This window comes from Bifidobacterium sp. W8112, from assembly GCF_016101425.1.
GTDB classification, from domain to species: domain Bacteria; phylum Actinomycetota; class Actinomycetes; order Actinomycetales; family Bifidobacteriaceae; genus Bombiscardovia; species Bombiscardovia apousia.
On sequence record NZ_JACFQN010000002.1, the window covers coordinates 576,715 to 634,385 of the forward strand.

Here is a 57,671-nt window from a genome sequence, read left to right on the forward strand (position 1 = left end):
TCCACTCTGAAATGCAGGCATAGGTCAGCGCCAGCAGGACTGACAGGAGAGTAATCCCATCGGATAGGAAGGCGATGGATCTGGGGTCCTTGACCTGCTCCATGATGACTGGCAGGATCATCCCCGAACCGACCATGAGCACCAGAACCGATATGGCCAGATAGACGAAGGCGAAGGCAGCCTGTCCGTTGACGGCGTGGAGGACCCCGGAACTGGCTGTGTAGGTGTTGGACTTGCCGGTGGTGGGCTTGGCCGCCTGCGGTCGTGCCTGAGCCTGAAGCTGGGGCTGGGCCGCAACTTCAGCAGCTGGCGTGACCGCATTAAGTTCACTTGGAACAGCGATCGGCTGCGAGTTGACCGACTCCGGTCGGCTTGTTCCTGTGACCGGTCCTGCCGAAGCATTGGAAACGACCCGCGGGGCTGCCAACTCGGCTGAAGGACGGGTACGGTTGCGAGCAGCCCGCCGCTTGGACGACCGACGGACTCCTCTCTTCCTTTCACGGCCTCTGACAGAAAGGCCGAAATGAAGACCATGCGAAGAACGGGTCGGCTTGGTTGCGTTCGTCGCAGCTTCCTCGGTCTCTGAGGACTTGGCCTTGGCGGCCACAGCAGCTGCTGCAGCCTCGGCAGCCTTGGCGGCGAGAGCCACAGAAGCGCCTGGAGCGGATACAGATGTCGACGAAGACGCGAACTGGACGACCGACTGCGTCGCTGGAGCTGCCTTCACAGCCTCTGAAGATTCGGATGGGGCAGGCTGAACGGCAATTTCTGCCTGGCCAGTCTGCATAGGCTGGCCGACATGATCCCTCTGTGCGACAGCCGACTCCTGTCCGTCAATAGTCTTTGACGAAACGACCCGACCGCCGGTACCGTCACCGGCGACTGCAGCAGGCTGGGCAACTACCCGTGGAGTCGAACAGACCCGACGCCCCTGATGATCGGCTTCGCTGGACGCGGCTTGTACAGCAGCACCGTTCTCCACAGAAGCCGATGAACCAGTGACCAGGGAATCCCAGTCGGCATCCGAGCGACGGACTACGACTGGCCGGTCGGCGAATACCACAGGGGCCGCTGACGCATGAACAGAGGCCGGGGGGGTCCCGGCCGTGGACACCCCGGCCGGGGTAGCCGACTTGGGCACAGCTGGTTCGACTGCAGAAGAAGCGGGAACGGATGGCGTTTTGGCAGCGGAAGGCTTACGGCGCTTGTGCATATTCCAAGAGAAGACCGGGCCCTTGTTCGTCTCGGGCTTGGTCCAGGACCAGACGACCTTGGCCGCAGGCTGCCCCGGCTGCCCCGAGGTCTCCGCGGCTTTGGCAACCTCCGGCTCTCGATGAACCACCACACGCCGCGGAGACGACTCCTTGTCAGGTTCCTTTCCGCCGTGCCCGTCAGCTGGCAGATCCTCAGGAGGAAATGCGGGAACTCCCGGTTGACTGGCCATGGTGACCGAGTCCAAAAAATCATAAGATCCTGGAAGCACTGAAGGTCGTTCGCCGACTGGCCTGGCACCCTTGCCGCCAGCTCCTTCATCACCCAGAACCGCGGTCTTTCTATGGGCTATCCTTCCCGGGTAGGCCAAGCCATCATCCACGGCCTCCCCCGGCAGGCTCAAGGGCGGCAGGTCGATGGATCCTTCCTCATAATCCCAATGACGGGCGTAGTCCTTGCTGGCACTGTGGCTTGCAGTCATGAGGGCGAGAGAGGAGCGCGACACCTTCCAGCGCCCCTGATCGCTATGGGCATCGGCGGACTCGCTGCCGCTGTCGCGATCCTCATCATCCCTCATCCGTCGATGATCCTTCCCCTTCATGCACTACCGTACGACCGTCAAGGGCGTCCAGCGACACGAACCTTTCCCCACGTTCATATCACAACACTACATGTCCGAGTCTAGCCCGACCCCGCCCTTCTTCGACAGAATCCCGACAATGGCCCGGCACCACCGACTGTCTGGTCAGGCCAGCCCTGGTACGAATTCGCTCAGGGCCATCAGCAGACATGCCAGGCAGAAGAGCAGGAACCAGGGCGCCCGCCAGGAAGCGTAGATTCCCTTGGGAGCGCGATTGCTGCGGCAGTAATCACGGAGAGTCCTGATCTTGAACAGCAGCCCGATAACACCAATCAGCAGTACCAGGATCATGAGAAAGCCCAAGCCGATGCGAACCACCTCGGGTGCCAGAGGCATGTACTTGGCCAGCAGGCCTGAAGAGAAAGCATTGTTGAGCATGTGCACCAGCAGGGACCAGACCAGCCCATACTCCATGGCCAGATAGCCCAGAACCAGGCCGGAAATGAAACCGAACAGACCCTGAACCAAGGAACCATGCATGAAGCCGAAAAGCAGGGAAGAAGTAATAATGGCGAAGACTCGGCCAAAGCGGCGCAGACCGTTCATGATGACCCCGCGAAAGACCAGCTCCTCGGCAAAGGGCCCCAAAAGAATGCCATAGAAGAGCATGATCGGCGTTTCCATGTCGCCATCACCTGGTGCGGACGGCGGATGCAGCCCGGTACTGGACAGAACGGCGCTCAGTCCGGAGTTGGCCGCCCCGGCTACGAGCTGACTGAGGAAGAAGCAGGCCAGGGCGATGATCAAGGCCAACAGGCTGAATCGGCGCGCAGTGACCCACCGCACCTGATCCTGGCCATGTCGTTCACGGCCTACGATGACCGGCCACTGGCTGATCAAGGCAAACAGCAGGGCCAGCACTACGGAGGTGGCCACTGTCCAGTCCCCCAGAGGACCGTTGATCTGTGCCTTGGAAGCGTGCGGAAAGAGAGCAGGCAGAACCACCTTGCCCCCCACAAGACCTGCCAGGGTCTCGATGGCCACGTAAATGAAGGCAAAAGCACTTAGGGTATTCACTGCCCGTCTAACGCCCCAGTCGTGCACATCGCCGCTGCTGTGCCTCATGATAACCGCTCCTCTTCACTCGCCAACTAGTCACAGGCGATCAATGGCTGTCTCATTCCATGGTAAGCGAAGAGGGAGCAAATGGCTTTCATATGAGGGCTCACGGCCCGTCGGTCAAATGATGCCGCGGTCAGCCAGGGGTCCAGGCCAGTCGATTTGACCCTCCCTGGCTGAAGTGACCGGCTCTTCGGGCATATGCTGGGCCGGCAGAGTACGCGGCTTGAAGGGGAATCGCTCGGCCCGCATACGCTCATAGGCACGGATGTCATCCTCGTGCTGCAGGGTCAGATCAATGTCGTCGTAACCGTTCATGAGCCGCCACCGCACGTAGTCGTCTACCTGGAAGGGCAGAGTCACATCCGCGCAGGTGACCGTGCGAGCGCCCAGATCCACGGTCATCTCAGTGCCGGGGTCCTCCTCCAGGAGCTTCCAGAGCAACTCCACTGATTCCTGGGGCATGATGGCGGCCAGAACACCGTTCTTGGCGGTGTTCCCATAGAAGATATCGGCGAAGCGGGGGGCGATGACCACGCGGAAGCCGTAGTCCCGCAGAGCCCAGACCGCATGCTCGCGCGAGGAGCCGATGCCGAAGTCCGGCCCGGCCACCAGAACTCGGGCACCTGAATATTCGGGCCGGTTGAGCACGAAATTCGGATCCCTTCGCCAGGCGTAGAAGAGCGCGTCCTCGAAGCCGGTCTTCTGCACCCGCTTCAGGAATACGGCGGGGATGATCTGATCGGTGTCGACGTTGGAGCGGCGCAAGGGCACCCCGACCCCGGTGACAACGGAAAGTGGCTCCATGATGACCTCCTGCCTGCTGGATGGCGATGACGATGACGAATGATTGATGGGCTTACAGATCGGCCGGGGAGCAGATGGTTCCCCGGATGGCCGTCGCAGCGGCCACCTCGGGCGAAGCCAGATGCGTCCTGCCGCCCTTGCCCTGACGACCCTGGAAGTTGCGGTTGGATGTGGAGATGGAGCGCTCCCCCGGCACCAGCTGGTCGGGGTTCATGCCCAGGCACATGGAGCAGCCAGCGTTGCGCCATTCGGCTCCAAAGTCCTCGAAGATGCGATCCAGCCCCTCCTTTTCGGCCTGAATGCGAACTCGCGAAGAGGCCGGAACCACCAAGACGCGATGCAGGTTCTTGGCCTTGTGGTGTCCCTTCATGATGGCTGCCGCCGCGCGCAGATCCTCGATGCGCCCGTTGGTGCAAGAACCAATGAACACGGTGTCCACGGCGATGTCCCGGATGGGCATCCCCGGCTTCAGACCCATGTAGTCGATGGCCTCCTGGGCTGCCTGGCGCTTGGCCGGGTCGGCGATCTTTTCGGGCACAGGAACATCAGCGGCAATGGGCAGACCCTGTCCGGGATTGGTGCCCCAGGTCACGTAGGGGGTCAGCTGGTCGGCATCCAGGATGACCTCCTTGTCGAAGACTGCGTCCGGATCGGTGGGCAGGGTACGCCAGTAGTCCAGGGCCTGATCCCACATGGCCCCCTTGGGGGCGTGCGGCCGGCCCTCCAAGTAAGCGAAGGTGGTCTCGTCCGGCGCGATCATCCCGGCCCTCGCCCCGGCCTCGATGGACATGTTGCAGATGGTCATGCGCGCGTCCATGGACATGCGCCGAATGGCCTCGCCCCGGTACTCCAGAACGTGCCCTTGGCCGCCGCCAGTGCCGATCTTGGCAATGACGGCCAGGATGACGTCCTTGGCGCCCACGCCCGGCTTGAGCTGCCCGCGGACGGTGATGGCCATGGTCTTGAAAGGCTTCAGGCTCAGGGTCTGGGTGGCCAGAACATGCTCCACCTCGGAGGTGCCGATGCCGAAAGCCAGGGCCCCGAAGGCCCCGTGGGTCGAGGTATGCGAATCGCCGCAGACGATGGTCATGCCGGGCTGCGTCAGTCCCAGGACGGGCGCAAAAGCGTGGACAATGCCCTGGTCCGCATCCCCCAAGGGATGCAGACGAACCCCGAACTCCCGGCAGTTGCGCTCCAGGGTGGAGATCTGCAGGGCCGAAACCTTGTCGGCGATGGGCCGATCGATGTCGATGGTGGGGGTGTTGTGATCCTCGGTGGCGATGACCTGGTCCAGGTGACGGATCTTCCGGCCTGCCAGGCGCAGCCCCTCGAAGGCCTGTGGACTGGTCACCTCGTGCATAAGCTGCAGATCGATGTAGATCAGATCGGGCTCGCCTCCCTGGCCCTTTCTGACCAAATGATCGGCCCAGACCTTTTCCGCCATTGTGCGTCCCATATCGCCTCCTGAAAACCTACGACCGGCCGGGGCACCAATCTCATCGGCACCCCGCCGGCCTCCTACCACCGAGTATGGAACTGCCCAACTGTTATGAACTTTTGCATTTCATATACTGAGATGGCATAATTCAACCATGGACACACCTTCTATGAACGACGACGACAGATATCCTTCCGCAAATGATCCGAACATGCATCAGGAGGAGATTCATTCGGGTGTCGGCGTTCTGGACAAGACGGTGCGAATTCTGGATACCCTAGAGACCGGGCCCATGACCCTGGGCCAGCTGGTCAACGCCACCGGGTTGGCTCGACCCACAGCCCACCGACTGGCCATCGCCTTGGAGCGCCACCGCTTCGTGCTGCGGGATGCACACGGCCGCTTCGTCCTGGGCTCCCGCTTCGCCGAGCTGGCCGCTGCCGCTGGCGAGGATCGACTGCTGACCGCCTCGGGACCCATCCTGCATACACTGCTCAACCGTTCGGGTGAGTCAGCCCAGATTTTCCGCCGCCAAGGCGAAGTCCGTGTCTGCATCGCCGCAGTGGAACGCGCCTCCGGCCTGCGCGACTCCATCCCTGTAGGCGCCCTGCTGTCCATGGAGGCCGGGTCGGCAGCACAGATTCTGTTGGCCTGGGAGGAACCTGAGCGCCTCCATCAGGGTCTGCGACACGCCAAGTTCAACGCAGCGACCCTGGCCACGGTCCGCAAGCGCGGCTGGGCCGAATCCATCAACGAGCGGGAAGAAGGCGTCTGCTCCATCTCGGCCCCCATCCGCAACGGATCCGGGCAGGTCATGGCCGCCATATCCATCTCCGGGCCAGTCAACCGCATGTCCACCACGCCGGGAAGACGCTACGCCCCCCTGGTCATGGCCGCCGGCAAATATCTGACCGAAGCCCTGCTGCGAGCCTCATCTCCCGCCCGTCGTAGGGTCTGAGCGGGAATTTAGCCCCTTGGCCCTGATCGCCGTCTGGTTGATCCCCAGGAGGCGATCAACCCGGCAAGAGCCGTCAGGCCGCCCGCCAAGAATCCGGGCCGACGCAAGAGGTTGACCGCGTCCCCGGTAGAGGTGGGCATATGGCTCATGGCGAAGGTGTAGACCTTATGGGATCCTGGTCGACCTACCAATTGCCCGAACTCCAGGAGCTGCGTGCGAGGATGATGGGGGTGGCGGATGTCGAACTCAAAGAGCCGTGCCGCCCGCTTGCTGGGCACCGGACCGTATGAGCCGAATCCGCATGTGGGCGTGGCCCCCAGCGTCAGATCTCCGCTACGGCCGACAAAGCCATTGCGATGGTCATGCCCGGCGAAGAGGGCGAAATAGCCCCGGTCCCGGGTCAGCAGGTCATACTCGCCGCTGTCCTCATCCGGGCAGGAGACCCCCTCGCCCAGGTAGGAGCCGGGGCAGGTGCGTGATTCGTCCAGGATGTAGCAACGGGAGTCGAAACTTCTGTAGCCCTGGACCGCATAGGCTGTGGTGGCCGGCACCGGCTTGAGCAGATCGTAGAACTGGGGAATGGGCATGTGCTGGAAGACGATGGATCGGTTGCCCAGAAGATCGGGAGCGGCCGCCAGAAAGTCCAGGGCCTGCGCCGACGGTGAGCCATAGCCGCCTGCCCGGGCATAGTCACCAGAATCCAGCAGGACCAGTCCCATGACCACCCCGTGACCGTCGCAATCCGCTACAGGCAGCGCGAAGGTGCCCGGAGCGCAGACGAAGGCTGTTTGGGAGGGCAGGGCCGACCCGATCAGCGCATGGACCCGATCAGGATGGGCGACTGTGGCCTCCGGGTTCAGGCAACCGGGCAACTCCCGATAGATGGCGTCCATCTGGTCGGTGTCCAGCCCACACTGGAAGTCGTGGTTGCCATAGGTGACGACGAAGGGAATCCCGCGTTCAACCAGCGGGCCGGTGATCAGGCCAACGGTTCTGCGAACCAGATCCTCAGTGTGCTTGATGTTCTGCTGGCGTACACGCTCGGCATCCCTGCGGTCTGGTTCCCGGCGGTCCGCAGCAGCCTGACCATCCTGGGACTTGGCAGAGCGTTTCAGAGAGGCTCCCCCAAGCCCCAAGGCGCCGCCCATGCTCAGACCAGCAGAATAGATGCCGTCCAGGGGAGTGCTCCAGCGCCTCTTGCGGAAGGTGCGCTCGTAGGCCGTGTCGTAACCGGCTACCTGATTGCCCGAGAAGACCACCAGATCGGGCTTTGCCGCATCGCAAGCCGCAGCTATCAGCCTGATTGTGTCCGCAGAGACCTTGGGACCCTCCTGGACGTCAGCCAGCTGCAGGAGTCTGAACTTGCCTGAGTAATGGAACTGAAGTCGCCCCAGCCGGGCCGAAACGGACAGCGGTCGATCATGCTCTCCCCCGCCGCCTTGTGGGGAGACCTGATCCGCGTGGTAATGCTGACTCATACATCCAGCCTACTTCACCCGACTTCGCCTCTAGGCCGATGTATGCAGTCCTCTTACGAATCGGATTCAGGCCGCAACGTCACCACCGCAGGCCGGCACCCTGATGTTAGCTTGACCACAGTGATTACGATGACGGCAAGGACCGGGCCGACAATCTTCAGGCCTGGCCCCGGTCTTGGTATATTGGATACGTTGCGGTTCTTAACGAGATAGAGGGAGCGTACCTCCATGGCAGAAGGACAAGAGCTCCTGTTGCGCAAGGATCTTGAGCGGGTTGTCGACCGCCTGCACCAGGAACGTACTCATGTAGCGCCCTATCAGGAGGATTACCGTCGACTGCTGGATAACCACGGCAAGATGATTCGCGCCGCCATGGTGGTTCTCTTTGCGCGGGCCGGAGCACAGATCGAAGGACGCTTGGACGATACCGTCATCACCGGCGCCGCCGCCATCGAGATGCTTCATCTGGCTACCTTGGTCCACGACGACGTTCTGGACAACGCCCCCATCCGCCGCAACAAGCCCACGGTCCACACCATCCGGGGCAACAAGGCCGCCATCTATCTAGGTGATCTGATCCTCTCCCGCTACATGGAGATCATGGCCTCCATCGCCCCTGACACAGGCTTTATCCGCGAGCAGGCCGGCACGGTCTGCGAGATCGTAGGTGGAGAGCTCTACCAGGAGTCCGACCGCCACCACACCCACATAACCATTGACGATTACGACAGAGCCATCTCCGGCAAGACCGCAGCCCTCTTCCGACTGGCCTGCCTGACCGGGATCCGCCTTGACGGCCAGCCAATTGACCCGGCATTGGAGCAGACCGCCAGAGACTTCGGCGGCAATCTAGGCATGGCCTTCCAGATCATTGACGACATCAACGATTTTGATCTGGATCGTGACACCGGCAAGCCCAAGCTGGAGGATATCCGTGACGGAATCTACACTCTGCCGGTTCTGCTGGGGTTCCAGAAGGATGAGAACTTCAGAGCCCTGGTCCAGCAGGACGATCCCGAACAGGTAGTCGACTACCTTAGAGCACATCCCCAGTTGATGGAAAGCAGCCGTCAAACCGCCAAAGACTATCTGCGGCGGGCTTCAGACAGCCTGGAGGATTCCCCCATGCCTGAGGGCATACGCAGCTTACTGCAGCGGATTGTAAGCAAGCTGACTGCCCAGGTCTGACCGAATCGGCGCGACGGAACCGGCGCAGCATAGCTAGAGCGAGTGAGACCAGCCTCCTATCAGCCGCGAGCCGAACATCCGTCATATCTACCACTTCATGCTTGGCATTGCTCTCTTTTCTGAATCTCACCACAGCTGGCAGCCGCTGATGACAAACACCCTATGACAGCAAATCCCCCGTTCCGGACCATACGATCCGAAGCGGGGGATTTGCCGAAGGGGAAGGGAGTGTTTAAGGTCAGCCGACCATTAGGCCAGGGCCACCCGAGCTGGTGCGCCGTGGACCTTGGCAGGCTGGGGTCCATTGCCGTCGTCCGGCTTGTAGAAGGGTCCCTGGTGCAGGGTCCTCCTGGTGTAGAAGATCATGACTCCGCCCAGAACCAGGAAGAGCAGGAAGTAGACAATGCAGGTGAAGAGCAGGTTCGGCACCGTGCTGGTGGGCGAAACGCCATCGGCAATGGTCTGATAACCATAAACCAGCCATGGATAGCGTCCAAGCTCAGTCACCAGCCAGCCACTGGTCGTCGCAGCGAAGGGGGCAAAAGTGAAGATACCCATGATCCAGAGCTTCCAGCGTGTGGTGAACAGGGTGTTCTTCTTCTTACGTGTGAACCAGAGCACCAATGCTGATATCAGGGCAAAGGCAAACCCGATTCCGACCATCAGACGGAAGACCCAGAATAGGGTGGTGACCGGCACGTAGTAGTTCATGTCCTTGCCATACTTGGCATCGTACTTCTCGTGCAACTCCTTGTTGACGGTGTTCATGCCCTTGACGGCGCCTGTCTTCTTGCCGTAAGCCAGCTGTGACATGGCTCCGGGAATCTCGACGGAGCCCTCAAGCTTATGATCCTTCTCATTGATCAGAGCCACGGCGTTCCAAGGGGCGGGATCGCCGGTGTCCTCGTAGATGCCCTCGGTGGCGGCCAGCTTCATAGGCTGATCAGTCACGATGTACTTGCCCTGCAAATCACCGTAGGTGATCACGCAGATGGAACCGATAAGACCGAGCAGGGCGGCCAGACGAATGGACTTGGTGAACAGGTTGACCTTGGCCTGCTTCTCGGAGTCGGCCTCGACAGCAGCCACGGCCTGATCCTTGTTCCCCATGTGCATTCTCAGCAGGCTGAAGGCGCTGCAGCCCATGACCACGAAAGCCCCTGTGCAGACGGCGGCGAAGAAGACATGGGGGAACTCGATCCACAGCTGGGGATTGGACATGACATCACCGAAGCTGCGCAACCGCACATGACCAGTGGCCTGGTTGATCTCGAAACCAACCGGGTGCTGCATGAAGCTGTTGGCAGCCAGAATCCAGATTGCCGACATGGAGGAACCCAGGAAGGTCAGCCAGATGAAGATCACATGCACGGCCGGCTTGAACCTATTCCAGGTGAACATCCACACGCCGATGAAAGTGGACTCCAGGAAGAAGGCCAGCAGGGCCTCGATGGCCAGGGGGGCGCCGAAGATGTCACCCATGAACCTGGAGTAGTTGGACCAGTTCATGCCGAACTGGAACTCCTGGATGATGCCCGTGACCACGCCGACCGCAAAGGAAAGCAGGAAGATCTTGGACCAGAACATGGTCATCTTCTTGTAGACATCCTTCTTGGTCACCACATAGGTGGTCTCCATGATGGCGACCGCCAGGGCCAGACCGATGGTCATAGGGACATAGAAGAAGTGGAATATCGTCGTCATGGCGAACTGGAATCTAGACAATCCCAATACAGTGAACATCGTTCCTCCCAATCTCTGCAGGGTTCGTCGGGCGCGGGTACACGGGTCGAATCCGGACGGATTCAGATATGACCAGGCTTGTGCCCACAAGAACCTTTCAGCTCTCCCCGACTTCGCGACCTGGTCGCTTCCACGGGCTCCGGTTTCCTCACCGTCCAGTCCATGAACCGACGGCGCACGGTGACTGGCCGGGAGGCCATCCAACAAGATCGGCGACCCGACAACCGTGCAAAATTCATTGCTCGGGAAACAGCCTGATGGTCATTCAACAGGGTTCCGTCCATCTGAATCTGACTGCTTCTTTAAGTATATCCCTTGACCGGCACCATTGTCCACGTCCGAGACATCCATGCGATAAAGTTCACGGAAACGGGCGTTCTCATGGTACAAATCAACAGGTCGACCCTGCATGGCTATATGACCATCCTGCATAAAGATGACCTGGTCGGCCTCCTCCAGCCCCTGGAGGTGGTGGGTCACCCAAAGAAGGGTGCGATCCTGGCTGACCTTGAAGATCATGGCCATGAGCCGCCGCTCGGTTATGGGATCCAGACCGATGGTTGGCTCATCCAGAAGAATGATCGGCGTGCGCTTGAGCACAATCCTGGCCAGGGCCAGACGCTGGCGCTGCCCGCCTGAAAGACGGCCGCCAGCCTCATCCACTGGCGTGTCGATTCCCTGGGGCATGTCATCTACGACCTGATCCAGCTGTACAGCCTTCAGAGCCTGGCGAACCTGATCATCATCGGCCTGGGGAGCGCCCAGACGCACGTTGGAGGCGATGGTGGTGTTGAAGAGGAAGGCCTGCTGGTTCAGGTAGCCAAAGAGCTCAGGACGCTGATCCTGCAAGGCATCGACCGGTATTCCATTGATCAGGATGCGGCCACTGGTGGGGCGCAGGTCGCCCAGGAGCAGCTGAAGAACCGTCGTCTTGCCCTCGCCGCTGGGACCGAGCAGGGCCACGCGCTGCCCACCTTCGATTCGCAGGCTGAAGTCGTCCAGCAGCAGGGGGTCATCAGGACCATAGGAGAAGCTGACATGGTCGAAGACGATTGACTTGATCGGCCCCTCCAGCCTGGTCTGGGCGCTCGGCTCAATTCGCCGGGACTCGACCCGCTCGGTCAGATCATTCAGGTGGTCCAGCGAGTCTGTGTAGAGGGGAACCTCGGCCACGGCCTGGGAGACCACGATGAAGCAGTCGACCAGAGGGAAAACCGCCAGGACCACGGCTGCCGCGAAGTCCGCAATGGAGGTGGAGCTGGTCATACGCAGATCCGCTCCAACAATCAGAGCCACCACCATGAGGGCGAAAATCATCTGGATGCCGCAGTTGCGCCAGCGTTCGAACCGCTTCTGCTCTCTGCGGCCGGCGGCGATGTCGTTGAAGTCGCCGGACGCCGTGTCCACGAAGCGGTGGCGACGGCGAGTGATCACCCAATCTCCCAGGCCCATGTAGCTCTCGGTCACTGCCGTGTACTGATCCTGCCGCCGTGCCTTCTCCATGTCGTACCGCCCGTCTGAATAAGCCAGCGAGACCAGCGGTACCAGGATCAGAATAAGGGCGAAAAGCAGGAAAAGCAGGAGCGAGGTCAGCCAGGAAAAGACGCCTACGGCGATGGTGACCACCACCCACATCATGTAGGCTACGACCGTAGGGAAGATGGTGCGCAGGTAGAAGTTCTCCAGATGGTCCAAGTCGTCCGAAAGCATGCCCAGGACCGTGCCCGTGCGCTCATGCTCGTTCAGGAAGGCTGCGTCCTGCGAGAGGGTGCGGTAGAGCTGAACCCGCAGCTTGGAAACCACCCGGAGCACCCAGTCATGGCTCTTGATGCGCTCCATGTACTTGAATGTGGGTCGTCCGATGCCGAAGGCCCTGGTAAGGACCACCGGCACGTATACGGCGAAGATGTTGAAGGGATGGCGGGCCGACCTGCTGATCAGGAATCCCGATGTGAACATCAGTCCAGCCGCGCACACGAAGGTGATGGTCCCCAGGAAGAAGATCAGAGCAAGCAGCCCCTTGTTCTCACGCAGGTAGGGCCAGAACCAATGATCCCGGTGCCAGATATGCATATAGCCCGACAACCCACGGCCGCGGCGGGAGGTCTTCGATGTCCCCGCGCCTTCTCTTCCGGCGGTTTCAGTCCTGCTGGTAGTCGGCAATCTGGTTCCCTCCCATCTCATCGATCAGCGCATCCAAGGGCCCGCCCTGACCGATCAGCTCGCGCGGATCGCCCTGGGCTACAATTCGTCCATGCTCCAGCATGATCACCCAGTCCATGTTGGCCAGCCAGTGCAGCCGATGGGTGGCCAGGACTACCAGGTGCCCGTCCATGATGGGCAGCAGGGTCTGCTTCAGGTCGTATTCGGTCTCGATGTCCAGGTGAGCGGTGGGCTCGTCAAAGAACAGAATCTCGCGTGAGGGGTCCAGGATGCCCCTGGCCAGGGCGATTCGCTGTGCCTGGCCGCCGCTGATGCCGCGGTTGCCCTCGCCGATTTGAGTGCCCAGACCGTCGGGCAATGTTGTCAGCCAGTCGGTCAGTCCAGCCCGGTCGGCTGCACGGGCCACTTGGGCATCGTCTGCTTCCTGGTTGTAAAAGCGAATATTGTCGGATACGGTGCCATGGAAGATGAAGGGGTTCTGGGGAATATAGCTGATGTGCCGCTGCCAGGCAGCCACGTTGCAATGCTCCAGCTGATGACCATCCAGGTCGATGGTGCCCGCTTTGGGCTGGTCAAAGCCGGCCAGCAGATCCATCAGCGTGGACTTGCCAGCTCCAGAACGACCGACAATGGCCACCTTGGAAAAACCATGCAGGTTGAAGTCCAGACCGCTCAGAGCCAGAGGCTGCTCTTGCGACCCCTCCTCGGACTCACTGATCCGTGAATCCGCGACCGCCTCGACTGCAGTTCCTTGTGGTGCTGTAGAACCGGACTCAGCCGAGACCGCCCCCCCGTTACCGCCTTGAACTATGGAAGACTTGCGCTTGCGGCTCTTCTTGCTGGTCTTTTGGCTCTCGGACTTGGCCATGGCATCCATCTGTGCCCCGGCTGAAGCACTGCTCTCTACCGGCTTGGGGCCAGGATAGGCGAAGTCTATTCCTTCCAGACGCAGGTGGCTGTCTTCCTTCCATCCGGACCAGTCCAGTTCCTCCATGCGCTTCGGCTCTGGCTGGGCCAGCATATCCGCAATATCGTCCAAGGCGTTCTTGCCGTTCAGCGTGGCGTGGAAATCATCGCCAAACTGGCGGATGGGCATGAAGTACTCAGGAGCCAGAATCAGGGCCAAGAGGGCTGGAAAGAGCTCCACCTTGGCATTGATCAAGTTGTTGCCCAAGAAGACGGCCATGATGGCGATGGCCAAGGTTGCAAAGAAGTCCAAAGCAAAGGTGGAAGTCATGGCCACCCGGATAACGCTCATGGTCCTCTTGCGGAAGCGATCCGAGACCGAATAGATCTCGTCCTCGTATTCCTTGTCAATACCCAGCATCTTCAGAGTCGGCAGGCCCAAGACTGTATCCATGAACCTGGTGTTGAGCTTGCGAAATTGGGCATACTGCCGGCTGGAGCGATCCCTGGCTGCCAGACCCAGGATGACCATGAAGAAGATGAGCAGGGGCAGCATGAGCAGGAGAATCAGCCCTGAACCTGCATCCTGGGTCCAAACCACCACCAGAACGATTAATGGAATGAAAATGAGATCCATCATCTTTGGCAGGACTGTCAGTACGTAGGTGCGTACCTGATCAAGTCCATCCACCAACATGGTGACGGCCGAGCCTGTGCCACGCCGAGCCAGAGCCGATGGCCCCAGCGAGAAGACCTTGTCCTGAATGCTGGGCCGCAGCTCAGCTACGATGGCATCGGCACGGTCAGTGGCACAACGATCCTTGGCCACATCGCAGAGCTGTCGGCAGGTGTAGGCAGCCAGAAAGATCAGCACTGGCACCACCAACACCTTGAGGTTCTGAAGGTGCCAAATACGCACCAGAGCCAAGGTCAACCCGTAGGCCTGAACCACCACACCTATTCCCTGGAACAGGGACAGTGCGGCCAGCAGGCCCAAGGTAGACCGGACTCCGTCGAAACGGAAAAGATTTTTGTCAATCAATGCATTATCCTCAGGATGCGCTCCGGTCCTGCCAGCACTGCCCCCCTGCCTCCTTTGGCGCTCAGACGGTCTCAGCCACGGTGGCCGAAGGGGCCACAGGCGAGGTCAGATGGGCACCATCGGTGTCCAGCCGCTTGCGCTGGATGAAATAGCTCCAGATGAAGTAGGCCAGCATGATGGGCAGGAAGATGCAGAGCACCACAGTCATGATCTTCATGGTCAGCGGTGATGCCGAGGCATCCTGAATCAGCAGGTTGTGAGCCGGATCATCAGCAATCATCACGCGCGGGAAGAGCCCGTTGAAGATGAAAGCGATGATGGCCATCAGGGTGATGCCCGAGCAGGTGAAGGCGTAGCCGCCACGCTTCTTGAAGACGGCAACGTGGCCTCCGATAACCGATGCCAGGATGATGACGGTGATCAGCCAGGTGGACAGCGGACGAGCCTTGTAGAAGTCGGTGTTGAAGATGGCCAGGAGCACGAAGACGACCAGAGCCGGATAGGCGATCCAGTAAGCTTTCTCGCTGACGTTGAGCATCCGACGGGAATCCATGACCCCCATCTTCAGGCTCAGGAAGTGCAGGCCATGAACGAAGCTGAAGAAGACGACAGCGATGCCACCGACCACAGACAGCCAGTTGAACACGTCGAAGAACCCGGGCCACGCATCGCCGTTCTTATCCATGGGAATGCCCTGGATCAGGCTGGTCAGCATCATGCCCAGGAAGAATGGCGCAAAGAGCGAGCCGATGAAGTTGGCCCACTGCCAGACACCACGCTCACGGCTGGTCAGCGCGTGGGAGGCGAACTCGAAAGAGACGCCGCGCAGGATCAGGGAGACCAGCACCAGGAAGAGCAGGAGGTAATACCCGGAGAAGAGGGAGGCGTACCAGAGTGGGAAAGCAGCAAACATAGCGCCGCCGGCGGTGATCAGCCAGACCTCGTTGCCATCCCAGTGGGGGCCAATAGCCCTCATGAAGGTGGCGCGCTCATCACCATCGCGGGCCACGAACCTGGTAGCCATGCCAACGCCGAAGTCGAATCCTTCAAGCAGAAGGAATCCCGCAAAAAGCAGGCCGATGACAAAGAACCACAAACCTTGTAGAAAACTCATGCTAATGCCACTCTCCTCTCGCTCCTGCCGATCCGCGCACGGGCACGGGGGCCTCCAACATTCTGGCGGAGGCCACAGTCGGCCACGGTCTTCGCCGGAATGAGGAGGAGCAGGAGGTAGTCAATGATGTCGATGGACGCAGGGCCGATGGCCATCGTCGCCCAGAACGATCCAATCCGAGGCTGGAACGGGACGAACATGCGCCGCATTCTCATGACCTGAATCATGTTCGTCCTCCTCTCCCTCGTCGTCTAGCCCCTTGCGTCCCTTGAGACGCTGGTTCAGTTGCTCTCCAACATGGTACGCACGTCAGCCAATTCCAGGACCGACCGCTCGTTCACGATCCACTTCAGAACCGAGACCACCTTGCCCTTGAGCTTCAGCGTGCCCATACGGTCGATTTCGGCAACCCCGTCGTGGGGACCGAGAGAGCACACGGTCCCCAGGCTTCGGAAGGTGAACCGCTGGGGCTCCTGTCCCCGCATTCTGGCGAGGACATTCGCGGCCGCGGTATCAGCCTGGGCCATCGAAATCTGCGCAGTGGTTGGATAGAGCCGACCCGATTGGGGGTCGGGAACGGCACTGACATCACCCACCAGGAATTCCTCTGGATGCTGCTCCACCGACAGGTCATCCCTGACCACTACACGGTTACGCTTCTGATTATACCCGGAATCGGCAATAACGTGGCTACCACGCACACCCGTTGTCCAAATGATTGTATGGGCCTTGAACTCCTGGTCATTGGAGACCACGGCATCCTGCCTGACCTCGGTGATGGGGGTCGAGGTGTGGAAGTTGACTCCCCGCTTGCGCAGGTAATCCACAGCCCAGTCGACCAGGTCCTTGCTGAACATAGGCAGAATCTTGGGCGAAGCCTCTATGCAGTCCACCTTGACCTGATCCATGGGGAAGCCCAGGCGCTTTGAGAGCTGAGGCAGACGGTAGACCAACTCGCCCAGGTACTCGATGCTGGTGAAGCCAGCGCCGCAGACCACGATGCTCAGATCCAGCGGATCATGGCTGGTCTGGTAGCGGGCCAACGTTTGCTCAAGCTTCTTGCGGGCCGCCAGAGCGGTGTCCACGTCAACGAGCGGCCATCCGTACTCTTCGGCACCCTTGATGCCGAAGGTTTCCGACTCGAAGCCCAGGGCGTTGACCAGGTAATCATAGGACAGAGGATCGTGATGTTCCAGGCTGACCTTGCGGTTGTCCTGATCGATGCCAACCACCTTGTCAATAATCAGCTCCACCGAATCAGGCAGGGACTTGCGCAGGTCGAAGACCACGTCCGCCGGCTCCTTGGTTCCCGCCGCCACCTGGTGCAGCTGGGTGGACTCGTAGTGGTACTCGTTCTGATTGACCAGGACTATATGGGCATCGGTCTTTGCATGAGCCAGCTTCTTGACCACGCGAAGACCCGCATAACCAGCTCCCAACACCATGATTGTCGTCATAATCACACACCTTTATCGAAAAAATCGTACAATGATTCATATACCGGGTGATGTAGCCCGATCAGCCGATGATTGGGTTCCTCACTCAAGCTTCTATGCTCAAAGTATCAGATTCCATCATCGGAAACTCTGACATAGCAGTCTGCCGGGCCTCCTCTTTTTGTTTGCTTGCTCACACCGTGGGCAACTCTGGTGGACGCCTCCGACCGCCGCCTTGCAAACCAGAAGCATCCCTAGAATCCATGGTAATGCGTAAATAAGAAGAGCGGAACACCGTGTCGGTATTCCGCTCCTTGGGACTTCATGTCTCTATCGCTGGGGTACCTGGACTCGAACCAAGAATGGATGAACCAGAATCACCTGTGTTGCCAATTACACCATACCCCAATTGGCTGTGCGACAATCGCTTGGACGATTGCCACATGTCGTACCCCCGACCGGATTTGGACCGGTGTTGGCGCCGTGAGAGGGCGTAGTCCTAGACCGCTAGACGACGGGGGCTTCACTTTTCGCCGCGTACGAACCCGGTTCAGCAGGTCAGTAGCACAACAAAAAAGAAATATACCCGCTCAGAGGTTTTGGCGCAAGTTGGCCAACCTTCGGAGTGTTGTGCCCTTGCCCAGGATCTCCAGGGACTCAAACAGGGGCGGTGAGACCCGCCTTCCCGAGACCGCCACCCTGACCGGGCCGAAGGCCAGACGGGGCTTGTAGCCGCCCTCATCCACCAGCGCCTGAGTGAGCAGGTCGTGCAGGTGATCGGTCTTCCAATCCTGGTCTGACACATCCTGCAGGGTGGCAATGGCCAGGTCCAGAACCTGTCCAGCGGAGTCCTTGAGCTGTTTTCGGGCATCCGGCTCGGGTTCCAGGTACTCCTCCTGGCTGAGCAGGCTGCCTACCATGCCGGAGACCTCGCCCAGCAGACGCACTCGAGGCTGGACCAAGGGAGCGGCCGCGGTCAGAATTCGCTGTTCACGATCGCTCAGATCCTGCCAGCGCTCGGCACTCACCAGCCCGTCGCGCTTGAGATAAGGCAGGGACCGGTTCAGGAAGTCCTGCGGCTCCAGCATGCGGATGTGCTCGGCGTTGATGGCCACGGCCTTATCGATGTCGAAGTGGGCCGGATTGGCCTTGACGTCGCGGATATCGAAGTGCTCTATCATCTCCTCCATGGAGAAGACATCCCGGTCGGGGCCGATGGACCAGCCCAGCAGGGCCAGATAGTTGAGCAGACCTTCGGGAATGAAGCCGTGTTCCCGGTGCAGGAAGAGGTTGGACTCGGGGTCGCGCTTGGACAGCTTCTTCTTGCCCTGGCCCATGACGTAGGGCAGGTGCCCAAACAGGGGCATGGCCCGAGCGATGCCCAGCTTCATCAGGTACCGGTAGAGAACGATCTGCCGGGGGGTGGAGCTGAGCAGGTCCTCGCCGCGCAGGACCACGTTGATGTGCATGAGGGCATCATCGACCGGATTGGTCAGGGTGTACAGTGGGTCGCCATTGGGACGCACAATCACATAATCGGGCACGGATCCGGCCTTGAACTCGATATGCCCGCGAATCAGGTCGTCGAAGGCGATGTCCTCGTCAGGCATACGAATGCGGAGGGCGGGTTGCCGGCCCTGATCGCGGAAAGTCTGGCGCTGCTCCTCAGTCAGGTCGCGGTCGTAGCCGTCATAGCCGAAAGCGGCCGGACGGCCAGCGGCCAGGTTGCGTTCCTTGATCTCCTCAGCGGTGGAGTAGGACTCGTAGGCGTAGCCGGCATCCAGCAGCTGTCGGGCCACATCGCGGTAGATGTCGCCGCGCTGGGACTGCCGGTAGGGGCCATCCGGACCGCCGACTTCCACACCCTCATCCCAGTCCAGCCCCAGCCACTTGAGGGCGTCCAGGATCTGCTGGTAGCTCTCCTCGCTGTCGCGCTGGGCATCGGTGTCCTCGATGCGGAAGACGAAGGTACCGTGCGAGTGCCGGGCCTGGGCCCAGTTGAAGAGTGCGGTTCGAACCATGCCCACATGCGGGGTGCCGGTCGGCGAAGGGCAGAAGCGGACCCTCAGATCCTTGGGAAGGTCGGGTTTGGCGTCATGATCATGCTCATCAGTCATGACACCCATTGTGCCCCGGCAAGGCGACGTAGACCAATTCAGAGCGGAAGCCGGTATCAGCCCCGCTGCTGCTCCTGCTGCCGGTCCTTGCTGTAGGTCTCCGGGATGAACCTGGTCTGGTCATGCAGCTTAGGCCAGATGACCACCTGGCCTTGCTCCAAGGACCGTGGCACGTCGATGATCCGCTGGTTGTCCGAGCCTCGGAACTGAAGCAGGCTGTTCTTCCGATTCTCCAAGTAGCGTCCGTCCACCAGCACGTCAAGGTAGGAGATCAGCTGGGCCTTGTCCGGGGTCTCCCCCGGCCGGTTCAGCTCCTCCCAGGTGTAGCCGGTCCAGCACCAGATATCCTTCTCGTGACCGAACTCGCGCCGGATCCGTTCCGAAAGGTCCAGCAGCATAGGGGTGTTGAGCAGGGGCTCCCCGCCCAGGTAGGTGATGCCCTGCACATAGGACAGCGACAGGTCCTTGATGATGCGGTCCTCAAGCTGCTGCGTATAGGGATGCCCGGCGCCGAAGTCCCAGATGGATGCGTTGTAGCACCCCTGGCAGCGGAAAGGGCAGCCGCTGACGTAGAGGGAACAGCGGATTCCCTCGCCGTCGGTCATGACCAGAGGCTTGTAGTCCGCCACGATTCCCCGACTGAGCCGGCGACCGTCCCACTGGCCGGCCCTGGGATTGTTGGTCAGCGCAGAGGGAACCCCCGGACCGCGCCCCTGCTCATCAGCCGCGAAGTCACGGTGGCCACCTGTCTTTCTCATGACCCCCTGTTTGTCCGTCATCTGGTCCTCCTCATGACAATGGCGGGCCGCAAACTACCCGGGCCCGCCATGTACTGCGTCTTGTCAGAGCCTATTCGGCCTTGTCGTCGAACCACTCCTTGGTGGATCCGTCCTTGAGGACCACATGGCCGGTCTCGCCCTCCATGTGCTTGACGCGGTGGGCGATCTCCTCGTGCCTGCCATGAACCATGGGCCGCTGGACGGGGTTGCCCAGGTAGCCACAGGTGCGCTTGGTCACGTTGCACTTGTCAGGGTCGTCGTTGCCGCACTCGGGGCACTTGAAGCCCTCCTCGGTGGGCTCGAAGTCGCCCTCGTAGCCGCAGACGAAGCAGTGGTCGATGGGCGTGTTGGTGCCAAGATAGCCGATGCCGATGTCGTAGGCGTAGTCCCATACCGCCTCCAAGGCCTTGGGGTTCTGCTGCATGGAGGGAAACTCGCAGTAGTTGATGAACCCGCCCGAGGCCAGGTAGGGGAAGTCTCGCTCGTAGCTGAGCTTCTCCATGGGCGTGGGCCGCAGCCAGACCGGGTAGTGGAAGCTGTTGGTGTAGAAGTCGTGGTCGGTCACGCCGTCGACTACGCCGAACTTCTCCTTGTCCATCCTGGCGAAGCGGTCGGTCAGCGACTCGGCCGGAGTGGAGTAGACCGAGTAGTGGTATCCCTCGGCCTTCTCCCACTGCTTGCAAAGCTGATTCATCCGGCGCACGATGCTCAGGGCGAATTCCTTGCCTTCCGGATCCCAGGAGTGGTCCTTCATCCAGTCCTTGCCGTAGAAGACGCTGGTGGCCTCATAAAGGCCGATGTAGCCCAAGGAAACAGTGGAGCGGCTGTTGCGGAAGAGGGTGTCCACGCTGTCAGTCGGCTTCAGCCTGCCGAAGGCGCCGTATTGGTAGAGGGTTGGGGCGTTGATGGGAGTGGCCTGCTTGCAGCGCATGATGCGGAACTGCAGAGCGTGATGGGCCACCTCCATGCGCTGGTCGAAGATCTTCCAGAAGCGATCCTTGTCGCCGCGGGACTCAAGCGCGATCCGAGGGATGTTGACGGTGACGACGCCCAGGTTCATGCGGCCGTCCTCCTCGTCCTCGCCCGTCTCGGGGTTGGTCCAGGCCTGCAGGAAGGAGCGGCAACCCATGGGGGCCTTGAAGGAGCCGGTGATCTTGACCAGGTTCTCGTAGAAGACCACGTCAGGGTACATGCGCTTGGTCGAGCATTCCAGAGCCAGCTGCTTCATGTCGTAGTTGGGATCGCCCTCGTCCGCGTTCAGACCGTGCTTGATAGTGAAGACCAGCTTGGGGAAGATGGCGGTATGGCGATCCTTGCCCAGTCCACGGATGCGGATCAGGAAGATAGCCCGCTGGATCTCCCTGGCGAACCAGGAGGTGCCCAGGCCGAAGCCCACAGTGACGAAGGGGGTCTGCCCGTTGGAGACACGGTTGGAGTTGATCTGGTACTCCATGGTCTGCATGGCGTCGTAGATGTTCTTGCGGGTCAGGATCTTGGCATAGACCTGACGCAGCCGAACAATCTGTGGAGCGTCCAGGTCGAAGGGGGCATCCTCGCCGATGGGAGCACGATCATCCAGGTGCAGCCAGTCAGCCTCCCGAGCCTTGAGGCCGCGGACGACATCCTTGGCCACATCGATGGGCTCCTCGTCCGGCAGGACGGCCTCAGCCATGGAATAGTTCTTCTTGTAGTCCAGACGCGCGTACTTGTCCAGCATCTCATCGCAACGGTTGACGGTCTGGCCGCCGTACTGGGAGCCGGCGATGTCCTTGATGATCTGGGTGATCTGCGTGGCAGCCGTGCCGATGGACTTGGGCGAGTCCATCATGGCATTGCCCAGCTCGAAACCGTGGGCCAGCATATCGCCGAAGTCAGGCAGGGAGCAGTTGGTCTCAGCCGTAAAGGGCGAATAGTCCGCGTCATGGAAGTGGATGTCACCCTTCATGTGGGCGTTGGAGACATCCTTGGGCAGCATGGCGAAGGCTGAAGCCTTGGAGACCGCGCCGGCCAGCAGGTCACGCTGGGTGGCGTAGACGTTGGCGTCCTTGTTGGCGTTCTCGCGCACCAGAGTCTCGTCCTTGCTGGTCAGGCGGTGGACGGCCTCATTGACATCGGTGGCTTTAGCCCGCTGAATGTCGCGGTCGAGACGGTAGGAAGTATAGGAGCGAGCGATCTCGTAGAGGTGGGCATTGACCAGGGCATGCTCGACCAGGGTCTGGATGTCCTCAATCTTGACCGGATTGGTGTAGCGATCGGTGATCTCAGACTGGACGGTCAGGGCCATGTCCCGAATCTGCTGGCGATCCTCAGGGCTGACCTCGTGCTTGACATCCTTGAAGGCGGCTTCGATGGCGTTCATGATGTTGACGGGATCAAAATCGACGATCCGGCCGTCGCGCTTCTCGACCAGAATGCCATCGACAGCATCGCGATCCGAAATGCCACGCTCCTTCACGCTATCGGTCATGACCTCAGTATCCATCGTCACTCCTCATACGATTCATACGGTTACTCATGTGCAGTTGCTTTGGCGTTCCCAAATTCCATGCTAGGAACGGCGAATCACATGGATGTCATTCTTTGCTGACAAGACTCACTCTATCACGCCGTGACCACCATATGTAGTGCCTGAGGATGATTTGTTGCCTACATGTAGTAATTTTTATGTTTTGTGAACTGCGTCACAAATAGCAGGGTCTGGACAAGGGCGGCAAATGGCCGAAAGGTCAGTAGCGGTCATTGACAGAGACGACACAGCCCCCCGACACTCCGCACGGTATGCACTTCTTTTGTCGAGACCTCGCTACAAGGCGTACGTCGTCTCCACTCCGACTTCCGTCTAGGGCAGACGCAGAAAGGCGACCCTGGCCAAAATGGTCAGGATCGCCTGCGAAACCCACGCTTAGACTGCTTGGAGCTGTATGTTCGTCACCATTCCGTCGTAAGAGCTGACAAACCCTTCCCTGACGGCGGCCTCCTGCATTTGCTCATAACTGGCATTGCCATGATGAGAGAAATGGTTGCACACGAACATAGTGTGCGAGTCGGCCAGTCCCATCTTCACCATGCGATCCCTAACTCGCAGATTGTCAGAAAAGTTCATGTGGACATCGGAACTGAAATCAGTCAACCCATGAGTGCAATCCAAGGAAACGTAGTCATATTTTAGCCCAGCTTTGGCCAGATCCTTCCAGGTTGATTCGTAGAAGTAGGCCGTATCATGCGCATACAGCAGCCCCACTTGACCGTCTGTCAGTCCATAGAAGAGACAGTCGCCGAAATGATGGCCATGCTTGGCTTCAAAAGCGCATACCGTGTAGGTCCTGCCGTTCCCAGCCGTCACTGTGACACTGTCACCAGGATGAAGAGCGTGATACGTCAACTTGTCGTAATCGTAATGCTCCTCCAGGAAGAAAGCCCGCTCGTAAAAGCCTTTGACTGTTTCAGAGCCATAGACATCCATGTGGGTGGGATTGTCGTCAGCATACGAATCCATGCGATAAGCCAGATCCTCACCATAAAAATGATCAGAGTGCCAATGAGTGATGAAGAGCTGAGTAATTGCCGGCAGATCAAAGTTTTCATTATTAATAAAATGGCAATAAGTATCACCAGGGAAATCTAGCAGGAGTGCATCGTCGACCAAAGCCTGGGACTGGGTACGAATTTCCTTGCCTCCAATGCGTCTGGCCTGCTTACACAGATCACACATGCAGAAAATGCCAGGGATTCTTTCGGCTGCAGCTGTCCCTAGATGTTCAAATTTCATAATTGCTCATACTCCTTTGTGATGGATGTAAATATTCATGCCTGGGCAGACACGTCATGCGACTCGGCATGGCGTTTGCGAAGTATGACCCTGTTGCCGACCATGCAGACCAGAATCCCCAAAATACTGAAGACCGCCAGCATGCCAAAGATCAGGTTGTATGCCTTTTGGGTATCAAAATTGTCGATAATGGCTCCAAAAAGCATGTAAGCGAAGAACGAGGGGCAATACCCGATGAAGGATGCAATGGACATGGCCGTGGCCGAGATCTCTGAATCTACCCCGTACTCACCTATTGGTGCATAGTAAACGGCGCGCAAAGCCACACAGATGAAAGTCACGAGGCAGCAGAGGACAACCACGGGGATCATCCATGCCGAGCTCCGGGGCGTAAAGATGACCAATATGCTGATGACGCAAACAATAACATAGAGCAGCGCCATCCACTGGGGAGTTGTCTTAAACCTCTTTGTGGCTAGCACACCGGACAAAGCCGCTGCGATCAGACCCATAAGCCCGGAATTGACTATGCCGAAAAGACCAGCAGCCGCATCAGACAGTTTGAATGAGGCCTGCACGAAAGGAAGGAAGTAAGTGTTGGCAGCCACATAGATCAAATAAGTGGCAGCAGCACCGAAGCCGGTAGTCCAAACTATTGGCAGCTTCATAGCCTGCAAGACCATCGCAGCCCCGTTGCTTTTGTGGGCCTTGCTCTTGACTGTGCCAGCCTGTTCATGCAGGAAGTCCTTCGGGATAAACCGAAGCACGACAAAAGAGAAGAGCATCATGCAAACCGGGTAGGTGCACATAGCGATGCGAGCACCGAAGATCTGCGAACCGCCGAGAGTGAACAATCCTAAGGTGCAGGCATTAAGCACCAGTCCGATGGCGGAACGGATACATTCCTGAGTACTGAAAGCGGCAGCCTGCGTCCGTTCCGTGGCCAAACTCTTAGTCGACTTCTGAATGGTTGGCCAATAGATGGCATCGCCGAAAAAGCCGAAGGCCGCGAAAGCCAGTACCAGGAACCAGTATGGCAGATGGGGCACTAGGCCGAGAATGAGGGCGAATATTCCATAACCCCATAGATCCACGGCGATGAGCTTGCGGATAGGCAGCAGATCCTGCAACCAACCCAGCAGGGCGTAACCGAATATCTGCACGAAACCTATGAGACCCAGCAAAAATCCAAGCTGGGCATTAGAAACCCCCAGAGCTTGGCGAAAGGGTTCGTAAATTACACTCTTGATGCTGGAAAACCAATAGATACAGGTGGATAAGGTAATGACTATGAAAATACCAAACTGTTTTCGAGACATACCCAAGTAGTCCAAGAGCCACTTCATTGCAAATCTCCTTATAAGGTTGATGGTGCTTCAACGCACCCGGGCGACACCGCCCATCCGCGTAAGAGTGACTCTGCTTCAGATCACTCGATCCCGTGGAGTCGTGAACCCTTTTGGTTCACAGGGCAAAAAGCTACCCCCCCCCCGACACGGCACGGTCCGACAATATCCAAACAGTCAGGTTTTTATAAACGAACAGAAGAGAACGTATGAACGCAAGAGATTGCTAGGCCAGCAGACCCCTTGGCACGAAGAGTGTTTGAGTGCGCAGACGGCGATCCACGCCCATGCCCTCCGGAGCCTGCCGCCCCGGCTCGATCATGGACAGGAGCATATCAACGCCCTGGCGGCCCATGCGATCCACCTGTTGGGAGATGACCGACACCTGGGGGCTGATCAGTTGAAAAACCTCCAAGTCGTCGAAGGAGACCATGGGCACGCGCGAGCGCAGATCGCCGTCCCACTCCATGGCGACGGCCTTGATGGCATCAGCCGAGTATCCGAAGATGACAGCGTCAACCCCTTGGCCAAGCAGGCCGTGCATGGTCGCAGCCGCCCGGGGACGATCCTCAAACCCCTGGCGGACCACCAATCCTGTCAGCCCCTGACGGACATCTACGCAGTCCAGAAAAGCCTGCTCACGCTCGCGAAAAGTATAGGAGCGGCTCTCCGGGCCCGGAACAAAGGCCACTCGTCTGCTTCCTCTTGTTACCAGAGCGTCCAGGGCAGCCTCCATGCCAGGCACAGGATCGGAATCCACCAAAGGGACACCGGGCAGGGTCTGGTCGGGACGATCCACGAAAACCACAGGGAATTCCCTTGCCAACATGGTGCGCAACATGGGTGAGGTGGGCCCGTCAGGCACGACCAAAACGCCGTCCATATGCCGAGACAGAAGGATGCGGTAATAGTCCTCCTGCCTGCTGGCCTGGCAAGAGGACACGCCGATCAGGGGCGCATAGCCTGCCGAGTAGAGCTGGTCCTGGACGGCATAGACCAGCTCGGAGAAATAAGGGTTGCGGATGTCGGGGACCAGCAGGCCAACGGCATGCGAGCGCGAGGAACGCATGGAACGGGCGCGGCTGTCGGGGATATAGCCCAGCTCCATGGCCGCCCTGCGGACCCTGTCCTTGGTGGGCGGCGAAATGCGCCCCTTGTCGTTGAGCGCCTGGGAGACCGTGGATACGGACATGCCCGCCTGCTTGGCCACATCACTGATGGTCACCGACATGGGAACCCTCCGTCGACCCCTACCGAGATCGGTTGTCTTGCTTCGGACGAGACCGACAGCGGCCGGCCTGCACGAACCTCTCGTGAGTTCCCAGTATAGAGGCATATGATGCAACCTTTCATCACGGCGAGGCAGGATCGGCTGGCTTGGACTAGAGTGGTCTTGTTCGCGCGGCTGGTGGCAGCAGCCGTGGCACATATCGCAGAATTCCATCGGTCAAGACCGTACCGGATCGTCGCGCGGGCTCCTCACCTTCCCGTAGCGGCCCCGATGCGGATGGGCACCAGGGGTGCCGGAGAGGCAAGGTGACAGTGATGAGCATGTCGAGGAACAGTGGCTTCAGGAGAGTTCCCGGCCACAACCTGATCGTGCGGGCGCTCGCCCTAACAGCTGCGCTCTGCATGGCAGCTACGAGCGCAGCCTGCGGGGCCAAGGGGGCAGACGACAAGGCCGATGACGGCTCTAAACTGTCCTTCATGCTGGATTGGACGCCCAACACCAATCATGTGGGCATCTACGTGGCCCGGCACCTGGGCTACTTCGACAAGGCCGGCCTGAAGCTGACCATCCTGCCCACGGCCCAGGCAGGAGCCGAGACCTCCGTCCAGAACGGGGTCGCCGATGTAGGCTTCTCCAAGCTGAGCAACCTGGCCACCTTCAACTCCCAGGGAGCCGACCTTCGGCAAGTCTTCAACATAGGCCAGCATTCCGTGGCGCGCTGGTGCTCGCTGGCCTCGCGCACCGACATCCAGACCCCCAAGGACTTCGACGACAAGACCTTCGTCAGCTTCGGTTCGGCTGAGCAGACAGCCGTAGTCAAGCAGATGATCCGTTATTCAGGCGGCAAGGGCGACTTCAAGCGGGTGACCAGCGGCACCAACACTTTCGCCACCCTGACCAGCGGCAAGGGCGACTTCGCCGGTTTCTACGCCAATTGGGAGGGAGTGGAGAGCGAGCTCAAGGGCCCGGCTCTGCACTGCTTCACCCAGGCCGACTGGGGAGTGCCCGGCAACCCCGACCAGCTGGGCTTCGTGGTCAAGAATTCCTGGCTGCAGCAGGCCGGTCACCGTCGCGCCCTGACGGCATTCGTCAAGGCCTGTCTGAAGGGATACGACTACGCCCTGAGCCATCCCGACCAGGCGGCGGACATCCTGGTCAAGGAGACCAAGGGATCGGCCATCGACCCGACCCTGGCCAAGCGCTCCATGGAGAGCATCGTCAAGGAGGGGTACTGGGTCGACAGCCCGGATCAAAAGAGCATCAGCGGGCTGATCAATGTCAAGGATGCCCAGGACTATCTGGACTTCCAGTTCAAGGCGGGCACCTACAAGGGCGCCAAGAAGGGCGATCCCAATAAAGCCCCTCAGGCCACTGACCTGTGGACCGATCGCTACGTTCGGGAAGCAGCCGGTCGATGAAGGTAGGGAAGCAGGGCAGAACCCGGGCGCTGCCTCCGACCCTCACTCTGCTGGCGCTCTTGATCATCTGGGAGCTGGCAGCCCGCCTGGGAGGAGTCAGCGAACAGGCCCTACCGGCGCCCAGCCGAATCCTGGTTGCCACAGTGCAGTCCCGAGAGGATCTGCTGCCCGCTACCGCCATCACCGCCCTTGAGGGTCTGCTGGGCTTCCTGCTGGCCTCGGTCCTGGGAATAGTGATCGGCCTGGCACTCTACAGCTGGCGCACCCTGCATGATGCCCTCTACCCCCTGATCGCCGGCGCCCAGATGATCCCGCTGATCACCATCGCCCCCCTGTTCGTGATCTGGTTCGGATTCGAGCCACTGGGCAAGGTGGTCATCGTGGCCGTCTTCGCCCTCTTTCCCATCGTGGTCCAGACCTACCGAGGCCTCAAGTCCGTGCCCCGTTTCTACCAGGACGTGGCCCTGAACTGCGGGGCAACTCGGACCTGGACCCTCTGGCACGTCAAGCTTCGGGTGGCCGCCGGGCAGATCTTCGGCGGCTTGCGCATCAGCGCCGCCTATGTCTTCGCCACAGCGGCCACCTCAGAGTATCTGGGCGCCAGAAACGGCCTGGGCATATGGCTGCAGTCGGCCTTCAATTCCTTTAGAACCCCGTTGATCTTCTCAGCAACTTTGGTCATCATCCTGCTGACCGCCGTCCTACTGGCCCTGATCACCCTGACCGAACGGCTACTGCTGGGCGATGCCGGCGATGATCATATGGTCAATCCGGACGACGAGTGAAGAGTCCCCCATCCCCTGCACTATTCATGGCTATCAAGCGGAAGAACCGGCCTGCCATAATAGGAACATACGGAAAAGTCAGATTCAGGAATATCAATAGAAGATGAGAGGGACGACATCCATGAGCCATCCAGATGATACGAACAACGGGAACCAGACCCCCAATGACCAAGGTTCGGCCAACGGCTGGCCCCAGAATGACCACACAGACGGAACCGGCTCAGGGCCCGCAGTCTACCTGAATCAGCCTCAGCCAGGACAATCCGGCCATGCGCCGGCAGCTTCAGACCAAAGCGACGTGTACCATCCGATCAGCGAAGCCCAAAGACCTGCCGACGATTACCGCCGGGAACAGCCGTACCAAGGGCAGCCATACGGTCAACAGCCGCAGGGTCAACAGCCAGACTACAACCAGCAACAGCCCTATGGTCAGCAGTACTACGGGCAGCAGCAGGCACCCTATGGTCAAGGGCCGAATCCCGGCCAGGCCAATGGTCAGCCCAATGGCGCAACCCCTCCGACTGGCTATGCGCCGGGCAACCCTTATCAATCGCCCGCGGGTTGGCCACAGGCCAGCTACCAACCCGGCCCCCAGGTCCCGCAGTATCCGGCCTACCCCTATGCGGATGCCGGATTCAACGGCGAGCCGCCACTGAACGCACCCTGGTACGGCATTGACTTCGTAAACGCTTGCAAGCGTTTCTTCGTCAAATATTCCGTCTTCTCCGGGAGGGCCTCCCGCGGGGAATTCTGGTGGGTTGTTCTAATGATCTTTTTCATCGACCTTGCGATCTCGATCATCACCTCAGGATCCATCTTTGTGGGACGGATTCTGTCTCTCCTGGTCACCCTTGGACTTTTCATACCCAATCTGGCTGTAGGCATACGGCGGCTTCACGACACCAACATGTCCGGCTACTGGATACTCCTGCCCTTTGCAAGCGAGCTGGTGGGCGCCATCCCTCTGGTCTTCGCCATCGTGGCTATTATTGACGGGCATCCGGGATCCTCGCTCTCCCTGCTTGGCTTGGGCGCATTGATCATGATCGCCGGAACCGTCGCCGGGATCATTCTGCTGGCCCGACCCAGCGATCCACGAGGAGCCCGTTTCGATCGCTGAGTCCAGCCAGCCCTTCGCCTTGGACGATAGCAAGGCGAAGGGCAGAAGGTCTCAGAGCTCCACAGGAGGCTTGTTGGGATCCTCGGGCACATGGGCGAACTTGGCCTGCAGGGCTTCGCGGCTCTTGCGCTCGTCATCTTCCTTGGCCTTGCGCTTGGCCTCCTCGGGATCCCAGAGCACCTCCTGACGATGATGGTCCCACTCGGCACCTGCCAGAGGAGCCAGCAGGTCTGCGAAAGCCTCCGGATCATCCAATAATCCCAGCGCCTGGACGACATCCTCGCTGGACAGGAAAGCCCGGGGAATGCCCAGCCGCTCGTTGAGCTCATTGACATAGACCAGTATTGGCGCAGCGGCCGCAGCGTGATCAGGGTCAGCGCCTGCACGCCGAAGCAGATCACGGCAAATCGCCAGGCTGGTGGCCAGGGCCCGGGCCACTCCCTCCTTGCTTTGCGGAGATTTTGGGGATGTGCTCTGGCCATCCAAGGACTGTTCGACCTTGGCCACGCCGGCGGCCATATCCTGCTGCCGAGCCTGATCCCAGCCGCTGCCCAAGGTTTCAGCCAAATCCGCAAGCATCTTGGACCGGTCTTCCTGCGCCTGTGCAGCCGCCTCGATGGCATCATTGGCCGCCATAAGGGCATCCACCAGATCCTGCGGACGACCAGGAATGTCCTCAGCGCCCTCATAGACGTATTCAGCGTCGGGGATGGTCACATCCTCTCCCGTCATCAACTGCGCCAGCACCATGCTGATGCGCACCTGCAGGTCCTCCGCATACTTGGCGTCGTTGGCCAGATGTTCGGCATTCGTCAAGGGCCAAAGGTCTACCAGCCTGGCCCCCTGTTCAGCCGCCTGGGCCACGGCGGGCCGCCCGGCTATGGCCTCCAGGCTTCCCTCTACAGCCACCATGATCATCACGCTCCTTCATCGGGTTCTCGGACAGTCATCCACGACAGTATCCTCAGCCATCCTAGGCCGTGCAAGCAGTCTTCACACGCCTGCCGCCGGGTCCGCGTAGGTGATTCCCAGCACTTTGCCGGTGTCACAATCCAGGGTGATGGAGGTCACCGAGGCCAGAGCGGTGGCTCGAAGGAACATGTTGTGCTCGGGGTGGCCGGTCTCCAAGAGATGACGGTACGACCAGATGGGCGACTCATGCGAGACGGCCAGGATCTGCGCATCAGGATGGCTACGGACCACCTGCCGGACGAAATCCCCCACTCGCCGGGCGATCTGCCGATAGGACTCCCCCCAGCTGGGTCGGCGCAGGTCCAGGATCAGCCGCAGGTTGGAGGGCCGCCAGAGGGCCCCCTGCCCGCGTCCGATACGCTTGCCGCGGAATTCGTTGCCGGCCTCGATCAGACGACGGTCATAGACAGGCTCCAATGGTTTCAAACCGTGCTGGACACGAGCTGGGTTGATCTGCTCAAGCAGGATGGCTGTGGTCTCCCTGGTCCTGTCCAGCGGAGAGGAGTAAACGGCTTCCAGATCGCGCATGCCAGGAGCCTCGGCCATAAAATGGGCCGTCGCCTCGACCATGGCCCTGCCTCTGTCGGACAAATGGAATCCCGGCAATCGCTCATAGAGAATATGATCGGGATTATCAACCTGGCCATGACGGACGAAATGAATGGTCGTCGCAGGCACGACCCACCTCCCAAGCTCCCCGGCAGACCCGATTAGAGACCATGGCGGGGGGTAGAATTATCAGTATCCCAATGGCGCCCATCAGGCGCCGATATGGTTACCACTGTAGCAGTCCCCCAGCAGCCCTATATCCCTTTCATGCATCTGGAAGGTTCTGGAGAAAACATGCTTCGGGACTGCGAAAACACTTAAGGAATGTGAGGTGAACAACCCATGCCACGGCAATTGAAAGCGGCTCTGGTCGAAGCCGGTCACAGGGTCTTCGGGGGATACTCGGCGCTCCTGCGACTGCCTCACACGGCACGGTTCGCAGTGGGGTCGGTTATCGCCTCCATGCCCTTCCCCATGGTGGGCATGACCATCACCATCTCGGTGCAGCACTACTACGGCAGCTACTCCTTGGCCGGAGCCCTGACCGCCATCCAGGCCGTGGCCCTGGCCCTGGTCAGCCCCATGCTGGGCAAGATGGTCGACAAGTTCGGCCAGCGACAGGTCTCCATCCCCACGGTTCTGGTCTGGATCGTCGCAGCCACGGTCCTGATCACAGCCATCACCGCCCACGCCCCCACCTGGGTGCTCTACCTGGTCACCCCGTTCATGGCGGCCATTCCGCCCTGGGGAGCCATGAGCCGTAGTCGGTGGACGCATCTGCTGCGCGGCGACCACCGAGCCACCAACCAGGCCCTGTCCCTGTCAGGGGTCTTCGACGAGGCCATGTGGGTGATCGGCAACCCGCTGGCCTCCATCCTGGCGGTCATTTCAGGCGTATTGGCCTTCTCCTTTACCGGGATCTGTGTGCTGGTCGGGGCCTTTATGTTCCTATCCTGCCGAGAGACCGAGCCGCCCTCGCAGACGGACATGGCCCGCGCCCAGGGCATCACCCGCAAGGAGTACCGGGAGCGCCAGGCTCAGCAAGTGGCGCGCCTGCGGGACCAGGAGGGCGGAAACGGCCGTAGTGGCGCCTTCTGGAGCGCCGGCATGATCGCCGTCTGCGCCACCTGGTTCGGCCTGGGAGCCTTCCAGAGCGCCGCATCCATCTCCATCATCGCCTTCGCCACCGAACAGGGGATGAAGCAGATGACCGGATTCGTCTTCGCCTGCTTCTCCTTCAGCTCCCTGGTCGGTGCCCTGCTTTACGGGGCCAAGAACTGGACCATCCCCCTTTGGAAACGTTTCTACTTCTGCCTGCTGGTGGTCAACCTGGGCATCGGAACCTTCATGTTCGCCAGGAATCTGTGGACCATCATGATCATCTACCTGATCATCGGCGTCTGCCAGGCACCCACCTGGATCAACGGCAACCAGCTCATGCTCCACTTGGTGCCGCCCATCCGCTTCACCGAAGGCATGGCTTGGCTGAGCGCCATGAATTCGATCGGGTCCTCAGCGGGTTCGGCTGTGGCCGGGCAGTTCATCGACCGTTACGGATCCCAAGGCGGGTTCGGGGTGGTCACTGCTCTGGCTCTGACCTCGCTGGCCATCGCCTTTGTAGGGTTCCGTCAAATCCGAAACAGCACCGAGGAACCCATTCTGACCGAACTGCCCGCCTGAGGGCGCAACGTAAGGCTTTTGCGCACAAGCGGCTCCCGCTACCCCGCGAGCACAGCAGGAATGATTGAATGGGCTATCGTGCGTAGATTAATCGGACAGCTGCTCAAGTTCGGCATCGTGGGCGTCATCGCCTTCCTGATTGACATCGGCATCATGAATCTGCTAATCATGGGGCCGCACCTGAACAATGTCCTAGCTGGGGCCATCTCCTTCCTGATCTCCCTGGTCTTCAACTATCTGGCCAGCATGCGTTACGTCTTCAAGCATAGGGAGGACATGGCCCGGTGGATGGAGATGGCGGTCTTTCTGGTCTCCTCGGTGATCGGCCTGGGGATCAATGAGGTGATCCTGTGGATGGGCACTGCCATGCTGCCGCCGGACGCCATCACCACCATGCACGCCCGTTACCTGCTCTACGCCAACATCGCCAAGATCACAGCCACCGTGGTGGTGGCTATCTGGAACTTCCTGATCCGCAAGTGGCTGCTGGATGCTCCCGCCCCCGGCAAGCCGGTCGACCCCCGTTCTGTGGCTCACCGTCTGGGGGCCTGGTCCCTGAGTCATCGTCCCTTCGGCTGGCGCTAAGCCAGCCGGCCCGGTCGAGGCTACTATGGGACGGGAATAGTCAGCCATCCGCCAGACGAACCGAATCATTCTGATTGGTCATGCCGGACGGACCGGAAAGGAAGCACCATGCCCGTCATCCACACCCATGTAAGCACACCCATCACTGCAGAACAGCGCGAACGGATCAAGACCGCCTACGGCAAGGCCATCACCGCTGTCCCTGGCAAGTCCGAGGGCTGGCTCATGTGCCCCTTCGAGTCGGACATGCCCATCTATTTCGGCGGTGACGACAGCAAGCCTGCAGCCTATGTCGAGGTCAACGTCTTCGGCAGCGACGTACCCAAGTCCGCCTGGGAAAGCTTGACCAAGACCATCATGGACACGCTGGAATCTGAGCTGTCCATCCCCAAGAACCGCACCTACATCCGCTATACGGCCACCACCGACTGGGGCTGGAATGGCGGCAATTTCTAGGCGAACGAACCGCCGTAACACATAAGGAGGCCTTCCCGCGCATATATCTGCTGCGGGAAGGCCTCCTGCTTAAGCCCAGATCCCTATTGCAAAAAGAATCGTTATGGGATAGTAGATCAGATTTACTACTCGGCGACGACCTTGACCGTGAAAGCGGCCGAGATCTCGGGGTGCAGGGCCACAGTGGCCGGGAACTCGCCAGTGGTCTTGATGGTCTCCACCGAAATGGCTCGGGGATCCACATCGGCCAAGGGGCGAAGAGCCTGGGCGATGGCATCATTGGAGATGCCGCCGAAGAGCTTGCCTGAATCAGACACCTTGGCTGCGATCTCGACGGTCTGGCCATCGATGGCGGTCTTGGCTGCCACGGCATCCTCACGGGTGGCCATGGACTTGGCACGGCGTGCCCGCTGCAGGGACTCGATCTGTGCAGCTGCGCCCTTGGACCAGGCGAAAGCCAGTCCCTGGGGGATCAGGAAGTTGCGCGCATAGCCGGGCTTGACCCCGACAACGTCGCCCTTATGACCCAGATCGGTCACGGTATCGGTCAGAATTACCTTGGTTTCCTTTGCCATAATCCGGACCTCCCTCAGCGACCGTTGGTGGCGTAGGGCAGCAGGGCCATCTCGCGGGCGTTCTTGATAGCCTTGGAGATCTCGCGCTGCTCCTGGACGGTAACACCGGTGATGCGGCGGGAACGGATCTTGCCCCGGTCCGAGATGAACTTGCGCAGCAGAGCCACGTCCTTGTAATCAATGGTATGAATCTTGGCAGCCCTCAGAGGATTCGGCTTCTTCTTGAAGGGCTTGACCGGCGGTTGCGGCCTTTTACGTGACATTGGTACTCCTTAAATAAATGATGACGCTATGAAACTTCAGAATTCGGGATCGTCTCCAGAACCACCGAACTCGCCGGTGGACCCAAAGGATCCGAAGGAATCGCCGGATCCGGTCGATGACCAAGGATCCTGGGCCGGGGCCTGCTGGCTCTGCGCTGGCTGCTGACGACCCATAGGGGCCGATGCCGCGCCGGCGCCACCCTGGTAGGATGCCCCACCCTGGTAGCCGCCGTTGTTGGAGCCGGCGAAACCGCCGCGAGATCCTCCGCCACCGGTGTTGGCGTTCCTGGTGACCTGAGCGGTGTTCCGTGTCAGTGCAGGTCCGATCTCATCCAGACGCAGCTCCACAACCGTGCGGTTGTTGCCCTCACGATCCTGATAGGAGCGCTGCACTAGACGACCTTGGGCGATTACCCTCATGCCCTTAGTCAGACTGGCCTGAATGTTGGAAGCCATGGGACTGTAGGTGGAATCCCAAGCCGAGCAACGCATGAAGAGCGAGTCGCCATCCTCCCATTGCCCCGAGTTCCTATTGAACTGTCTGGGCGTGGACGCGATGGTCAGGTTGGCCACCGTGCCTCCGTTGGAGGTCGTACGCACCTCCGGATCCGCAGTGAGATTGCCCACCACGGTGATGTATGTATCTCCCGCCATGTCACGACCTTTCCTCGGAGTGAGGACTTGGGAATGGGCCTCCTGGGGGCGAATCCCGCACCCTTGGACTTTCGACGCGAGGGCCGGACGTCAGCCGACGCTTCTATGTCCTTTTGCTGTTTGCTTACTTGTCATCCTTGCGAAGAATCTTGGTGCGGATGACGGACTCGTTCAGGTTGAGCACACGATCGAGCTCAGCGCTGGCGGAGGGCTCGCAGGTGTACTCGACCACCACGTAGTTGCCTTCCTTGTGCTTGTCGATCTCGTAGGCCAGCTTGCGACGACCCCAGACATCGATGTTGTCGACGGAGCCGCCTTCCTTGGTGACCACCTCGAGATACTGGTCGGTCAGCTTCTTCAGCGAGCGCTCATCCATGGCCGGATCGGCAATGAACATCAATTCATACTTGTGCGCAGACATCACCCACCTCCTTTGGACTTACAGGTCACGGACCTTCCGTGACAGGAGGGTGTTTAAAGCCGGCGGACCGGCTTGTATGTAACGCCGGAACCACCAAACAATGTTTCTATAATATACCGTTAGCCGGACTGAACCACGGCAAGGATGCTGAACAAAAACCATTTGCTTCACATCCCATTAGAAACCATCCATCTACGATTTGCCGTAGCCGCTGTAAAACAGAGACAAATCGGTATGGAGAAGGAGGAAGCTTACAAGCATTAAATACCGGTCGGTTCTCCGCACAGTGCAAGATCATGAGAAGGCTCCACTAGACTGGCTGCTATGACAGTTAGCCAAGACCTGGTATCCATCATCATCCCTGTGTACAACTCGGCCCAGTACTTGCCATACTGCCTTGATTCCATCTGCGGGCAGACCTACCAACACCTGCAGATTATTCTCGTGGACGATGGATCCACAGACGGATCCAGCGACATTTGTGACCGATACGCGGCCCGAGATCATCGCATCCAGGTGATACACCAGGAAAACCAAGGCATCTCCATAGCCCAAAACGCAGGTCTTGATGCCAGCAAGGGCCGCTATTTGGCTTTCGCTGACAACGACGATGTCCTTGACAGGAGAAACATCGAGCTACTTCTCCACGCCCTGAAATCTACTGATGCCGACATGAGCAAAGCCAGATGGCAGCAATTTGGCTCTTCCCAAATAGGATCTATTGTCAATGAAGCTGCTCACGGTGCTGCCACACCCCGAAGCATCCAGGTTTTCACTAACCCCCTCAAGGCCTATCAAACCTACTTCTGCAAGAGTCTTCGGATCTTTATGGACATGACGGGCAAATCTGGTGAGGCCAGGTATTTCAACGAGGCCAATTGGTGCAGACTTTACAAAGCTGGGCTGTGGGAAGGCATCCGCTTCCCCCCCGGCCGCTATGCGCAGGACATCATGGTGGCTGGCCCGCTATACCGACGAATGTCTAAGGTAGCAGACATTGATACGGTTCTGTACTACTGGCTGCAGTCTCCCTCGTCCGTAACGCATGCCCTCCGCAGTATGAACTTCTACCGAGATAACGTCGCTGCAGGCCTGACAAATTTCAAACTAGCTCTGGACAGTGGGATCACCCCTATGCGTAGCTACTACTCTATTTGGGATGGACTCCGGTCGGAAACCGCTGCAGCAGGGTCAGACCCGAAAAACCAGCAGAAACTGCGTCTAGACCGGAAGCGAGCCGATGCCCTCTTCCAGAGCATGGGGCTTTTCCAGAGAATCCGTTGCACCATCTCGACCTGGGTCAGGCATCTAGAAAAGCTGGTCTATGACGCCCGGATCAAGAATATGGCCTAGCCGGCTGGATGTTCAGTCCTCTCGGATCCAAAAGTTACCTGAAGTTCTGGAGAGATTGGGATTGTAGTAGGGATCGTTTTCAACCGCCTCGACGTGTTTACGCCGGAAAACCTCCGACTCTCTTTCCAACCTCGCCCTTTTCTGCTTGTCCTTGGCATCGCTTCCCCGGGTCACCGATTCGAAATGGTAGAGCTCAGCCTCATGGGCCCAGACATTGTCCTTGCCCAGCTGATCATGAATCCGCGCACACAAATCAACGTCGTTGTATGCAATCGCGAGATCCTCGTCGAAACCGGACACAGCTTGGAAATCCTTGGCCTTGACCATACAACATGCCGCCGTTACGGCGTAGTAGTTGACGTTCTCGATGAGTCTGCCGAAATAGCCAAGGTGGGTCCGCGGCGTACCGACCATGATATGCCCGGCCACGCCTCCAAGCCCCAGAACAATGCCGGCATGTTGGATGGTGTTGACGGGGTAATAGAGCTTCGCGCCAACAACCCCCACCCGCTGCAGCTGGGCGAAGGAGACCATGCGCGTCATCCAGAGCGGACTGATGACCTGGGTGTCGTCGTTCAGGAAGAGAAGGTACTCCCCTCTCGCCTCCCTGGCGGCCAGGTTGTTGATGCGGGAGAAGTTGAAGGGAATATCCAGTTCCAGCACCCTGAACCGGTCGCCCAGGCGCTCCTTGTACCTGGCATACAGCTTCTTCATGGCCGGGTTCCTGCTGCCGTTATCGGCAATGAGCACCTCATAGTTGGGGTATTGGGTCTTCCCGATCAGCGAATCCATGCACCGCTCAATATTGTCATAGCCATCCTTGGTGGGAATAATCACTGACACCAAGGCCGAGCTGTCAATTCCATAGTGGACGTCGTAAATGCCACTTGGGCCCGCGGATACCACCTCGGCGTCAATTCCCCTGCGTCCCATGGCCGAGCGAAGCGCACGTACTCCTGCTTCGGATGCATAATCTTTGGCACCACTGCTGGAGGCGGTCGAGGTGGGCAGAGTTCTCCAGTGATAGAGCACCTTTGCTATGTGCTGGATCCTTGAAGACTCGGTCTGCTCAATGAACCGCAGAAGCATGTCGTAATCCTGGGAACCTTCATATCCCGTCCGAAAACCACCGATTTTATTGACAATAGACCTTCGGTAAACACCCAAATGACTGATGTAGTTTGTGCTCAGGAGAAGATCAGGCTCGTAGTCAGGCTTAAAATGCGGATCAAACCGATGACCCTGCTCGTCCACCTTGTCCTCATCGCTATAGACCAAGTCCGTTTCAGGTTTTGCATTGAGTCGCTTAACCACCTCAAAAAGGGCCTGAGGAGACAGTTCATCATCATTGTCGACTAGAGCTATGAATTCTCCGGTTGCAACATCGAGGGCTGAGTTGGTTGCCCGCGATATGTGCCCGTTCTCTGTTCTGAACACAACCTTGATACGCTCGTCCTCTGTGCTCAGTTGTTTGAGAACTTCAGCCACACGTGGATCCGTGGAACAATCATCAGCCAGGCAGAGCTCCCAGTTGGAGTAATACTGGTTGCGGACGGAATCCACACAGGCACGCAACCACCGTGGCTCGACGTTATAGACAGGTACCAGGATAGAGATCAGAGGCTTATATGCGAACCCTTCGATATTGGACTCAACAACCGCTCTATCGTAATGCTCTGTGCGAGCGATGAGCTTTCTGTAAGCTTTCTTCTGCCGGCGAGGTGCCAAGAAGCGATCAGAAATGCGCCGGGCAAGACGACGCGGATGCCTTATAGCAGCAGCCCGTCTGAGCAGATCCTCGAACCTTGACATCGCCCGTGAGTGAGGCACTTTCAAAGCCATTGAAACCTGACCGGAAGGGCCTGAAAAGACCAGCGCGGGGCGCTCAGCGCGAAAGGCCGCCAGCCCGTTTGGCAAACCGATCCTTACCTTGAACCCAAGCTCTGAATCGATGGGCATGGCCATGGCCATATTCACGTCTGGACGAAGTACCCGCTCCATTTTTTCCAGACGGACATTCTCATCGGGTGATATGTCGATCAACGCCGGCTCATGCGCTTCTAAGTCAGCAGCCCAACCTGTAACCGTAATGGCGGAGGAATCCGAAGAAATCAGAATCTGGTCAATGGATCCCTCGACGGGGGCGTGGCCTGGCTCCAGGGAGGGGAAGAAAGCCGAGGCGAAAGGATCAACCAAGTCCTTATGAGCAGCCAGATATCTATCCAAGTCGTCGCGGGATATCTCCGTCAGATTTTCTGTTTTGTCGACAAAGAGGGAATAAGGCTGCCAGAGAGCGGTAAGCCCATGCTCCTGCTGCAGTCTCGCACAGTAGTCAATGCCCTGAAGACCTGCAGGAAGAGACTCATCGAACCCTCTCATTCTCTCGAAATCCTGCCGTCTAGTGACCATGCAGTCCTCCGTAACGGCGAACATATCTCGAGGTAGAAGGTCACGGAAGTAGTAACCGATGCCCTGATCCCAATCTCCTCGCATTTCAAAAGGCCGGCCTGCTTTCATTGCCCGAAGAGTAACCCCCACATTGGCAACACGGCCTTGATCATCCATGATTTTGCCACCGACTACGCCAACCTTATTGTCACGGATATAGTTGACCATCTCGGTCAGCCAGTCAGCTCTCTTGGGGCTCTTCCTATCCAAGAAAACCAAGAGGTCCTCGTCGCAGCCGCGCGAAACTTCGTCACAACTTTTCCCGCCAGTCGGCACAAACCTCACCCGAGGATAGTCTGTTCTTGCCTCAAGTTCATGGAGCATTTCTTCCGAATATCCTGAAGCAACAACAGCCACTGAGGGTGTTTCGCCATGGTAGTCGATCTTGTAAGTGCCCAGGTTATCGAGCATACTGACATTGCCATCGATCCCCCGACGCTCAAGAGCATCTTCGAGCGCAGACTTGCCAGCCTTATAAGCATACATCTTGCTACGGGGGTCCCCCGCCACGGAGCTGGAAAGGGTCCTCCAGTGATACATAATTTGTGGAATGTGGTGAACCTTCTTCGCCTGCTCGGTCGCTCTGAGAACGAAGTCGTAGTCCTGGCTCCCGTCGAAGGCTGGGTTCAAGCCTCCGACTTTCTGCAGTAAGGCTCTAGAAACGGTCACGAAGTGGGTAATGTAGTTATGGCTCAGCAAGAGGTGTGGAGAAAAATCCGGCTTGAAGAAGGGATCAAATCTGATTCCTTTTTCTGTGATTTTATCCTCATCCGTGTAGATAAAATCAATGGTGGGATCTGAATTGATCGCCACGACCACTTCGTAGAGGGCGTTGGGGGCAAGCTCATCGTCATTGTCCATGAAGCCGATATATTGCCCCTTGGCTAGCTCGATTGCAGAGTTCGTGGCAGCAGCTATGCCACCATTCTTCTCCCTGAACACTGCGTGGATTCGAGGATCACTGGCGGATATGTCTTTCAGCAGTGTCCGCACTGACCCATCAGAAGAGTGGTCGTCAGCCAAGCACAGTTCCCAGTTTGAGTACCATTGGTCTCTCATGGAGTCCACACACTTGCGCAGCCATTGCTCATCCACGTTGTACACGGGAATCACTATCGAAATTAGTGGTTTCTCGGCAAACCCCTCTATGGCACGCTTCGCCGTCTCGGGATTTTCTACCTCGTGGGTCCGTATCCACTCGTCATAGAACTTCTGCCGCTTGGTAACCTTTCTCTTCAAATGCTTCAACAAAGCCCTCACATTGGCCGAGAAGGAATCTCGAATAAGACGGTAGGCAATCTGCTTCAGGCGTTGCCTCTTCCTATCTTTTCTGAGTCTCTGTTCCAAGCGGGACAGGTCTATCTGAATCGGTCGCTCAGCACCATTAATCATGAAGAAAAGACTGAATGACTTCTTGTCAGCGGGAACTACAGCAGCAAATCCTGGTCGAGCCGACGATTCCAGCTCAAAAGTCGTGGTGATGTCCGGTCTGGCCTGCCGTTCAACGGTTACATCCTTATCTTTTGATCGCATGCCCAACTCGATCTTGCGATAGGTATCCACAGCCCAACCGGACACCGTTACGGTGCCAGCCGTGGGGTTTCTCACCAGATCCTCAATGGAAATCTCATAATTTGTGGCGCTATGAACGATCATCCTTTTTCTTCCTCGTCTTCGCACTTCTGAGAGCCCTACGGATTTTGATCAATAAGGCCACAAGCGTCTGACTCCTGAATCGTTGCCACCGCTCAAGATCAGCACGGTCGCTGTCCTGATGCCTTCGGATCCTTTCGGTCAATATGGCCAGAGGCTGAGGAGGGACATGGTCAAGAGGATATACGCGAGCAGTCAGTGATACCTCCCTGCCCGGCGGATCTGTTTCAATATAAAGTTGAGGATCAGCAGAGAGAAAGAACAGAGTACCCGCATTCTCAAAAGAGGCATTTGAGCTAACTTTCACCTTGGCTGCAGCAGCTGCATGGACAGTTAGATCGGTAATCAGGCATGGCAGTTCGCCAAAATCGATTCGAAAGATGCTATGATCCCCCGCCGGTATTTCAAGATGGTTCTCCTCATGCATGGATTCACAAAGTGTCGTCTGGTCGTCAATAGAAAAAGCTCTATTCTTACCTCGGAACAGTTGGATCTGTTGCCGGTAAAAAGCCAATCTGGGGTTGTTGGCTAGTTGGTTGGAGCGGACATAATCCTCGACCATCTGGCTGTTCCGAAATAGATAATCGACATAACCCTTATCTATGCCTGTTAAAGACTCTGGTCTGGCAGACATGTCGCCAACTACCCGGTTCACGGCCCCGTCAATGGCAAAGCGACGAATGAACTCATCGTGCCGAGCTGTCTGAAAATCGCAGGCGGCAGTATATCCCTCAAGAATCTGAGCCGCTAAGGTCGGGCCATCGATTATGCTCCGGCGATTGATTTCATCAACCAAGGATGGGCAGGACCCCTCCATTCTGCCAGAGAAATTGAACCGAGCAGCCTGCTCATAGTTTTCCGCCGTCAAATAGCCTGGTCCGCCAAATCTGTCATAGATGAAGACTGGTATGCCCTGAACCAGGCAGTATTGCACGGTCTTACCGATGGTTACGACGCAATCATATCTGTCCAGCAGATCCGGCGTCGTCAAAGAGTTGGCTTGCTCGGTCACATCGCCCAGCCGGTCCACCATTAGGCCCCGCGCTTTGAGGGAGTCAACTGCTCGGAGAAGTTCGGACGGTGTATGGTTTGAGACAATGAGAATTCTGCCCAAGTCAGGTCGAATGGTATGACGCTTCTCGACGAAGCTCATCGGTGCAGGGTTGGGATATATGGCAAGGCGTGAATCGTCCTTGGAAAAGTACCCCTGCTGAGCCTCGAGAGTTCCTGAGGAATTGAATACGATCCGATCCGCAATCCGGTTCTCCAAATCATATGTATAGGGCTGCTCCAGATGGACTTCACGATAAGGAGACATATGAGAGAAGACCACGCACGGGCGCGGACCGGAACCCAGTCCTTCGAGCTGTTGGAAAAAGGTCTTAGGCAGGACCTCATGCTGTACCCAGATGAGGTCAAAATCCGTCATGTGCAAGTCTGCAGAATCCACCATATTGCTGGTAATGATCCGAACACCGGACTGAGCGAATAAGGAACCGACAAGATCATCGACAATCCAGGCATAGACCGTAACGATACATCCGACACTCTGAAGATATCGGGCCAGCTCTAGAGCTTGGACCTCACTACCTCCTATGCGATCCAAAGAGCTCTGGGTAATGAGTACACGTTTGCCCTGCATTCGCCTAGATGTCATCATCAAATCAGCTTTACACTGATCCTAGGGTGAGTCAAGCTTTGGTCATAGAGCTTAGCCTTGCGAACCTGGAACTGATACACAGTCGATTGCTTGAGTAGAAGGTCGTTTCCTGAGGCGGCTGCGATATTGACGTGATAATCTCCAGAAGCCAACACATTCTCGATTTCGAATACAATTTCATGACGTCCCTTAGTGAAGGTGTCTTTGTCCGAATTGACCTTGTTCGAGGTGGCCAGAGCCACCCTGCCCTGCTGATCAATTAGGTTGATGGCGAAGACTCCACGAGGTATATCCCGATCACACTCGAACACGATCTTTATAGTGAAGTTCTGGTTTATATCGAGGAGCTGTGTGCTCCTCCCGTTGGTTGTGACCTGTACATCAACCATCCGGATTCCGTTACCATGCTCCAGGCGAACGGCTTCATTGTCTTTCTGCACGGCTTTCTGCTGCTGCTCTAGGAAGTAATCGGAATATGCGCTGGCCACGTCATCCGGCATGCCGAACTTGGAGATTACTCCATCTTGTATCAGCATGGCCTTATTGCAGAACTTGCGCACATCGCTCATAGAGTGGGTGACCAGGATTATGGTTTTCTTCTCACGCTTGGCTTCGAAGAAATAATCCTGACATTTCTTTTGGAAAGCCTCGTCTCCTACAGCCAGTACCTCATCCAAAACAAGGATGTCACCCTGAGATTTGATTGCTACAGAGAAAGCAAGCCGCACCTGCATGCCACTGGAGTAGTTCTTCAGCTTCTGCTCCATGAAGTCACCCAACTCAGCAAAGTCGACGATATCATCGTACATATCATCGATCTCTTCCCTGGTAAACCCAAGCATGGCGCCATTCAGGTATACGTTCTCCCTGCCCGTAAGTTCAGGGTTGAATCCCACGCCCAACTCGATAAAAGGCACCAATTTCCCATTGACCTGGACTTTACCGCTGTTGGGAGAGTAAATCCGGGAGATGATCTTCAGAAGGGTGGACTTTCCGGAACCGTTCTTGCCGACAATACCGAAGAAGTCGCCTTTCTTTATCTCGAAGGAAATGTCCTTGAGCACGTGCTGAATGGTGTATCCATTCTGACGACGAATAGTGTTGAAGACGACACCTTTAAGGCTGTTGGTCTTCTCATAGGGCAGTTTAAAGTCTTTGGACACATGGGAAACCCTCAGAGCCACATCCTCAGGCAAGCTGTCGGTTTTATTTGAAAACTTCATTTATACCAGCTCCGCGAAGTACTTAGATTTAACAGTAAAGAACCTCAGGCCTAACAGGAAGATCAGCAGGGAAAAAACGACGGGCCAGCAGGCGATAAAAAAGTTGCTTTCCCATTCCCATAATGTGGGGTTAGCCGGGGAAATCAGCACATGTCGGGCATCCTGCACTATCTGGGCCATAGGGTTCAGTAAGAGGTCCAGCTTGGCAAAAATAGGGCCATAGATGCCAGCCTTGGAGGAAATCATGCTAATCGGATAGATGATTGGCGTTGCATAAAACCCGGCCTGAGTCACGACCTCCCAGATAGGGTTCAGGTCGCGCAAGTTAACATAGAGCGCACTAAGAAAGAAAGCGATGCCCAAGGCCAAGAGATACAGTTCAAATACAATTGGTACAATGAGCAGGTTAGACCACGATGGTTTGACACCATTGATCAAGGCGAAGACGATGACAACGATAAAGTTGAATCCGAAATTGATCAGGGCACTCATAGATGATGCGACAACAACCACATACTTGGAGAAGTAAATCTTACGCAGAAGGTCTCCATGCCCTACAATCGAGAGCATACCTCCTGTCGTTGTTTCATTGAAGAGGTTCCATAGTATGATGCCAAGTAAGAGCGCCACTGCAAAGTGCGGCACGTCTGCTCCGAAACGCATGAAGCGCACAAAGACAACATACATAATGGCAAAGAGCATAAGAGGCTTGAGAACCGACCACAGGTACCCCAAGACAGATTCCTGATACCGCAACTTAAAGTCTGTGGAGACCATGGCCTTGAGCAACAGTCGATTCTTTTTGTTGAAAATTTCTGTAATCTTCAATGCTATCTCCCCAGTGGTTCCTGAGCACAGAATCTGCACCTCTCGATGCAGGTTCCTGAATCGTCAGGCTTGATCCACATGTTTCTTGAAGATGATCTTGTTGTTGGCAACATCCAACAGATGCTGCCCGTATGGAGACTTGCCATACCTCTGGCCTGCTTCAACCAATTCTTCACGGGTGATCCAGCCATTCTCATAGGCCACCTCCTCCACAACAGCGATAGGCAGGCCTTGAGCCTTTTGAACAGTTCTGACGAATTCGCCGGCTTCATAGAGGGAATCCATGGTCCCTGTGTCCAGCCATGCATAGCCGCGTCCCAGTGTCTGAACACATAGTGATCCATCTTGAAGGTAAAGACGATTCAGATCAGTGATTTCCAACTCACCGCGTGCCGAGGGCCTAACCTGCTTAGCGAACTCAGTGACCCTCTCGTCATAAAAGTACAGTCCGGTCACCGCATAGTTGCTGGCCGGATGCTCTGGTTTCTCCTCAATGCTGACGACCTTGTTGTCTTTGTCGAACTCGACCACGCCGTACCGCTCCGGATCGTCCACGTAATAGCCGAACACCGTTGCCCCGTGCTGGTTGCCGGCTGCACTCCTCAAAGTGCGACCAAGGCCGTTCCCGTAGAAGATGTTGTCGCCCAGAACCAAGGCACAGGGTTCGCCATCGATGAAGTCCTCACCCAGGATGAATGCCTGGGCCAGACCGTCCGGGCTGGGTTGGATCTTGTAGGAGAGTCTAATGCCATACCGGCTCCCATCGCCTAGGAGTCGCTGGAAATTACCTATGTCCATCGGGGTGGAAATGATCAGTATCTCGTTTATTCCCGCCATCATGAGAACACTCAGGGGGTAATAGATCATAGGCTTGTCATACACCGGAAGCAGCTGCTTGGAAGTGACGGTGGTCAGCGGATACAGCCGCGTGCCCGAACCGCCTGCAAGAATGATGCCTCTCATCACGTGACGCCTTTCTTAAGACTCTTACATCCGTGTCAAACTTAAGACAGCTTACTGCCGACCGCCAGCAGGAATCGATGAGTGACAAAATCTCTGCGGTTCCCCCGCATAGCGGTCTGGCCGGGAGCAGGATACTCAGCGGGAGTCGAGAATGGACTGGATGTAATCCGTTAGGGCGCCCTCCCAATCCTTGGGATGGAAGCCGGCGGCTCTGATTTTATCCAGAGAGAGGGCACTGTTTGTCGGACGCGGGGAAATAGGGCCGGCGGCTCCCGCATAGTAGTCCTCGGTCGATACCGGTTTCACCTTGTCGCCGTTGCCATTGGTCTGCTCGAAGACGCGACTTGCAATTTCGGCCCAAGAGGCGATAGACCCCGAGCCGGTCAGGTTGTAGGTACCGTATGGCGCCCGCGAATCCAGGAGGTGGAAGATGGCTGCAGCCATATCATCGGTGAAGGTCAGCCTGCCAACTTGGTCGTCTACGACGGTAACTGAGTCGAGACCGTCATCAGGATTAGCCACTCGGTCGGAAAGCCTCATCATGGTCTTAACGAAATTATGCCCCTGACCAATCACCCAGCTGGAGCGGAGAATGTAATGGCGGGGTATATTCGAAACCGCTATGTCCCCTGCGGCCTTGGTCTGACCGTACACGCCGAGAGGGGCGAAGGGCTCGGACTCAGTGTGCTCCTCCTGATGCCCATCGAAAACGTAATCACTGGAGACATGCACCAAGGTCATGTTGTGTTCTTCCGCGACCTTGGCCAGCATTGCCGGCCCTACGGCGTTGGACTTCCAAGCATCCTGCCGCCCCTGGTCCGTCTCAGCCATATCGACCGCGGTATAGGCACCCGCATTGATGATGGTACCGTACAGACTCCAGTCGAACTGGTCGTATGCCTCAGGATCGGAGAAATCGAAGTCCTCGATGTTCGTGAATTCGAACCCTTGAAGATCGTGGTCCTGCACATACTGACGGATGGACCGCCCCAGCTGGCCGCTAGCGCCGGTCACCAGGGTTCGGCGCGGAGCCATGGGCTTGGCCTGGGCCAGCATGGGGTGGTTTTTATCCGCTTCACTCAGTTCGCACTGATCAAGCGGTATGGGCCACTCAATGCCGAGCCGGGGGTCAGCGAGGTTAACGAAGGTATAGGTCTTCTTCTGCTCCGGGGACCAGTGGGCATTGACCAGATAGGTGTAGACCGTATTATCGGCCAGGGCCTGGAAACTGTTGCCCACTCCCCTAGGTACATAGATGGCTTTGGAGGGATCCAGCCGGGTGGTGAACACCTGTCCGAACCCTTCGCCTGGGCGGAGGTCCACCCAGGCACCGAAAATCTCACCGCTCCCGATGGAAATGAACTTGTCCCAGGGCTCGGCATGGATACCGCGGGTAACGCCACGGCTGGCATTGAAGCTGATGTTGTTTTGCACCGGGTGGAAATCAGGCAGACCGAGTTCCGTCATCTTGGCCCGTTGCCAGTTCTCCTTGAACCAGCCTCGGTTGTCACCGTGCACTGGCAGGTCAAAGACCAAAAGCCCGGGAATGTTGGTCTTGGTGACCTTCAACTCTTTTTCGAAATCAAAAGACATGGTTACTATTTAGTCACTTTCTTACGGGATCGATCATCTTTCATCACTAGGGGGAAGCGAATATCACTCGAGCAACGCAGAAAGCAACTTCGCATCCCGACGTGTTGTCCTCACGGTCACTGTCCGTTGCGACGATATTTCGCTTCGGTGGCTGCCTTAGCAGGCTCCCACCAATCCCGGTTATTCCTATACCAATCTATTGTCTGCTCCAAGCCACTTTCAAAATCTGTATGCACAGGCTTCCACCCAAGCTCGGTACGAAGTTTGGTGGAGTCAATTGCATAACGGCGGTCATGCCCCGGACGATCCTTGACTTTGTCGAAGGCATCCTCAGGCTGGCCCATTACTCTAAGGATGTCGCGGAGAACATCGATGTTGTTGCGTTCCCCGTCTGCTCCAATCAAGTAGGTCTCCCCCAGACGACCCTTGGTCAGAATAGTCCAGACAGCACTTGAATGGTCTTCGGTATGAATCCAATCCCTGACGTTGAGACCGTCGCCGTAGAGTTTTGGGCGAATTCCATCCAGAATATTGGTGATCTGACGGGGAATGAACTTCTCCACGTGCTGGTAAGGACCGTAGTTGTTGCTGCAGTTGGAAATAGTCATTCGAACCCCAAAGGTTCTGTACCAGGCACGGACCAGAAGATCCGAAGAAGCTTTCGTTGACGAATATGGGCTTGAAGGACGATAGGGTGTCTCTTCTGTGAACCTAGATGGATCATCAAGGGCCAGGTCGCCATAAACTTCGTCTGTACTCACATGATGATAACGGACATCGTACTTGCGAGCAGCTTCGAGGAGTCTAAAAGTACCCACAACATTTGTCTGTACAAAGGGTTCGGGATTCATTATCGAGTTGTCGTTATGGGACTCTGCAGCATAATGCACGATAGCATCATGGTCGGGTACGATTTTATTTAACAGCTCTTCATCGCAGATATTGCCATGAACAAACTCGACCCTGTCTTTCGGTAGCCCCTCTATATTCTTTAGGTTGCCGGCATAGGTAAGCGCATCCAATACGGTGACGTGCACATTAGGATGATGATCAACTACATAGTGAACAAAGTTGGAGCCTATAAATCCACAGCCGCCGGTCACAAGGATGTTACTGGGTGAAAAGAAATCTGCCATGCGAACTATTATACGATAATGCTACTTCCTTTTTTAGGTGTGCTAATGTACCTCTGTTGTATTCAGCTACGGGCCTCTATGGTCGCTAAGCAAGGGGGCCTGCGTGAAACTGCAAGCTAAACGATTAAACAGTCACAGCACCTTTGCGGTATTGTTCTTCCTCATTATTTCCATATTCGAGGGCATGGTCTTTCTGACCAATGTCGGAGCCCTGACCCTGCCAGATGGTGACATGCATGCCAACGCCTCGTATGCCATGGCAACCGGGCAAATAATGAATTTGCCAGAGCGTCATACGGACACATTCGGAAACACAATAAAGAGCCAGCATATTTCAGGTGACTCCCGATTCCTCCACAACAAGGGCATGAACAACGCGTTAGTGATGGACATCATCGGTGACCCCATGGCCACCGACCCTTACATAGGCAATCAACGCTTGGCCGATCAGAGGCCGTCTTCCCAAGTCACTCTCCCTGACAAGACATTTCCTTCGCGTGCAAACCAATACTTCCCTCTGGTCTACTTGCCACAAGGGATAGGTGTATGGATCGGACTCCACACGGGCCTTAGTCCCTACAACGTCTGGCAATGCGGGAGAATAGCGAATTTTGCCTTCTACCTCCTCCTAATCAGCCTGGCCATCACAATGATTCCCAAAGGGAAGTATTTCATAGCCATACTGAGTTCGCTCTACCCAACCATATTCATAGCATCCAGCCTCATGGCAGATGCCATGTTCATCAGTATCTGTACATGCTTCATCGCCTATTTCTTCTCCCTCTCAACCCACGATAAACCGGTAACCCGAGGTCAGATGGGAATCCTTATAGGACTCACTGTTTGCCTTTTCCTCTTTAAAACGGTGTACGTGGCACTGGCTCTGTTGGTATGGGCACTACCTAAGTCACTAATGACAACGAAACGCAAGGCCAAATTCACAGGCATATCAGCCCTGATTGCACTCCCAATTTATGGCTTGTGGAGTTCGTTCTATCAGATTGTACCGGCAATCGCTAGCATTGCTGACAACACCCATTTCATGTTCAGGCACCCCTTAAAGGTCATATTCACTATTTCTTGGAATCTTATAGAGTTCCCCAAAAAGCTCTTGAAAATCGGTCCAACTGCCTTGGTTCCTACACTCGTCGTGCTGACGGCTTGGATCATTCTGTTCACTTCCGACAGATATATGGCGGCGGGCCAGAACTCTCCGTCTGCTTCTATACGTCGATACCGGTACGTCTGGGTTTCCATCGTCGCGTTCTTCTGCGCAGCTTTCCTGGCCTTCCTCTTCATTGATCTCACTTGGAACGATATGACTGTCATGAGGACCGTCCATGCGATACAGGGGTTTCAGGGGAGGTATCTCACCCCGCTTCTGCCCCTCATGACCAGTATCTGTTTCTTCCCGCCCGAGAAGACATCAACCACTCGAGCCCCGCAGACACCGACCGATTCTATTGAGGAAACTCCCAGAGCAGAGAATGCTTCTCCAATGCAATAGCCGTGATCCTCGGCATCGTCAATGCCTACTTTATCGTCCAGCATCAGCGCATACTTATTATCTTCTAATATGCTTATCGGCAGGAGCCCAAACATGCAAAAGCAACCAATACGAGCCCTGAAAAAGAGCAAAGGGGCTCTGCTGTTCTTTCTTATGTTCGCCTTGCTCCAAGGCAGCTTCTATATCACGACAGTGGGTGCGCTGTCCTTACCCGATCCAAATATTCATGCCTATGCCTCGTACGCCGCTGCCACCGGACAAATTCTCAACAAACCCGATCTACACGTAGATCACTACGGTAATACAACCAAAATCCAGCAGCTTCACGGCGATTCCCGCTTTCTAAGTCTTCAGGGATGCCAGAACGCATTAGTAGCGACTCTTCTGAACCAGACAGCAGACTATGATCCAGCAATTGAGGCTCAAAAGGCTGTTAATAATTCGGCACCAAGCAGGGAAGTCACCACAGATTCCCTTAAACTCACGAACCGCGCCAACCAATATTTCCCGGCTGTATTCCTGCCGCAGGCTATGGGCATCTGGATGGGCCTTCATACGCATCAATCCCCTTACCAGACTTGGCAATTGGGTCGGATGAGCAACCTGCTGGTTTACACCATCATGTTCTGCCTAGCCATTGTTATCATCCCTAGAGGGAAAATATTTTTGGCTATCATCGGTGCACTGCCACATGGTATGTTCATCGCATCGAGTCTCATGGCAGATTCTCTTTTTATCAGCCTGTGCGCCGTATTTATCGCCCTCTTCATGGCCATCACCACACGTAACCAGCCCGCCACAAGGACGGAGATGATAGCCGTATCGGTGCTCACAGTGCTCTTGTTCATGTGCAAAACGGTCTACGCAAGTCTTGTTATATTGATTCTCGTCCTGCCTCGACGGATTCTCTCGACCAAACGGAAAGCTCTTTATTTGGGTTTCTCCGCCCTCATCATACTGGCAGTGTATAGTACCTGGTCATCCTTGTACTCAACTGTTTGGGCTGAAGCATCCGTCTCTCAGAATTTAATCTTCATGATTCGCCATCCATTGAGGATGTTCATAGCTGTGGCGTGGAACTTCATGAGAGAACCTATGCAGCTGCTTAGACTAGGCGCTCCCTCAATCCTCCTAGTAGTCATAATTGGTCTGGCCTTGGGATTGCTCATCCACAACTTCCCCCGTCCCCGATACAAAGTTACTTCAACTCGAGAATTTATAAGCATATATCGATACCAGATCACCTCGGCTTTTGCTTTCCTCCTCCTTATTTATATGGTCTATGCAGCAATGATGCTCACTTGGAACACACTGCCTCTGATGAGGATTGGTGATTCCATCAAGGGAATTCAGGCCAGGTACTTTGAACCTTTTCTTCCCCTCCTAGTCTGCATCGTCTTCCATGCCCCTGGCGAAAACCTCACTGCCACAAAAGATTCCAAAGCAGAATCCAATAAGACACAGCCGCCAAAAATAAAGGAAACTGGAGAGGAAACCACGAAGAAAAGTCAGAATACCGAGGCGATCTAAAATTAATGACCCAAGGACGTCCAGCTTCGTAGAAGATTATGGCCTGTAATTTTTGATATCGATGTGAGTAGTTACATTACCGTTTTAATCGGCAGATTGGATACCCTCACGCTGAGTAAAGCGGTTTTTGAAGATCCATTTCAAATGACCCAGCCCGGTTTTTACGTAGGACTGTTTTGTCTCTCCAAGCCTAGTTCGCTGAGTAACTTTAATTTCGCCGAAACGATCACCCAGATATTTATGAGCATTAAGTTTGATCTGGGGAGAAAGGTTCCAGTCGCCCTCCGTCAAATGCAGGGAAGGGACAACACTACGCTCGAATACCCACATCCCAGACAGGGAGTCATGAATGATGATTGCATAAAGAAAGAAAATTTCAAGGTTCAGGACTTTTACCCCCAGTTGCAGGGTGAAAGGAATGTTTTTATCTGGATACCGTGAGCAGGAAGCAAAGACCAGACTACGGTTTTTCATAATGCCTAAGATACGCGGAAGATCTTCGATAGGATAAGTACCGTCGGAATCTGCACATACGATAATCGAACTCTTGGCTCTACTGATTCCAGTCATATGAGCAAACCCATAACCGATTCCAGAGACTACACGATCATCAACAAGTAAATGGAAACGTGGATACAACTTTTCAAGCTGTCGACCAATTGCAACCGTATTATCAGTGGATTTATTGCTGACGCAGATTATCTCGTCGTAGAAATCGGGAATAGCGGCAACCATCCGAGCCAGATGCTTTGCCTCATTACGGCATGGCATAACCAGAGATATCGTCAAACCGTACAGCATCGCTTGTTACTCCTTCGCATCTTCTCTTCGCCCTGCAAGGGAAGCCGCTAATGACAGCACAATAACAAGGCAAATATACTTCGACTATCATAATCTACCCTTTACCGGAATGAAGTACTATCTCAGCCTGACCGGCCGGAAACACTGCACGACTTCTACCCTGGTCAATAGTTCATCCCTGCTTCAGCTACTCTCGAAGAGTATACGGAATGATAAAACATACTTGCCTATATCTGCTAACGACCATGTTCGTGAATTAACTGATTATAGCGTACCATATCCCGTAGTGTTATTAACAGGCAATACAACTGATTATTGCACTTTATCGAAGCGGCACTAACTGCTATTGCCGTCTTTCCTCAGAAGCCCAATTTCATTGATCTAGGCATATCCCGGAATAGGCCACAGTGATCTTGTACACTCATTACCCTCATCAATGAACACGCACCGCCTGGTGTTGGCATTTATTAGCTGCACGATAAACGGTAGAGTTCCCAAGGCTGACTACCTCCAACAGGTGACCCGAAGTCCTTGATCTTCTGAAGAGCCCCCGATTTTATGTATCTATCGAAAAGTGCTTGATTATGGAACGGATAATACTGGGCTTTATAGGTGAACATTTGCAGATCAGATGCCTGATCGCCCATAGTAAGCAGGTACTTATTCGTTGGAGTTGCAGTCCTGTTTTCGGCCCCTTTGTCATAGCTGGTAGTGACCGGACAAGTCGTGCTCAACATGAGCTCGGGATCCCCGGAAGCGAACGCGTGTTCTACCTGACCAAAGACCTTGCCATTCTTGGTATCCATGGGGTTATATACCGGGTACAGCATGTCTATGCCATACAGTGTCATCCCATACATGGATCCGTTGAGCGGATCAGCAATTACAGTGGAATGCGGCCCCACCAATTGGTTGACTTGAGAAAGCACTTGACGTTTCCGGTCGGTAAGCTGCTCCGATTGGTCAGTCTTAGTAAAACCCGTGTTTCGAGCCACGCTCGATGCTACCGCCTCCCGAGTGGGGTTAAAGAAGCAGGCCGCAGTTGTCAAGCAGACCAAGAGAAGAACTACTACAAAATTCGATCCGTACTCTCTATAGAGAACCGACACGAAAGACCTCTTATTTGTGTCCGGTCTGTATTGGAATAGGCATCGCATACCGAAAACCAACAGAGGCACAACGCCAAGCGGGATCATTGTCAATGGCCGAGTCTCTCCTCGGTACCAAGCAGCGGTAAGCACATTAGCCAGTGGCCCCTTAACCGCAGCTGCACATACGAAAATCACCCCTATCAGTACATATGAGAGAACAAGTGCCAAACCATCCTTGAACCGTCTGCCGCTCAGAGCCAGTGCAGACACAATGGAAAGCACCAGGCAGACAGCCATTGCCAGGCCGGAAATACCAGGCAGAAAATCAGTAATGACAATTCGGAAGGCTTCAGACAGGCTCCGCGTAGGCTGATAAGTGTGAAACCAATTGGACGGATGCAGGAAATCCTTCCCATGATCACGGCGCATCACATACAAGGCAAAGAACAGAACCGCGACTCCCAGACCTCCGAGAGCCGCAAGAATCCAACGCCACGGCAATCTGAAGAGAACGAAAAACCCTATCAGCACCAGGTAGGTAAAGGCAACACGTGGATGAGCCAGCATGACAAGCAATCCAAAAACGATGTTGACGATCGCCCACTGCAATATATGACGAGGGCCATCTGCACGTTCAGCAGTCACAGCATCAATGAGTCGCAGACCGGCATAAAGCGCAAAAGGCAGCAAAGCAGTCCCCAGACCATAGGCAAAGAGGGGACCAGCACTCAGAGTCCAATATGGGAAAGCCGCTGAAATGACGGACAATATGGGCACAGCGGCAGAAAGCAGACAACGTTGCCAAGTACACAGCCCATCCAGGAAATACGAGGTCCAGAGCAGCATGCCCATAGGAAAAATCAAACCGGCATAAGCAATCCAAATCAGATTGACACCAGCAAATATAGTGATGTCGATGCCAAACAATGCGCACAACCGCATGATCCCGTAAACCAGAAGATGAAACAAAGGCGGATAAAACGAGTCATTGGGATTCAGAGTCAGCGCAACCGATAGACCATTCCTAAGCAGCTTACGAATGAAATAATAATGAGAAGGGGCATCGATTTCCTGAATCGGAGACAACCAAATATCTCCAGTGCGAGAGAACCAAACCAGCACCAGTGTCAAGGCGATCAGAATTCCGAACAGTCCCGCATATATATGGGCATGTCTATGCAACCGAGAAAACGAAGAGGAACTTGTATCTGCCGATCTGCGAATGGCACGATCACGTGCCAGCGGGCATGCTACCAAGGCAGATGAGCCAACCACTTTTTCTTGGCCCAGGTCGCGATCTTTTCTCGTATCTGCATCCATACCTGCACCCTTAAGGATTACGCCGGAATCTGCCCGACTGACTGTTCCTTGGCATTGGATTTGACCCGCACAGATTCTTGGCATCTGACTATAGCCATCACCATCATGCCATACTGACCTGAATCAGATCAGCGGCTTTTAAGTCCACATCGACGACATTCTGAGCATCCTCATTCTGCGCTTCCAAATTCGTCGCCGGATTACTGCCCAACTCCGTGGGAGAAGTTGCCGGAGCAGCAGGCGCAAGAGTACTCACCTGAAACTTCGCAATCCCGTCCTTGTTTTCCCTGCTTTCCACACGCAGAATACTCCCAGGCACGAGACCGAGACGAACGAGATACCTGAGGATGTCCGAATCCTCGTCGCTGACTCGTTGAATGCAGACCTTTGAGCCTATCGGCACCTCGGATAGAAGACTGGTAGCCGGCATATCAGGCAGATCTCCGTCAGCCGATGGTATGGCATCCCCGTGTGGATCCGCAGTGGGGTGTCCCAGATATTCGTCGATGCGGTCCACCATCTTGTCAGAGACGGCGTGCTCAAGGCTGTCCGCCTCCTCATGCACCTCATCCCATCCGTAACCGAGAACCTGCACCAGGAAGGTCTCCAGCAGCCTATGGCGCCGGACCATGGTGACCGCATAGCGACGACCGGTTTGGGTCAGCTCCACCTTGCCGTAAGGCCTGTGAGTGACCAGACCGGCATCGACCAGACGACCCAGCGCGCCCGAGACCGTCGACTGTTTCATGCCCGTCCTTTCGGCCACCGCAGTGGGCTGGACAGGGCCCTTGTCCCATTCCTGAAGATCCCAGATGACCTTGAGATAATCCTGGGCGCTAGAAGACAGTTCGGCAATTCCCATGTTCCACAGTCTATAGCACAGATCCATGGCGCGACCCGCGAGCAACCCCCGCAGGCATATTTTGAGATTGTCACAGATCACCTCTGGTATTCTTCATCGAGCGCCACTAGACTTCGAAGGGTCGAAGTCTATAGCCAGCCACACGACCACCACGGTCCAGAATCAAGGAAGGTGACATGCCGAACACTCAGACCCGACCCGCCTCAGGGTCCGCCAGTCCAGCCGGATCCGAAGTCAGGACTCCGCCGTCCAGTCGGCAGCACCAATCCCATCCCATCATTGAGACGGCCAATGGGCGCTCCCTGGAGGAGATCAACGCCACGGTCTCCGTACCCAATTCGACCTCCTCCTTCTGGAAGAACCTGGCAGCCTTCTCCGGCCCGGGCGCCCTGGTGGCAGTCGGTTACATGGATCCCGGCAACTGGATCACCTCCATTGGCGGCGGCGCCCAGTATGGCTACCTGCTCATGAGCGTCATCCTGATCTCCAGCCTGATCGCCATGATGCTGCAGTACATGTCGGCCAAGCTGGGAATCGTGACTGGTCTGGACCTGGCCCAGGCCACCCGCCAGCACACCAGCCGCCGGCTCAGCTTCGTCCTCTGGATCTGCACGGAGCTGGCTGTGATGGCTACCGACATCGCCGAGGTGATCGGCGGGGCCATCGCCCTGAAACTGCTCTTCGGCATTCCGCTGATCCTGGGCGTGACGCTGACCGTGCTGGATGTGCTCATCCTCCTGCTGCTGACCAAGATCGGCTTCCGCCGCATCGAAGCCATCGTGGCCACCCTGATCCTGGTCATCATGGCGGTATTCCTTTACGAGGTCTTCCTGGCCAGGCCCGACATGCCCGCAGTCTTCCGCGGCTTCATCCCCGACAAGGCCATCCTGGGCAACGGACAGCTGACCATGGCTCTGGGCATCGTGGGCGCCACGGTCATGCCCCACAACCTTTACCTGCACTCATCCATCGTTCAGACCCGCGACTTCGACCGCAGCGACGACCGTCAGGTTGCCAACGCGGTCCGCTTCGCCACCTGGGATTCCAACATCCAGCTGTCCGCCGCCTTCGTGGTCAACTGCCTGCTGCTGATGCTGGGTGCAGCCATGTTCTTCGGACACGGCGAGGGGCTGGATACCTTCACTGCCCTCTACAACGCTCTCGGCGACAAGACCATCGCCGGCCCGGTCGCCTCCGGTCTGCTCTCCACCCTCTTCGCTGTGGCCCTGCTGGCCTCCGGTCAGAACTCGACCATTACCGGCACTCTGACCGGACAGATCGTCATGGAGGGCTTCATCCGCATGAGGATTCCTCTCTGGCTGCGCAGGCTGGTCACCCGTGTGATCTCCATCATCCCCGTGCTGATCTGCACCATCGCCTTCGGCGGCAAGGAGTCCGCCCTGGATAGTCTGCTGGTCTACTCCCAGGTCTTCCTGTGCGTGGCCCTGCCCATATCCATGATCCCCCTGGTCTGGTACACCTCCTCCAAGAAGATCATGGGCAAGTATGCCAACCCTCGATGGATGGCCTTCCTGGCCTGGATTGTCGTGGCTATCCTGACCGGGCTTAACCTCCAGCTGGTCATCCAGGATGTGGGCGAACTGATACAGATGCTCTGAGCACCAGTGCTCTGATGAGAGCCGTCGCCGTTTGCCGATTGAATGAGGCATCGTCGGCGGCTCTCTTGCAGTTCCGCCCGCAACAGACACATCACTCTTCGTCGTCATGAGCATCTTGCTCGATTAGTGACATATCTGACTCTCGCTCAGCGCGCATATCCACCAACTCAATCCCCAGTC

Annotated in this window: 44 protein-coding genes and 2 tRNA genes (1 of these 46 running past the window's edge); 12 read left to right on the forward strand and 34 right to left on the reverse strand. The window is 56.9% G+C overall.

Features of this window, described 5'->3' with window-relative positions:
- The 4 genes from H3T92_RS06540 to leuC all read right to left on the reverse strand — a co-directional run.
- A protein-coding gene (locus H3T92_RS06540; RefSeq protein ID WP_186279355.1) for a CPBP family glutamic-type intramembrane protease crosses the window boundary here: on the reverse strand, positions 1-1,789 show its 5' portion. The gene continues 725 nt to the left of window position 1, outside the view; the window shows 1,789 of its 2,514 coding nt (coding positions 1-1,789); its start codon is at positions 1,787-1,789; its stop codon lies off the left edge, out of view.
- A gap of 168 nt (positions 1,790-1,957) precedes the next feature.
- The gene (locus H3T92_RS06545; RefSeq protein WP_198189631.1) at positions 1,958-2,917 is read right to left on the reverse strand and encodes a CPBP family intramembrane glutamic endopeptidase; all 960 of its coding nucleotides are present in this window, start codon (positions 2,915-2,917) and stop codon (positions 1,958-1,960) included.
- Between the two features lie 114 nt (positions 2,918-3,031).
- Entirely contained in the window at positions 3,032-3,718 is a 687-nt protein-coding gene (leuD, locus tag H3T92_RS06550; RefSeq protein ID WP_024627605.1) for a 3-isopropylmalate dehydratase small subunit, read from the reverse strand.
- Between the two features lie 52 nt (positions 3,719-3,770).
- Positions 3,771-5,174 carry a 3-isopropylmalate dehydratase large subunit gene (gene leuC, locus H3T92_RS06555; protein ID WP_101431909.1) on the reverse strand — a complete coding sequence of 468 codons (1,404 nt, stop codon included), beginning with the start codon at positions 5,172-5,174 and terminating at the stop codon, positions 3,771-3,773.
- 193 nt (positions 5,175-5,367) lie between these two features.
- Between leuC and H3T92_RS06560 the strand changes: the two genes are divergently transcribed.
- The gene (locus tag H3T92_RS06560; RefSeq protein WP_172636696.1) at positions 5,368-6,114 is read left to right on the forward strand and encodes an IclR family transcriptional regulator; all 747 of its coding nucleotides are present in this window, start codon (positions 5,368-5,370) and stop codon (positions 6,112-6,114) included.
- Between the two features lie 8 nt (positions 6,115-6,122).
- Here H3T92_RS06560 and H3T92_RS06565 read toward each other — a convergent pair whose 3' ends face one another.
- Entirely contained in the window at positions 6,123-7,592 is a 1,470-nt protein-coding gene (locus H3T92_RS06565; protein ID WP_198189632.1) for a serine/threonine protein phosphatase, read from the reverse strand.
- 228 nt (positions 7,593-7,820) lie between these two features.
- On the opposite strand from H3T92_RS06565, the gene H3T92_RS06570 reads away from it, so the two are divergent.
- Positions 7,821-8,780: a polyprenyl synthetase family protein gene (locus tag H3T92_RS06570; protein ID WP_198189633.1), complete on the forward strand. Its 960-nt coding sequence runs from the start codon at positions 7,821-7,823 to the stop codon at positions 8,778-8,780.
- A gap of 249 nt (positions 8,781-9,029) precedes the next feature.
- On the opposite strand, the gene H3T92_RS06575 is transcribed toward H3T92_RS06570, so the two are convergent.
- The 13 genes from H3T92_RS06575 to H3T92_RS06635 all read right to left on the reverse strand — a co-directional run bounded on the left by H3T92_RS06575 (position 9,030) and on the right by H3T92_RS06635 (position 26,426).
- Complete coding sequence (locus H3T92_RS06575; protein ID WP_198189634.1) at positions 9,030-10,523, reverse strand: cytochrome ubiquinol oxidase subunit I; 1,494 nt, start codon at positions 10,521-10,523, stop codon at positions 9,030-9,032.
- Between the two features lie 261 nt (positions 10,524-10,784).
- Positions 10,785-12,596, reverse strand: coding sequence for a thiol reductant ABC exporter subunit CydC (gene cydC / locus H3T92_RS06580; protein WP_198189635.1), 1,812 nt, complete (start codon positions 12,594-12,596; stop codon positions 10,785-10,787).
- A gap of 67 nt (positions 12,597-12,663) precedes the next feature.
- A complete protein-coding gene (locus H3T92_RS06585) occupies positions 12,664-14,634 on the reverse strand; it encodes an ABC transporter ATP-binding protein/permease (protein WP_232341915.1) in 1,971 nt (656 codons plus the stop codon).
- A 61-nt stretch (positions 14,635-14,695) separates the two neighbouring features.
- Entirely contained in the window at positions 14,696-15,748 is a 1,053-nt protein-coding gene (cydB, locus tag H3T92_RS06590) for a cytochrome d ubiquinol oxidase subunit II (protein ID WP_144085299.1), read from the reverse strand.
- Positions 15,749-16,029: 281 nt separating this feature from the next.
- Positions 16,030-17,205 (reverse strand): NAD(P)/FAD-dependent oxidoreductase, encoded by a 1,176-nt coding sequence (locus H3T92_RS06595; RefSeq protein ID WP_198189636.1) that lies wholly within the window; start codon positions 17,203-17,205, stop codon positions 16,030-16,032.
- Between the two features lie 315 nt (positions 17,206-17,520).
- Positions 17,521-17,592 (reverse strand) — tRNA-Gln (locus H3T92_RS06600).
- A 41-nt stretch (positions 17,593-17,633) separates the two neighbouring features.
- Positions 17,634-17,706 (reverse strand) — tRNA-Glu (locus H3T92_RS06605).
- A 68-nt stretch (positions 17,707-17,774) separates the two neighbouring features.
- A complete protein-coding gene (gltX, locus tag H3T92_RS06610) occupies positions 17,775-19,301 on the reverse strand; it encodes a glutamate--tRNA ligase (protein WP_198189637.1) in 1,527 nt (508 codons plus the stop codon).
- A 56-nt stretch (positions 19,302-19,357) separates the two neighbouring features.
- A complete protein-coding gene (gene nrdG / locus H3T92_RS06615) occupies positions 19,358-20,080 on the reverse strand; it encodes an anaerobic ribonucleoside-triphosphate reductase activating protein (protein ID WP_198189638.1) in 723 nt (240 codons plus the stop codon).
- A 70-nt stretch (positions 20,081-20,150) separates the two neighbouring features.
- Positions 20,151-22,547: an anaerobic ribonucleoside-triphosphate reductase gene (nrdD, locus tag H3T92_RS06620; protein ID WP_101431959.1), complete on the reverse strand. Its 2,397-nt coding sequence runs from the start codon at positions 22,545-22,547 to the stop codon at positions 20,151-20,153.
- A gap of 435 nt (positions 22,548-22,982) precedes the next feature.
- On the reverse strand, positions 22,983-23,849 hold the full coding sequence (locus H3T92_RS06625; RefSeq protein ID WP_198189639.1) for an MBL fold metallo-hydrolase: 867 nt from the start codon (positions 23,847-23,849) through the stop codon (positions 22,983-22,985).
- A gap of 35 nt (positions 23,850-23,884) precedes the next feature.
- Positions 23,885-25,195 carry an MFS transporter gene (locus H3T92_RS06630; RefSeq protein WP_198189640.1) on the reverse strand — a complete coding sequence of 437 codons (1,311 nt, stop codon included), beginning with the start codon at positions 25,193-25,195 and terminating at the stop codon, positions 23,885-23,887.
- Positions 25,196-25,421: 226 nt separating this feature from the next.
- Entirely contained in the window at positions 25,422-26,426 is a 1,005-nt protein-coding gene (locus H3T92_RS06635; RefSeq protein ID WP_186279354.1) for a LacI family DNA-binding transcriptional regulator, read from the reverse strand.
- Positions 26,427-26,740: 314 nt separating this feature from the next.
- Between H3T92_RS06635 and H3T92_RS06640 the strand changes: the two genes are divergently transcribed.
- The 3 genes from H3T92_RS06640 to H3T92_RS06650 all read left to right on the forward strand — a co-directional run bounded on the left by H3T92_RS06640 (position 26,741) and on the right by H3T92_RS06650 (position 29,749).
- Entirely contained in the window at positions 26,741-27,844 is a 1,104-nt protein-coding gene (locus tag H3T92_RS06640; protein ID WP_232341914.1) for an ABC transporter substrate-binding protein, read from the forward strand.
- Positions 27,841-28,629: an ABC transporter permease gene (locus H3T92_RS06645; RefSeq protein WP_144085292.1), complete on the forward strand. Its 789-nt coding sequence runs from the start codon at positions 27,841-27,843 to the stop codon at positions 28,627-28,629. The genes H3T92_RS06640 and H3T92_RS06645 overlap by 4 nt, the downstream gene beginning before the upstream one ends.
- Positions 28,630-28,750: 121 nt before the next feature.
- Positions 28,751-29,749 carry a DUF805 domain-containing protein gene (locus H3T92_RS06650; RefSeq protein ID WP_198189641.1) on the forward strand — a complete coding sequence of 333 codons (999 nt, stop codon included), beginning with the start codon at positions 28,751-28,753 and terminating at the stop codon, positions 29,747-29,749.
- Positions 29,750-29,800: 51 nt separating this feature from the next.
- Here H3T92_RS06650 and H3T92_RS06655 read toward each other — a convergent pair whose 3' ends face one another.
- Complete coding sequence (locus H3T92_RS06655; RefSeq protein WP_232350343.1) at positions 29,801-30,667, reverse strand: hypothetical protein; 867 nt, start codon at positions 30,665-30,667, stop codon at positions 29,801-29,803.
- A 75-nt stretch (positions 30,668-30,742) separates the two neighbouring features.
- Positions 30,743-31,399: a histidine phosphatase family protein gene (locus tag H3T92_RS06660; RefSeq protein ID WP_144085290.1), complete on the reverse strand. Its 657-nt coding sequence runs from the start codon at positions 31,397-31,399 to the stop codon at positions 30,743-30,745.
- A 213-nt stretch (positions 31,400-31,612) separates the two neighbouring features.
- On the opposite strand from H3T92_RS06660, the gene H3T92_RS06665 reads away from it, so the two are divergent.
- The 3 genes from H3T92_RS06665 (at position 31,613) to H3T92_RS06675 (ending at position 33,991) form a co-directional block, all read left to right on the forward strand.
- Positions 31,613-32,950 (forward strand): MFS transporter, encoded by a 1,338-nt coding sequence (locus tag H3T92_RS06665; RefSeq protein ID WP_198189642.1) that lies wholly within the window; start codon positions 31,613-31,615, stop codon positions 32,948-32,950.
- A 78-nt stretch (positions 32,951-33,028) separates the two neighbouring features.
- Positions 33,029-33,535 (forward strand): GtrA family protein, encoded by a 507-nt coding sequence (locus H3T92_RS06670; RefSeq protein WP_144085288.1) that lies wholly within the window; start codon positions 33,029-33,031, stop codon positions 33,533-33,535.
- A 108-nt stretch (positions 33,536-33,643) separates the two neighbouring features.
- A complete protein-coding gene (locus tag H3T92_RS06675; RefSeq protein WP_101431892.1) occupies positions 33,644-33,991 on the forward strand; it encodes a phenylpyruvate tautomerase MIF-related protein in 348 nt (115 codons plus the stop codon).
- Between the two features lie 125 nt (positions 33,992-34,116).
- On the opposite strand, the gene rplI is transcribed toward H3T92_RS06675, so the two are convergent.
- The 4 genes from rplI to rpsF form a co-directional block, all read right to left on the reverse strand.
- A complete protein-coding gene (gene rplI, locus H3T92_RS06680) occupies positions 34,117-34,566 on the reverse strand; it encodes a 50S ribosomal protein L9 (protein ID WP_144085287.1) in 450 nt (149 codons plus the stop codon).
- A 14-nt stretch (positions 34,567-34,580) separates the two neighbouring features.
- A complete protein-coding gene (gene rpsR / locus H3T92_RS06685) occupies positions 34,581-34,829 on the reverse strand; it encodes a 30S ribosomal protein S18 (RefSeq protein WP_015021310.1) in 249 nt (82 codons plus the stop codon).
- 36 nt (positions 34,830-34,865) lie between these two features.
- Entirely contained in the window at positions 34,866-35,483 is a 618-nt protein-coding gene (locus H3T92_RS06690) for a single-stranded DNA-binding protein (RefSeq protein ID WP_045923912.1), read from the reverse strand.
- A 124-nt stretch (positions 35,484-35,607) separates the two neighbouring features.
- A complete protein-coding gene (rpsF, locus tag H3T92_RS06695; protein ID WP_015021308.1) occupies positions 35,608-35,904 on the reverse strand; it encodes a 30S ribosomal protein S6 in 297 nt (98 codons plus the stop codon).
- A gap of 324 nt (positions 35,905-36,228) precedes the next feature.
- Between rpsF and H3T92_RS06700 the strand changes: the two genes are divergently transcribed.
- Positions 36,229-37,257: a glycosyltransferase family 2 protein gene (locus H3T92_RS06700; protein ID WP_144085286.1), complete on the forward strand. Its 1,029-nt coding sequence runs from the start codon at positions 36,229-36,231 to the stop codon at positions 37,255-37,257.
- Positions 37,258-37,269: 12 nt separating this feature from the next.
- Here the strand turns inward: H3T92_RS06700 and H3T92_RS06705 are convergent, their stop codons facing one another.
- The 7 genes from H3T92_RS06705 to rfbB form a co-directional block, all read right to left on the reverse strand.
- Positions 37,270-41,361 carry a glycosyltransferase gene (locus H3T92_RS06705; protein ID WP_144085285.1) on the reverse strand — a complete coding sequence of 1,364 codons (4,092 nt, stop codon included), beginning with the start codon at positions 41,359-41,361 and terminating at the stop codon, positions 37,270-37,272.
- Positions 41,348-43,000: a glycosyltransferase gene (locus tag H3T92_RS06710; protein ID WP_198189643.1), complete on the reverse strand. Its 1,653-nt coding sequence runs from the start codon at positions 42,998-43,000 to the stop codon at positions 41,348-41,350. The genes H3T92_RS06705 and H3T92_RS06710 overlap by 14 nt, the downstream gene beginning before the upstream one ends.
- A 17-nt stretch (positions 43,001-43,017) precedes the next feature.
- Positions 43,018-44,241, reverse strand: a complete 1,224-nt coding sequence (locus tag H3T92_RS06715) for an ABC transporter ATP-binding protein (protein WP_144085283.1) — start codon at positions 44,239-44,241, stop codon at positions 43,018-43,020.
- Positions 44,242-45,069: an ABC transporter permease gene (locus tag H3T92_RS06720; RefSeq protein ID WP_082067665.1), complete on the reverse strand. Its 828-nt coding sequence runs from the start codon at positions 45,067-45,069 to the stop codon at positions 44,242-44,244.
- Between the two features lie 63 nt (positions 45,070-45,132).
- On the reverse strand, positions 45,133-46,032 hold the full coding sequence (gene rfbA, locus H3T92_RS06725; protein ID WP_024628093.1) for a glucose-1-phosphate thymidylyltransferase RfbA: 900 nt from the start codon (positions 46,030-46,032) through the stop codon (positions 45,133-45,135).
- 135 nt (positions 46,033-46,167) lie between these two features.
- On the reverse strand, positions 46,168-47,625 hold the full coding sequence (locus tag H3T92_RS06730; protein WP_144085282.1) for a sugar nucleotide-binding protein: 1,458 nt from the start codon (positions 47,623-47,625) through the stop codon (positions 46,168-46,170).
- Between the two features lie 116 nt (positions 47,626-47,741).
- Positions 47,742-48,761, reverse strand: coding sequence for a dTDP-glucose 4,6-dehydratase (rfbB, locus tag H3T92_RS06735; protein WP_144085281.1), 1,020 nt, complete (start codon positions 48,759-48,761; stop codon positions 47,742-47,744).
- 103 nt (positions 48,762-48,864) lie between these two features.
- Between rfbB and H3T92_RS06740 the strand changes: the two genes are divergently transcribed.
- A complete protein-coding gene (locus H3T92_RS06740; protein ID WP_144085280.1) occupies positions 48,865-50,268 on the forward strand; it encodes a DUF2142 domain-containing protein in 1,404 nt (467 codons plus the stop codon).
- A 93-nt stretch (positions 50,269-50,361) separates the two neighbouring features.
- A complete protein-coding gene (locus H3T92_RS06745; protein WP_186279351.1) occupies positions 50,362-51,798 on the forward strand; it encodes a DUF2142 domain-containing protein in 1,437 nt (478 codons plus the stop codon).
- Positions 51,799-51,882: 84 nt separating this feature from the next.
- Here H3T92_RS06745 and H3T92_RS06750 read toward each other — a convergent pair whose 3' ends face one another.
- The 3 genes from H3T92_RS06750 to H3T92_RS06760 all read right to left on the reverse strand — a co-directional run bounded on the left by H3T92_RS06750 (position 51,883) and on the right by H3T92_RS06760 (position 55,872).
- On the reverse strand, positions 51,883-52,599 hold the full coding sequence (locus H3T92_RS06750; RefSeq protein ID WP_144085278.1) for a glycosyltransferase family 2 protein: 717 nt from the start codon (positions 52,597-52,599) through the stop codon (positions 51,883-51,885).
- Positions 52,600-53,066: 467 nt separating this feature from the next.
- Positions 53,067-55,010 carry a DUF6541 family protein gene (locus H3T92_RS06755; protein WP_144085277.1) on the reverse strand — a complete coding sequence of 648 codons (1,944 nt, stop codon included), beginning with the start codon at positions 55,008-55,010 and terminating at the stop codon, positions 53,067-53,069.
- A gap of 103 nt (positions 55,011-55,113) precedes the next feature.
- Positions 55,114-55,872: a metal-dependent transcriptional regulator gene (locus H3T92_RS06760; protein ID WP_144085276.1), complete on the reverse strand. Its 759-nt coding sequence runs from the start codon at positions 55,870-55,872 to the stop codon at positions 55,114-55,116.
- Between the two features lie 176 nt (positions 55,873-56,048).
- On the opposite strand from H3T92_RS06760, the gene H3T92_RS06765 reads away from it, so the two are divergent.
- Positions 56,049-57,491 carry an Nramp family divalent metal transporter gene (locus tag H3T92_RS06765; RefSeq protein WP_218971711.1) on the forward strand — a complete coding sequence of 481 codons (1,443 nt, stop codon included), beginning with the start codon at positions 56,049-56,051 and terminating at the stop codon, positions 57,489-57,491.
- Positions 57,492-57,671: the final 180 nt, after the last annotated feature.

Excerpts from the sequence above, each read along its gene's own strand:
- H3T92_RS06545 (WP_198189631.1), bottom strand. The coding sequence starts at position 2,917 with ATGAGGCACAGCAGCGGCGATGTGCACGACTGGGGCGTTAGACGGGCA.
- leuD (WP_024627605.1), bottom strand. The coding sequence starts at position 3,718 with ATGGAGCCACTTTCCGTTGTCACCGGGGTCGGGGTGCCCTTGCGCCGC.
- leuC (WP_101431909.1), bottom strand. The coding sequence starts at position 5,174 with ATGGGACGCACAATGGCGGAAAAGGTCTGGGCCGATCATTTGGTCAGA.
- H3T92_RS06560 (WP_172636696.1), top strand. The coding sequence starts at position 5,368 with ATGCATCAGGAGGAGATTCATTCGGGTGTCGGCGTTCTGGACAAGACG.
- H3T92_RS06565 (WP_198189632.1), bottom strand. The coding sequence starts at position 7,592 with ATGAGTCAGCATTACCACGCGGATCAGGTCTCCCCACAAGGCGGCGGG.
- H3T92_RS06570 (WP_198189633.1), top strand. The coding sequence starts at position 7,821 with ATGGCAGAAGGACAAGAGCTCCTGTTGCGCAAGGATCTTGAGCGGGTT.
- H3T92_RS06575 (WP_198189634.1), bottom strand. The coding sequence starts at position 10,523 with ATGTTCACTGTATTGGGATTGTCTAGATTCCAGTTCGCCATGACGACG.
- cydC (WP_198189635.1), bottom strand. The coding sequence starts at position 12,596 with ATGCATATCTGGCACCGGGATCATTGGTTCTGGCCCTACCTGCGTGAG.
- cydB (WP_144085299.1), bottom strand. The coding sequence starts at position 15,748 with ATGAGTTTTCTACAAGGTTTGTGGTTCTTTGTCATCGGCCTGCTTTTT.
- H3T92_RS06595 (WP_198189636.1), bottom strand. The coding sequence starts at position 17,205 with ATGACGACAATCATGGTGTTGGGAGCTGGTTATGCGGGTCTTCGCGTG.
- gltX (WP_198189637.1), bottom strand. The coding sequence starts at position 19,301 with ATGACTGATGAGCATGATCATGACGCCAAACCCGACCTTCCCAAGGAT.
- nrdG (WP_198189638.1), bottom strand. The coding sequence starts at position 20,080 with ATGACGGACAAACAGGGGGTCATGAGAAAGACAGGTGGCCACCGTGAC.
- nrdD (WP_101431959.1), bottom strand. The coding sequence starts at position 22,547 with ATGACCGATAGCGTGAAGGAGCGTGGCATTTCGGATCGCGATGCTGTC.
- H3T92_RS06625 (WP_198189639.1), bottom strand. The coding sequence starts at position 23,849 with ATGAAATTTGAACATCTAGGGACAGCTGCAGCCGAAAGAATCCCTGGC.
- H3T92_RS06630 (WP_198189640.1), bottom strand. The coding sequence starts at position 25,195 with ATGAAGTGGCTCTTGGACTACTTGGGTATGTCTCGAAAACAGTTTGGT.
- H3T92_RS06635 (WP_186279354.1), bottom strand. The coding sequence starts at position 26,426 with ATGTCGGTGACCATCAGTGATGTGGCCAAGCAGGCGGGCATGTCCGTA.
- H3T92_RS06640 (WP_232341914.1), top strand. The coding sequence starts at position 26,741 with ATGAGCATGTCGAGGAACAGTGGCTTCAGGAGAGTTCCCGGCCACAAC.
- H3T92_RS06645 (WP_144085292.1), top strand. The coding sequence starts at position 27,841 with ATGAAGGTAGGGAAGCAGGGCAGAACCCGGGCGCTGCCTCCGACCCTC.
- H3T92_RS06650 (WP_198189641.1), top strand. The coding sequence starts at position 28,751 with ATGAGCCATCCAGATGATACGAACAACGGGAACCAGACCCCCAATGAC.
- H3T92_RS06655 (WP_232350343.1), bottom strand. The coding sequence starts at position 30,667 with ATGATCATGGTGGCTGTAGAGGGAAGCCTGGAGGCCATAGCCGGGCGG.
- H3T92_RS06665 (WP_198189642.1), top strand. The coding sequence starts at position 31,613 with ATGCCACGGCAATTGAAAGCGGCTCTGGTCGAAGCCGGTCACAGGGTC.
- H3T92_RS06675 (WP_101431892.1), top strand. The coding sequence starts at position 33,644 with ATGCCCGTCATCCACACCCATGTAAGCACACCCATCACTGCAGAACAG.
- rplI (WP_144085287.1), bottom strand. The coding sequence starts at position 34,566 with ATGGCAAAGGAAACCAAGGTAATTCTGACCGATACCGTGACCGATCTG.
- rpsR (WP_015021310.1), bottom strand. The coding sequence starts at position 34,829 with ATGTCACGTAAAAGGCCGCAACCGCCGGTCAAGCCCTTCAAGAAGAAG.
- H3T92_RS06690 (WP_045923912.1), bottom strand. The coding sequence starts at position 35,483 with ATGGCGGGAGATACATACATCACCGTGGTGGGCAATCTCACTGCGGAT.
- rpsF (WP_015021308.1), bottom strand. The coding sequence starts at position 35,904 with ATGTCTGCGCACAAGTATGAATTGATGTTCATTGCCGATCCGGCCATG.
- H3T92_RS06700 (WP_144085286.1), top strand. The coding sequence starts at position 36,229 with ATGACAGTTAGCCAAGACCTGGTATCCATCATCATCCCTGTGTACAAC.
- H3T92_RS06705 (WP_144085285.1), bottom strand. The coding sequence starts at position 41,361 with ATGATCGTTCATAGCGCCACAAATTATGAGATTTCCATTGAGGATCTG.
- H3T92_RS06710 (WP_198189643.1), bottom strand. The coding sequence starts at position 43,000 with ATGCAGGGCAAACGTGTACTCATTACCCAGAGCTCTTTGGATCGCATA.
- H3T92_RS06715 (WP_144085283.1), bottom strand. The coding sequence starts at position 44,241 with ATGAAGTTTTCAAATAAAACCGACAGCTTGCCTGAGGATGTGGCTCTG.
- rfbA (WP_024628093.1), bottom strand. The coding sequence starts at position 46,032 with ATGAGAGGCATCATTCTTGCAGGCGGTTCGGGCACGCGGCTGTATCCG.
- H3T92_RS06730 (WP_144085282.1), bottom strand. The coding sequence starts at position 47,625 with ATGTCTTTTGATTTCGAAAAAGAGTTGAAGGTCACCAAGACCAACATT.
- rfbB (WP_144085281.1), bottom strand. The coding sequence starts at position 48,761 with ATGGCAGATTTCTTTTCACCCAGTAACATCCTTGTGACCGGCGGCTGT.
- H3T92_RS06745 (WP_186279351.1), top strand. The coding sequence starts at position 50,362 with ATGCAAAAGCAACCAATACGAGCCCTGAAAAAGAGCAAAGGGGCTCTG.
- H3T92_RS06750 (WP_144085278.1), bottom strand. The coding sequence starts at position 52,599 with ATGCTGTACGGTTTGACGATATCTCTGGTTATGCCATGCCGTAATGAG.
- H3T92_RS06755 (WP_144085277.1), bottom strand. The coding sequence starts at position 55,010 with ATGGATGCAGATACGAGAAAAGATCGCGACCTGGGCCAAGAAAAAGTG.
- H3T92_RS06760 (WP_144085276.1), bottom strand. The coding sequence starts at position 55,872 with ATGGGAATTGCCGAACTGTCTTCTAGCGCCCAGGATTATCTCAAGGTC.
- H3T92_RS06765 (WP_218971711.1), top strand. The coding sequence starts at position 56,049 with ATGCCGAACACTCAGACCCGACCCGCCTCAGGGTCCGCCAGTCCAGCC.